This window comes from Gracilibacillus suaedae (assembly GCF_017599345.1).
Classification (GTDB): Bacteria; Bacillota; Bacilli; order Bacillales; family Amphibacillaceae; genus Gracilibacillus; species Gracilibacillus suaedae.
In genome coordinates, this window is the sequence record NZ_JAGFVL010000032.1 from 1 (window position 1) to 57,671 (window position 57,671).

General features: G+C 37.3%; 39 protein-coding genes, 14 tRNA genes, 2 rRNA genes and 4 pseudogenes (1 of these 59 running past the window's edge). 53 read left to right on the forward strand and 6 right to left on the reverse strand.

Annotation, left to right across the window (positions count from 1 at the left end; all coding sequences use genetic code 11):
• From J5J03_RS07995 to J5J03_RS08070, 16 genes are all read left to right on the forward strand, one after another.
• A 23S ribosomal RNA gene (locus tag J5J03_RS07995) occupies positions 1 to 2,759 on the forward strand; the annotation flags it as partial.
• A 119-nt stretch (positions 2,760 to 2,878) separates the two neighbouring features.
• Positions 2,879 to 2,995, forward strand: a 5S ribosomal RNA gene (rrf, locus tag J5J03_RS08000).
• Between the two features lie 12 nt (positions 2,996 to 3,007).
• A tRNA-Asn gene (locus J5J03_RS08005) sits at positions 3,008 to 3,082 on the forward strand.
• A 2-nt stretch (positions 3,083 to 3,084) separates the two neighbouring features.
• Positions 3,085 to 3,176: transfer RNA gene (locus tag J5J03_RS08010), tRNA-Ser, on the forward strand.
• An 11-nt stretch (positions 3,177 to 3,187) separates the two neighbouring features.
• Positions 3,188 to 3,262: transfer RNA gene (locus tag J5J03_RS08015), tRNA-Glu, on the forward strand.
• Positions 3,263 to 3,270: 8 nt separating this feature from the next.
• Positions 3,271 to 3,346: transfer RNA gene (locus J5J03_RS08020), tRNA-Val, on the forward strand.
• A 27-nt stretch (positions 3,347 to 3,373) separates the two neighbouring features.
• Positions 3,374 to 3,450, forward strand: a tRNA-Met gene (locus tag J5J03_RS08025).
• A gap of 3 nt (positions 3,451 to 3,453) precedes the next feature.
• A tRNA-Asp gene (locus J5J03_RS08030) sits at positions 3,454 to 3,530 on the forward strand.
• A 20-nt stretch (positions 3,531 to 3,550) separates the two neighbouring features.
• Positions 3,551 to 3,626, forward strand: a tRNA-Phe gene (locus J5J03_RS08035).
• Positions 3,627 to 3,669: 43 nt separating this feature from the next.
• A tRNA-Tyr gene (locus tag J5J03_RS08040) sits at positions 3,670 to 3,755 on the forward strand.
• A gap of 25 nt (positions 3,756 to 3,780) precedes the next feature.
• Positions 3,781 to 3,851, forward strand: a tRNA-Trp gene (locus tag J5J03_RS08045).
• Positions 3,852 to 3,865: 14 nt separating this feature from the next.
• A tRNA-His gene (locus J5J03_RS08050) sits at positions 3,866 to 3,941 on the forward strand.
• A gap of 12 nt (positions 3,942 to 3,953) precedes the next feature.
• Positions 3,954 to 4,028: transfer RNA gene (locus tag J5J03_RS08055), tRNA-Gln, on the forward strand.
• 5 nt (positions 4,029 to 4,033) lie between these two features.
• Positions 4,034 to 4,108: transfer RNA gene (locus tag J5J03_RS08060), tRNA-Gly, on the forward strand.
• A 47-nt stretch (positions 4,109 to 4,155) separates the two neighbouring features.
• Positions 4,156 to 4,229: transfer RNA gene (locus tag J5J03_RS08065), tRNA-Cys, on the forward strand.
• An 11-nt stretch (positions 4,230 to 4,240) separates the two neighbouring features.
• Positions 4,241 to 4,322: transfer RNA gene (locus J5J03_RS08070), tRNA-Leu, on the forward strand.
• A 137-nt stretch (positions 4,323 to 4,459) separates the two neighbouring features.
• Here J5J03_RS08070 and J5J03_RS08075 read toward each other — a convergent pair.
• Positions 4,460 to 4,807, reverse strand: a pseudogene (locus J5J03_RS08075) (tyrosine-type recombinase/integrase); the annotation flags it as partial.
• A gap of 191 nt (positions 4,808 to 4,998) precedes the next feature.
• Between J5J03_RS08075 and J5J03_RS08080 the strand changes: the two are divergent.
• From J5J03_RS08080 to J5J03_RS08095, 4 genes are all read left to right on the forward strand, one after another.
• Positions 4,999 to 5,679, forward strand: a complete 681-nt coding sequence (locus J5J03_RS08080) for a hypothetical protein (RefSeq protein ID WP_208588500.1) — start codon at positions 4,999 to 5,001, stop codon at positions 5,677 to 5,679.
• Positions 5,680 to 5,698: 19 nt separating this feature from the next.
• Entirely contained in the window at positions 5,699 to 6,085 is a 387-nt protein-coding gene (locus J5J03_RS08085; RefSeq protein WP_231710650.1) for an integrase core domain-containing protein, read from the forward strand.
• A gap of 619 nt (positions 6,086 to 6,704) precedes the next feature.
• A complete protein-coding gene (locus J5J03_RS08090; RefSeq protein WP_208588504.1) occupies positions 6,705 to 7,406 on the forward strand; it encodes a hypothetical protein in 702 nt (233 codons plus the stop codon).
• A gap of 515 nt (positions 7,407 to 7,921) precedes the next feature.
• On the forward strand, positions 7,922 to 8,443 hold the full coding sequence (locus tag J5J03_RS08095; RefSeq protein ID WP_208588922.1) for a DDE-type integrase/transposase/recombinase: 522 nt from the start codon (positions 7,922 to 7,924) through the stop codon (positions 8,441 to 8,443).
• A 906-nt stretch (positions 8,444 to 9,349) separates the two neighbouring features.
• On the opposite strand, the gene J5J03_RS08100 is transcribed toward J5J03_RS08095, so the two are convergent.
• Entirely contained in the window at positions 9,350 to 10,258 is a 909-nt protein-coding gene (locus J5J03_RS08100; RefSeq protein ID WP_208588513.1) for a LysR family transcriptional regulator, read from the reverse strand.
• 141 nt (positions 10,259 to 10,399) lie between these two features.
• Between J5J03_RS08100 and J5J03_RS08105 the strand changes: the two are divergent.
• The 4 genes and pseudogenes from J5J03_RS08105 to J5J03_RS08120 all read left to right on the forward strand — a co-directional run.
• Positions 10,400 to 11,407 (forward strand): annotated as a pseudogene (locus J5J03_RS08105) (alpha/beta fold hydrolase).
• Positions 11,408 to 11,690: 283 nt separating this feature from the next.
• The gene (locus J5J03_RS08110) at positions 11,691 to 15,425 is read left to right on the forward strand and encodes an AAA domain-containing protein (RefSeq protein WP_208588515.1); all 3,735 of its coding nucleotides are present in this window, start codon (positions 11,691 to 11,693) and stop codon (positions 15,423 to 15,425) included.
• 765 nt (positions 15,426 to 16,190) lie between these two features.
• Positions 16,191 to 17,354: an MFS transporter gene (locus J5J03_RS08115; RefSeq protein WP_208588517.1), complete on the forward strand. Its 1,164-nt coding sequence runs from the start codon at positions 16,191 to 16,193 to the stop codon at positions 17,352 to 17,354.
• A 110-nt stretch (positions 17,355 to 17,464) separates the two neighbouring features.
• A pseudogene (locus tag J5J03_RS08120) lies at positions 17,465 to 17,656 on the forward strand (hypothetical protein); the annotation flags it as partial.
• Positions 17,657 to 17,821: 165 nt separating this feature from the next.
• Here the strand turns inward: J5J03_RS08120 and J5J03_RS08125 are convergent.
• Positions 17,822 to 18,970: a DEAD/DEAH box helicase gene (locus J5J03_RS08125; RefSeq protein WP_208588518.1), complete on the reverse strand. Its 1,149-nt coding sequence runs from the start codon at positions 18,968 to 18,970 to the stop codon at positions 17,822 to 17,824.
• Between the two features lie 309 nt (positions 18,971 to 19,279).
• On the opposite strand from J5J03_RS08125, the gene rlmD reads away from it, so the two are divergent.
• Positions 19,280 to 20,764: a 23S rRNA (uracil(1939)-C(5))-methyltransferase RlmD gene (gene rlmD / locus J5J03_RS08130; protein WP_208588519.1), complete on the forward strand. Its 1,485-nt coding sequence runs from the start codon at positions 19,280 to 19,282 to the stop codon at positions 20,762 to 20,764.
• A 548-nt stretch (positions 20,765 to 21,312) separates the two neighbouring features.
• Here rlmD and J5J03_RS08135 read toward each other — a convergent pair.
• Entirely contained in the window at positions 21,313 to 22,365 is a 1,053-nt protein-coding gene (locus J5J03_RS08135; RefSeq protein ID WP_208588520.1) for an oxidoreductase, read from the reverse strand.
• 110 nt (positions 22,366 to 22,475) lie between these two features.
• On the opposite strand from J5J03_RS08135, the gene J5J03_RS08140 reads away from it, so the two are divergent.
• A complete protein-coding gene (locus J5J03_RS08140; RefSeq protein ID WP_208588521.1) occupies positions 22,476 to 22,892 on the forward strand; it encodes an Lrp/AsnC family transcriptional regulator in 417 nt (138 codons plus the stop codon).
• A gap of 236 nt (positions 22,893 to 23,128) precedes the next feature.
• Here the strand turns inward: J5J03_RS08140 and J5J03_RS08145 are convergent, their stop codons facing one another.
• On the reverse strand, positions 23,129 to 23,281 hold the full coding sequence (locus J5J03_RS08145) for a YfhE family protein (protein ID WP_208588522.1): 153 nt from the start codon (positions 23,279 to 23,281) through the stop codon (positions 23,129 to 23,131).
• Positions 23,282 to 23,540: 259 nt separating this feature from the next.
• On the opposite strand from J5J03_RS08145, the gene J5J03_RS08150 reads away from it, so the two are divergent.
• Positions 23,541 to 24,392: a MerR family transcriptional regulator gene (locus tag J5J03_RS08150; RefSeq protein WP_208588523.1), complete on the forward strand. Its 852-nt coding sequence runs from the start codon at positions 23,541 to 23,543 to the stop codon at positions 24,390 to 24,392.
• A gap of 133 nt (positions 24,393 to 24,525) precedes the next feature.
• The gene (locus J5J03_RS08155; protein ID WP_208588527.1) at positions 24,526 to 25,080 is read left to right on the forward strand and encodes a flavin reductase family protein; all 555 of its coding nucleotides are present in this window, start codon (positions 24,526 to 24,528) and stop codon (positions 25,078 to 25,080) included.
• A gap of 217 nt (positions 25,081 to 25,297) precedes the next feature.
• On the opposite strand, the gene J5J03_RS08160 is transcribed toward J5J03_RS08155, so the two are convergent.
• Entirely contained in the window at positions 25,298 to 26,185 is an 888-nt protein-coding gene (locus J5J03_RS08160) for a sulfurtransferase (protein WP_208588528.1), read from the reverse strand.
• A 404-nt stretch (positions 26,186 to 26,589) separates the two neighbouring features.
• Here J5J03_RS08160 and J5J03_RS08165 point away from each other — a divergent pair, with 404 nt between their 5' ends.
• From J5J03_RS08165 to J5J03_RS08285, 25 genes and pseudogenes are all read left to right on the forward strand, one after another.
• Positions 26,590 to 28,503: a BglG family transcription antiterminator gene (locus J5J03_RS08165; protein ID WP_208588529.1), complete on the forward strand. Its 1,914-nt coding sequence runs from the start codon at positions 26,590 to 26,592 to the stop codon at positions 28,501 to 28,503.
• Between the two features lie 285 nt (positions 28,504 to 28,788).
• The gene (locus tag J5J03_RS08170) at positions 28,789 to 29,094 is read left to right on the forward strand and encodes a PTS lactose/cellobiose transporter subunit IIA (protein ID WP_269435805.1); all 306 of its coding nucleotides are present in this window, start codon (positions 28,789 to 28,791) and stop codon (positions 29,092 to 29,094) included.
• A gap of 15 nt (positions 29,095 to 29,109) precedes the next feature.
• Positions 29,110 to 29,418, forward strand: a complete 309-nt coding sequence (locus J5J03_RS08175; RefSeq protein WP_208588530.1) for a PTS sugar transporter subunit IIB — start codon at positions 29,110 to 29,112, stop codon at positions 29,416 to 29,418.
• A gap of 24 nt (positions 29,419 to 29,442) precedes the next feature.
• On the forward strand, positions 29,443 to 30,714 hold the full coding sequence (locus J5J03_RS08180; RefSeq protein ID WP_208588531.1) for a PTS sugar transporter subunit IIC: 1,272 nt from the start codon (positions 29,443 to 29,445) through the stop codon (positions 30,712 to 30,714).
• A gap of 52 nt (positions 30,715 to 30,766) precedes the next feature.
• On the forward strand, positions 30,767 to 32,200 hold the full coding sequence (locus J5J03_RS08185) for a sulfatase-like hydrolase/transferase (RefSeq protein ID WP_208588532.1): 1,434 nt from the start codon (positions 30,767 to 30,769) through the stop codon (positions 32,198 to 32,200).
• A 46-nt stretch (positions 32,201 to 32,246) separates the two neighbouring features.
• Positions 32,247 to 33,668 (forward strand): 6-phospho-beta-glucosidase, encoded by a 1,422-nt coding sequence (locus tag J5J03_RS08190; RefSeq protein ID WP_208588534.1) that lies wholly within the window; start codon positions 32,247 to 32,249, stop codon positions 33,666 to 33,668.
• A gap of 172 nt (positions 33,669 to 33,840) precedes the next feature.
• Positions 33,841 to 34,042 (forward strand): annotated as a pseudogene (locus J5J03_RS08195) (transposase); the annotation flags it as partial.
• 97 nt (positions 34,043 to 34,139) lie between these two features.
• Complete coding sequence (locus tag J5J03_RS08200) at positions 34,140 to 34,859, forward strand: GntR family transcriptional regulator (protein ID WP_208588536.1); 720 nt, start codon at positions 34,140 to 34,142, stop codon at positions 34,857 to 34,859.
• Between the two features lie 253 nt (positions 34,860 to 35,112).
• Positions 35,113 to 36,702: a PTS transporter subunit EIIC gene (locus J5J03_RS08205; RefSeq protein ID WP_208588538.1), complete on the forward strand. Its 1,590-nt coding sequence runs from the start codon at positions 35,113 to 35,115 to the stop codon at positions 36,700 to 36,702.
• Between the two features lie 114 nt (positions 36,703 to 36,816).
• Entirely contained in the window at positions 36,817 to 38,196 is a 1,380-nt protein-coding gene (locus tag J5J03_RS08210) for a sulfatase family protein (RefSeq protein ID WP_208588541.1), read from the forward strand.
• Positions 38,197 to 38,200: 4 nt separating this feature from the next.
• Positions 38,201 to 38,668, forward strand: coding sequence for a PTS sugar transporter subunit IIA (locus J5J03_RS08215; RefSeq protein WP_208588543.1), 468 nt, complete (start codon positions 38,201 to 38,203; stop codon positions 38,666 to 38,668).
• Positions 38,669 to 39,058: 390 nt separating this feature from the next.
• Positions 39,059 to 39,643: a chromate transporter gene (locus J5J03_RS08220; RefSeq protein ID WP_208588545.1), complete on the forward strand. Its 585-nt coding sequence runs from the start codon at positions 39,059 to 39,061 to the stop codon at positions 39,641 to 39,643.
• A gap of 15 nt (positions 39,644 to 39,658) precedes the next feature.
• The gene (locus J5J03_RS08225; RefSeq protein WP_208588546.1) at positions 39,659 to 40,195 is read left to right on the forward strand and encodes a chromate transporter; all 537 of its coding nucleotides are present in this window, start codon (positions 39,659 to 39,661) and stop codon (positions 40,193 to 40,195) included.
• A gap of 31 nt (positions 40,196 to 40,226) precedes the next feature.
• The gene (locus tag J5J03_RS08230; RefSeq protein WP_208588547.1) at positions 40,227 to 41,171 is read left to right on the forward strand and encodes a formylglycine-generating enzyme family protein; all 945 of its coding nucleotides are present in this window, start codon (positions 40,227 to 40,229) and stop codon (positions 41,169 to 41,171) included.
• A gap of 227 nt (positions 41,172 to 41,398) precedes the next feature.
• The gene (locus tag J5J03_RS08235) at positions 41,399 to 43,255 is read left to right on the forward strand and encodes a cache domain-containing sensor histidine kinase (protein ID WP_208588548.1); all 1,857 of its coding nucleotides are present in this window, start codon (positions 41,399 to 41,401) and stop codon (positions 43,253 to 43,255) included.
• Positions 43,255 to 43,989 (forward strand): response regulator transcription factor, encoded by a 735-nt coding sequence (locus J5J03_RS08240; protein WP_208588549.1) that lies wholly within the window; start codon positions 43,255 to 43,257, stop codon positions 43,987 to 43,989. The genes J5J03_RS08235 and J5J03_RS08240 overlap by 1 nt, the downstream gene beginning before the upstream one ends.
• Before the next feature lie 133 nt (positions 43,990 to 44,122).
• Entirely contained in the window at positions 44,123 to 45,598 is a 1,476-nt protein-coding gene (locus J5J03_RS08245; protein ID WP_208588550.1) for an ABC transporter substrate-binding protein, read from the forward strand.
• 217 nt (positions 45,599 to 45,815) lie between these two features.
• Complete coding sequence (locus J5J03_RS08250; protein WP_208588551.1) at positions 45,816 to 46,769, forward strand: carbohydrate ABC transporter permease; 954 nt, start codon at positions 45,816 to 45,818, stop codon at positions 46,767 to 46,769.
• A 25-nt stretch (positions 46,770 to 46,794) separates the two neighbouring features.
• Positions 46,795 to 47,646: a carbohydrate ABC transporter permease gene (locus J5J03_RS08255; protein WP_208588552.1), complete on the forward strand. Its 852-nt coding sequence runs from the start codon at positions 46,795 to 46,797 to the stop codon at positions 47,644 to 47,646.
• Between the two features lie 16 nt (positions 47,647 to 47,662).
• A complete protein-coding gene (locus tag J5J03_RS08260) occupies positions 47,663 to 49,165 on the forward strand; it encodes a sulfatase (protein WP_208588554.1) in 1,503 nt (500 codons plus the stop codon).
• Positions 49,152 to 50,726, forward strand: coding sequence for a sulfatase family protein (locus J5J03_RS08265; RefSeq protein ID WP_208588556.1), 1,575 nt, complete (start codon positions 49,152 to 49,154; stop codon positions 50,724 to 50,726). The genes J5J03_RS08260 and J5J03_RS08265 overlap by 14 nt, the downstream gene beginning before the upstream one ends.
• Positions 50,727 to 50,754: 28 nt before the next feature.
• Positions 50,755 to 52,086 (forward strand): sulfatase family protein, encoded by a 1,332-nt coding sequence (locus J5J03_RS08270; protein WP_208588558.1) that lies wholly within the window; start codon positions 50,755 to 50,757, stop codon positions 52,084 to 52,086.
• A 34-nt stretch (positions 52,087 to 52,120) separates the two neighbouring features.
• Positions 52,121 to 53,770: a sulfatase-like hydrolase/transferase gene (locus J5J03_RS08275; RefSeq protein ID WP_208588561.1), complete on the forward strand. Its 1,650-nt coding sequence runs from the start codon at positions 52,121 to 52,123 to the stop codon at positions 53,768 to 53,770.
• Positions 53,771 to 53,824: 54 nt separating this feature from the next.
• The gene (locus J5J03_RS08280; RefSeq protein ID WP_208588562.1) at positions 53,825 to 55,372 is read left to right on the forward strand and encodes a sulfatase family protein; all 1,548 of its coding nucleotides are present in this window, start codon (positions 53,825 to 53,827) and stop codon (positions 55,370 to 55,372) included.
• Between the two features lie 133 nt (positions 55,373 to 55,505).
• Positions 55,506 to 57,671: the 5' portion of a glycoside hydrolase family 3 protein gene (locus J5J03_RS08285; RefSeq protein ID WP_208588925.1), read on the forward strand. 51 nt of this gene lie beyond the right edge of the window; the window shows 2,166 of its 2,217 coding nt (coding positions 1-2,166); the start codon lies at positions 55,506 to 55,508; the stop codon falls past the right edge of the window.

Below are 57,671 nucleotides of genomic sequence, written 5' to 3' on the forward strand. Positions count from 1 at the left end.
TACCTCAATTCATAGGGTATAGGAGGCAGACCCGGGGAACTGAAACATCTCAGTACCCGGAGGAAGAGAAAGCAAACGCGATTTCCCGAGTAGCGGCGAGCGAAACGGAATAAGCCCAAACCAAAAAGCTTGCTTTTTGGGGTTGTAGGACACTCCATTGGAGTTACCAAGAAACACGTTAGACGAAGCGGTCTGGAACGACCCGCGACAGAAGGTAAGAGCCCTGTAGTCGAAAGTGTGTTTCCTCCGGAGTGGATCCTGAGTACGGCGGAACACGTGAAATTCCGTCGGAATCCGGGAGGACCATCTCCCAAGGCTAAATACTCCCTAGTGACCGATAGTGAACCAGTACCGTGAGGGAAAGGTGAAAAGCACCCCGGGAGGGGAGTGAAAGAGAACCTGAAACCGTGTGCCTACAAGTAGTCGGAGCCCTTTTATGGGTGACGGCGTACCTTTTGTAGAATGGACCGGCGAGTTACGATCCCCTGCAAGGTTAAGTGGAAGACACGGAGCCGCAGCGAAAGCGAGTCTGAACAGGGCGAATGAGTAGGTGGTCGTAGACCCGAAACCGTGTGATCTACCCATGTCCAGGGTGAAGGTCAGGTAACACTGACTGGAGGCCCGAACCCACGTACGTTGAAAAGTGCGGGGATGAGGTGTGGGTAGGGGTGAAATGCCAATCGAACACGGAGATAGCTGGTTCTCTCCGAAATAGCTTTAGGGCTAGCCTCAAGGGATGTATGTTGGAGGTAGAGCACTGATTGGACTAGGGGCCCTCACCGGGTTACCGAATTCAGTCAAACTCCGAATGCCAATCATATTACCTTGGGAGTCAGACTATGGGTGATAAGGTTCATAGTCGAAAGGGAAACAGCCCAGACCGTCAGCTAAGGTCCCCAAGTATACGTTAAGTGGAAAAGGATGTGGCGTTGCTTAGACAACCAGGATGTTGGCTTAGAAGCAGCCATCATTTAAAGAGTGCGTAATAGCTCACTGGTCGAGTGACGCTGCGCCGAAAATGTACCGGGGCTAAACGTATCACCGAAGCTACGGATTGTTCTTCGAACAATGGTAGGAGAGCGTTCTAAGTGCTGCGAAGTCAGACCGTGAGGACTGGTGGAGCGCTTAGAAGTGAGAATGCCGGTATGAGTAGCGAAAAAGAAGTGAGAATCTTCTTCACCGAATGCCTAAGGTTTCCTGAGGAAGGCTCGTCCGCTCAGGGTTAGTCGGGGCCTAAGCCGAGGCCGAAAGGCGTAGGCGATGGACAACAGGTTGATATTCCTGTACCACCCAATTCCGTTTGAGTGATGGGGGGACGCAGAAGGATAAGGAATGCGCACGACTGGATGTGTGCGTCGAAGCAGCAAGAGCGTCAGATAGGCAAATCCGTCTGGCAAGCTTGAGCTGTGATCGGGAGGGAAATAGAGTACCGAAGTTCCGGATTTCACGCTGCCAAGAAAAGCCTCTAGCAAGGAAACGGGTGCCCGTACCGCAAACCGACACAGGTAGGCGAGGAGAGAATCCTAAGGTGATCGGGAGAACTCTCGTTAAGGAACTCGGCAAAATGACCCCGTAACTTCGGGAGAAGGGGTGCTTCTTTTGCGAGAAGCCGCAGTGAAAAGGCCCAAGCGACTGTTTAGCAAAAACACAGGTCTCTGCGAAGCCGAAAGGCGAAGTATAGGGGCTGACACCTGCCCGGTGCTGGAAGGTTAAGGGGATGCGTTAGCATTAGCGAAGCGTTGAACCGAAGCCCCAGTAAACGGCGGCCGTAACTATAACGGTCCTAAGGTAGCGAAATTCCTTGTCGGGTAAGTTCCGACCCGCACGAAAGGTGCAACGACTTGGGCACTGTCTCAACGAGAGACCCGGTGAAATTATACTATGTGTGAAGATGCACATTACCCGCGACAGGACGGAAAGACCCCGTGGAGCTTTACTGTAGCCTGATATGGAATGTTGGTACAGCTTGTACAGGATAGGTGGGAGCCTGAGAAACGTGAGCGCTAGCTTACGTGGAGGCGCCGGTGGGATACCACCCTGGCTGTATGGACCTTCTAACCCAGAACCGTGATCCGGTTCGGAGACAGTGTCAGGTGGGCAGTTTGACTGGGGCGGTCGCCTCCCAAAATGTAACGGAGGCGCCCAAAGGTTCCCTCAGAATGGTTGGAAATCATTCGCAGAGTGTAAAGGCAGAAGGGAGCTTGACTGCGAGACCTACAAGTCGAGCAGGGACGAAAGTCGGGCTTAGTGATCCGGCGGTACCGAATGGAAGGGCCGTCGCTCAACGGATAAAAGCTACCCCGGGGATAACAGGCTTATCTCCCCCAAGAGTCCACATCGACGGGGAGGTTTGGCACCTCGATGTCGGCTCATCGCATCCTGGGGCTGTAGTCGGTCCCAAGGGTTGGGCTGTTCGCCCATTAAAGCGGTACGCGAGCTGGGTTCAGAACGTCGTGAGACAGTTCGGTCCCTATCCGTCGTGGGCGTTGGAAGTTTGAGAGGAGCTGTCCTTAGTACGAGAGGACCGGGATGGACACACCGCTGGTGCACCAGTTGTTCCGCCAGGAGCATCGCTGGGTAGCTACGTGTGGCAGGGATAAGTGCTGAAAGCATCTAAGCATGAAGCCCCCCTCAAGATGAGACTTCCCATCTATTCGATAGAGTAAGATCCCTCAGAGACGATGAGGTAGATAGGTTCGAGGTGGAAGCATGGTGACATGTGCAGCTGACGAATACTAATCGATCGAGGACTTAACTATACGATTTGTTTGAGCTTGTTGATGACTCTTATCTAGTTTTGAAAGTATATTAAATTTTTACTTGATTTTTTCAAAATACATAGTATAATATTCTTTGTCACTAAAAATAACAGTACAAGCCTGGTGGCGATAGCGGAGAGGTCACACCTGTTCCCATGCCGAACACAGTAGTTAAGCTCTCCAGCGCCCATGGTAGTTGGGGCTCACGCCCCTGCAAGAGTAGGACGTTGCCAGGCATTTTCTTCCATTCCACAGTAGCTCAGTGGTAGAGCAATCGGCTGTTAACCGATCGGTCGTAGGTTCGAATCCTACCTGTGGAGCCAATGGAGAGCTGTCCGAGTGGTCGAAGGAGCACGATTGGAAATCGTGTGTGCGGTCAACGCCGTACCGAGGGTTCGAATCCCTCGCTCTCCGCCACTTTTAATATAGGCCCGTTGGTCAAGTGGTTAAGACACCGCCCTTTCACGGCGGTAACACGGGTTCGAATCCCGTACGGGTCACCACTTACTTAGGAGGATTAGCTCAGCTGGGAGAGCACTTGCCTTACAAGCAAGGGGTCGCAGGTTCGAGCCCTGCATCCTCCACCATTCAAAAATTAATACATTCCTTATTATCGCGGGGTGGAGCAGTCTGGTAGCTCGTCGGGCTCATAACCCGAAGGTCGCAAGTTCAAATCTTGCCCCCGCAACCAAAAGGTCCGGTAGTTCAGTTGGTTAGAATGCCTGCCTGTCACGCAGGAGGTCGCGGGTTCGAGTCCCGTCCGGACCGCCACTATAAACTTATCAATTTCTGGCTCGGTAGCTCAGTCGGTAGAGCAACGGACTGAAAATCCGTGTGTCGGCGGTTCGATTCCGTCCCGAGCCACCACTTTTAAAGTTTTCTCTTTCTTATTAATATGTTCAATATTTATGGAGGGATAGCGAAGTTGGCCAAACGCGGCGGACTGTAAATCCGCTCCCATCGGGTTCGTAGGTTCGAGTCCTACTCCCTCCACCATTTTTTTATATTTTATGATAATCGTAGGGGTATAGTTTAACGGTAGAACAGAGGTCTCCAAAACCTCCAGTGTGGGTTCGATTCCTACTACCCCTGTTTTTCTTATCATGGCGGTCATGGCGAAGTGGTTAACGCACCGGATTGTGGTTCCGGCACGCGTGGGTTCGATCCCCACTGGCCGCCCCATTTTTAAAATATTGGGCTATAGCCAAGCGGTAAGGCAACGGTTTTTGGTACCGTCATGCGCTGGTTCGAATCCAGCTAGCCCAGCCATTTATGCGGAAGTAGTTCAGTGGTAGAACACCACCTTGCCAAGGTGGGGGTCGCGGGTTCGAATCCCGTCTTCCGCTCCATTTGTATTTAACATTTTCATTTAAATATCATATACTATTTATATCGAGGCGGCATAGCCAAGTGGTAAGGCAGAGGTCTGCAAAACCTTTATCACCGGTTCAAATCCGGTTGCCGCCTCCATTTCTATTTATGCCGGTGTGGCGGAATTGGCAGACGCGCACGACTCAAAATCGTGTTCCTTCGGGAGTGTCGGTTCGACCCCGACCACCGGTATTTTGAGTATTTGTTTAGCTAATTTAAAAATTAGTATTTTGCGTTAGAATGTTGATATATCAATGTTCTAATGCTTTTTTTTGTTTTTTGAGTTTGCGGTAGAAAACGATAGATTTTAGCTCCATTTTATACATTTTTTACACAACCATATTCTCGAAAGTTGCTGTTGTAGCAGCTTCATCTTCCTCTCGTAATTCCCTGACAACGTGAGAATATTCACGCAAAGTAGTTTCAATATCTCCGTGACCTAATCGCTCACTGACATAATAAATAGAAACTTTTTTATACAATAATACACTTGCGTGAGTATGTCTTAAGCCATGCAGGGTTATAGGATTAATTTTTAGATTGATCAGTAATTTCTTTAACAACTTATTAGCATTTATATTGCTAATTACTTTATATTTAGAATTAGGGCTATAAAACACCAATTTATGAATGTTATCTGGTGTTGATTGGAATAACTTTTTAAAATGAGCCATCGTTATCACTAATATTCATTGAAAGTGACCTAGCGACAGAGTCATCTAAACGACTCGAAGAAAAAATTAAAAATTATGTTGAGTTAGCAAAAGAACAGGAAGCTATAAACCTATATGTGATTTTTGGATTGATAGATAATTCCTTTCCAACCAGACGGATTATAACTAATAATGGTTATAAAAGGTTAGCAAACATGAAAAAAATATTTTTAACTAGAAGTGATATTCATTTAGACAATCTTCATTTATTTGTAGCATATATGAATAGAAGTAAAGAAATTGCAGAAACAATAGCAACTCAGATGAAAAATGAAAAGTACGATGAAGTTTCAATTGCAGTTAATACTCTGAATAAGCTAGTAGATGCTTTTCATTATTCCTTTGAAGCAATTGACGACAGCGAAGTATATGTAACGAAAGACGATACTTATTTGCAATGCGGAAAGGTATATAAGTTAATAAATAAAACAACGAAAAGTGTACATCATGTTTTATTCGTAGAAATAGAAGAGGCAAATATGAAATCCCTGGATAAATTATATTATTTAGAATATGTCGCAAACAGTGTTTTATTAAAAATAAACATCGATAAAATCTTCGGAATATATAGCACATTCGATCATCTAAAAAATGATTATATACCAGATACGATGAAGAACATTGTTTTTATTGCTAACTCTGAATTAGTTAATAATTTGGATACAAAACCTGTTTGTTATAAAACATTCAATAAAAATAAATTAAAGAGGATAAATATTGAAGATGTACTAGAGGAAGGGGATAAATGGGAGCCCAATAAAAGCTGCCACTTTCCTTGGATTACTAGAGACATTAGGTATTCAACATTCCTTTTCAAGACCACGAGTGAGCAATGATAATCCCTATTCAGAAGCGATGTTTCGTACACTCAAATACCGACCGGATTTTCCGCACAAGGGTTTTGCATCACTAGAAGAAGCAAGGAAATGGGCACAAGCATTCGTTCATTGGTATAACCAGGTTCATCAGCATAGTGGACTGAATTTTGTTACACCTGAACAATGTCATACAGGAGAACACATTGCCATCTTAGAAAAACACAGGGAGGTCTATGACGAAGGAATGAAGAAACATCCTGAGCGTTGGGCAAGAAGCGTAAGAAATTGGAGTTCGTATGAACAAGTAGCACTTAATCTATCCGAGAGGAGGAGAAAACGAAATCATTGGGGCAATCATAATATCCCTTTTTTTCCTAGTGATGGGAGTCAAAAGCATGGTCTTTCTTTTGATTTCCATCACTAGGCCAGCAAGCGTAGCGCGGTAGCTTTGTTTGATGAGGGTTGTAACATATTAAAAAACTAAGGCAATTAAATCCGACAACTATATTGGCAAACACCGATAATACTACTGAAAACAAAATAATTGTTTGTTTTTCTTTTGAAGTATCCTCTTAAACTATTAAGATAACGGAGAGAAAATCTGTTGTTTAGAATAATATGTTAATTAAACTTTCAATGCCCATTGCAATAAATGTAAGAGCATAGAGAACTAAGAGAATTCCAGAAAGAATAACACCAATCTTTGCAAACATATGAGTTTTATATTTCCTTCCAATAATTACAGCAGCAATCATAAATAAAATAGTGAACATAATAACTGGTAAACTAATATTAAAATAATCTAGGATAATCTCTCCAAGTGGCCCCTTTCTTTCAATACTGGCATGGTAAAGTAAAAAGCCTATGACAAATAAGAGTAACGAAAGACTTCCCCATCCTAATGATTTTCGTTTTTTTTCTTTAATTTTAAACTACCTCCTTTCATTCTACTAAAATATAGCAGAAAACGATTGCAAATGCTAGTTTAGTATGTATAATATACTATATGAGGTTTTTTTTTACAAAAAAAGGAGGAATTAGTAATGAGTCATTTTGTAAAAGTTAGTATTATGGTGGTTACTTTTCTATTAATTACAGCACCTACAGCATTTGCACAGTCAAGCTCCTTTGATGAAAACGAATTAAAAGATTTGGAAAATGAGATTAACGAAATACTTGTTGAGGAATTAGAAAATTATTCCGCTGGTATTGTGGAATACGAAAATCCCTCAATTAAACTGACACAAGTCACACTGGAAAAGTACAACTATAATAAACAGGATATTCTCAATGCATTTAAAAAAGAAGCAGAACTTATTAAAGCAAATGCAAAGAATATAACCATGGAGTTTGAAGAGAAAGAAACTGATAACAATCCAGAATCTGAGATTGGAATACAAAAAATTATTAAAAATCCTTCACACTATCCCGGAGACTATACTGCTAGTGTATCAGCTGCTGTACCAGGTCTCACTACTGCATCTATACGACAGGATTTCGATGCATCTGTAAGATCGGGATATATTAAAAGTATCACGTTGAGGGGTTCCTCATATTCATCTTCAAAAATCGGATTGTCACAGTGGAGTCCTATTAAAAGTTGGGCAACCATTGAAACTGTTGGTGCGTATCAGGGATTGAGTGCATCCATCAGAATGAAAGGTACTCTTTCTTATATATTTAAGGGATCCCCTATAAGCTTAACGCCTACTTTCAAGAAGACATTTACTCCACATGATTTATAATTACTTAATTTAATCCAAAGATGGTCTCTCTTGGGAGGCCAATTTTAAGTTATATTCATATGATTGTTCTTGAGCTTCAATATAGGATAATTTGGTTGATGTGATTCGGCCTGTGAATAATCTAGTGTAACCAATATATATATACTTCATTCATAGAAATCACCATAAGTCTCTAATACAAAAAAGTAGCCCAATTAGGATTCCATCTTTTTTTGCATTTTCCCTAATAGGCTACTTTTTTATATGTTTATTGAGTAGAAATGGATAGTCAAAGCAAGGGAGTCATGCATTAAAAGGTAAAAAAAAGCGAGCGAACCAATTAGAAAAAGAAATTCAAAAGAAAGAGAAGGCATTACCTGAAGCAGTTTCCCTATTGTTATTGCGAAAAAAGGGCCAAGCGATTTGGGGGGACAACGAGGAAGAATGATTGACGCTTCAAATCGCATACTAGCTGTGGAACTGATACAAGAGGCAAACACCAATGCGCAAGACCAAATCAGGTATGGACATGGGACATCACATGGCTTGGTGGAACTGTGAAAGGCTATTATTATAAACTTTATTTGATTTTAGATCTATTTACTAGAAAAGTAGTTGGTTGGGAAGTGTGGGAAACAGAAGAAGCGAAGTATGCAGAAGAATTAGTAAAAAAAGCTGTCGTTCAAGAGAAAATTCAAGGCCGTCCACTCGTTTTACATTCAGACAACGGGAGTCCAATGAAGGCGGAAACTTTTCAAAGTTTACTAGAAAAACTAGGTATTCAGCAATCCTTTTCAAGACCACGAGTGAGTAATGATAATCCTTATTCGGAAGCGATGTTTCGGACACTTAAATACCGTACTAATTATCCACATAAAGGCTTTGCATCACTGGAAGAAGCAAGAGAATGGGCACAACAATTTGTCTATTGGTACAATCATATTCATTTACATAGTGGTTTGAATTTTGTCACACCTGAACAATGTCATACAGGTGCACATGTTGCGCTCAATCCAATGCATGAGGAGCAAAAAATACAAGCTCGGAAACAATCGTAGGTACTTCTTATTCCCTAGTGATTGGAGTCAAAAGTATGCTTCTCCTTTTGATTCCAATCACTACGCCAGCAAGCAAAGCGCGGTAGCTTCTGGCAACAAAGTGAGATGGATCAAAAAAAAATTAAAGTAAAAAAATGCGACAACTTTATTGACAATCACCGCTTAGGTGGTTACCCCCAAAAGTTAGAGTTTTATTATTCAGCCAATTTTTCTTTTGATCGTTCATGGTTGTACCAGTAGATAACAGACGGAATTTAGAAAAACCGTTGGACAAAACATTAATATTGGCTAAACGATTTCAACGACATCTTGCCATTTTGTATATGGATATAGATGACTTCAAAGACACAGGACTTAAAAGAAGTAAGGGGATTTCCGTGTTTAAAACTAACCCATCATTCGGACTAGGAATACCGTTCTTAATACTTGGACTGGGGCAAGCCATAGGATCCATTTTTTCAGGAGTAGTAGCAGACATATCAGGATGATATTATATACTTTTTATCGGTGCTTCTATAATTGGTTATGTAACCTTAGTATTTAAACCCAAAACAAATTAGAAATTTGCTTATACTACAAAAATGATCAATCTTTATTTTCAAGCTACACGTTGCTTTTATTTTCTTTTAGGGGTAAAACCTGCAACTGGGTCTACCCCTTGTTAAGGTTTATTTTATATAGCTTTATTTTAAGATAAGGGTTATTAAGCATTAGAACAGTGAGGTGGTATCCAACCTTTTATCATTGCACCACCTTCTGAATGGTTATCTACGACAAGGTCACTCCCGTGTTGTCTCATGCCCCTTCTTGAAATAGTCAACCTTAACCCGACCCCTCCGGTTGATAGTCCTTGTCCCCCAACATTTGCGGATCAAGGGTCCAAGAGCTTGCAGTTGAAGGTGTTTTCTAAACGGTTTTATTCTCATCCTCTATAGCGATAACCTCCCTTGCTGCTTCTATGAAAGACAATATGATTGGTGAAAGCCACTTTTCTTTATGCCAAGCCATATGAGTATATACGTGTAAGTCCGATAGTTGCCATGGAAGAGCAACAAGATCACCCCGTTTAACTTCTGCTTCCACTGTGATTTCAGGAAGAAAGGCAATACCGATCCCAGAAATTGCACATTGTTTAATGGCTTCGGCATTTTGAAACTCCAAATAAGTAATACTATCAATGCCCTTTTTCTCAAATGATCGGTCAAACATGGTTCGATAAGGACAGCCCTTTTCATTAACCAGTAATACTTCTCCGTGAAAATCTTCCTGTTGCAGTACAGGTTGTTTCGCAAGTGGATGATCAGGAGCAACGAACAAGCGGAAAGTTTCTTCCAGTAACGGTTCTACAGCAAGTCTCGTTGAGAGAATGGTTTCGTCCAGCATAAAGACGACATCCGCGGTTCCATCAAAGAGTGTTTGCTTGAGTTCCTGATTTGGAACAGAGCGGAAGATAAGTCGAACGCCTGGATGGCGGGAACGAAATAGCTTAAAGACAACTGGGAGGCGATAGGCGCAAAGAACCTCGTTGGCGCTAATTGTAAGGGTGCCTCTAATATCTTCGTTGTCATGAACGGTATTGCGAGCTTCGTCTAATTTGTCTAGAACGCTTTGGATATGAGTTAAAAAGCGTTTACCCGCATTGGTGAGAACGAGCTGCTTGCCCAAACGGTCAAAGAGAGGAACACCAAGCTCATCCTCCAATGCTTTTATTTGCATCGTAACGTTAGAGGGGACGTAGTTAAGCGCGTCCGCAGCCCGACTAAAATTTAAAATGGAAGCAACTGTGCGAAACGTTTTCAATTGGCGCAATTCCATTACACTTTCCCTCTTTTATTTTCAATATTATTGAATACTGATTTGAATTTTCTTCACTTTTATTGAGAGTTTCATGGGTTTATACTTTGTACAAGAAATACATTCTAGATGTGTTTCATTTTTGAAGGGAGCGACAATACAATGGATTATGAGATTTTTGATTTGGATGACGTAACCTTGCAATCAGGAGTAACGTTACCGAACGCATTTCTTGCATATAAGACTTTTGGAGAATTGAATGAAAAGAAAGATAATGTGATCGTCTATCCAACTGCTTTTGGCGACCATCATGTTCAGAATGAATGGTTGATTTGAAACGGCATGGCACTAGATCCGAGAAAATATTTTATTATCGTTTCAAATCTGTTGGGAAACGGGTTATCTTCGTCTCCTAGTAATACTCCTGCTCCATTCGACAAGGCTAATTTTCCTCAGGTAACCATCTATGATAACGTTAAATTACAGCATCGACTGGTGACCGAAAAATTCGGCATTCAAAAGATCGCTCTGGTAGTTGGATGGTCAATGGGAGGTGTTCAATCATTCCAATGGGCGGCAAGCTATCCCGACATGGTGGAACGAATTGCCCCCTTTTGTGGAGGTGCAAAGACTTGGTCGCAAACGTATATAGTTCTGGACGGAATGAAAGCTGCTCTCATGGCTGCAGTTGGCCATGATTCAAGTAAACTTAACCAATTGACTTCAGTAGACATGCGCGCTGTTGGTCGTGTCTATGCGGGATGGGGCTTATCTCAAACTTTTTACAAAGAGGAACTTTATCGTGAGATGGGATATGATTCATTGGAAAATTTTGTGGCTGGAGTCTGGGAAGATAGCTTTATGAGGATGGATCCACACAATGTCCTAGCAATGTTATGGACTGGACAAAATGGAGATATTAGTGCAAACCCCGCCTATAACGGAGATTTCGATGAGGCGCTCAACAGCATTAAAGCGCTTGCTATCGTCATGCCAAGTATCACGGATCTCTTCTGCACGGCGGATGATAACGAATACGAGGTTAAGCATATCCCTAATGCTGTTCTTAATCCTATCGAGTCGATCTGGGGTCATTTTGCCGGACGCGGAATCAACAGTGCTGATAATAAATTTATTGATGACAACCTAAAGCGCTTATTGGAAACTTAAATTTGCTTGAAAAGAAACCATTTTGATCAAAGAATCTTCAAAATGGTTTCTTTTTATTTATCGTAAAATATGGGTCTGCTAGGTATTTTGATTAAACATAAAGATATGACAGTGACTGAGTGGGATGCTTTAGAAAAGAACGGGCCGTTCCGCTTAAGATTATCGATTCTAGCACATTGCCTTTGAACTTAACTATTAGTCATATCTAATCAACACCTTTATTCTCCTCATCTAATATAGTATAATTGCACCATCTTACATGTTAAAAAATGGGTGGTAAATAATGAAGGATAAATTGCAGACATTAAGTGATCGGTTAAATGATATAAGCAGAAGTAACCGTTCGATACGTTTGCTGAAATTGTATAATAAATGGACGTTTGATTTAAGTGAACTAACCAAAGTAGAGAAAGACCCAATGGAAATATTGAAGGCACTTACGGATAACAAATCAAAGCTCTTTATTAAAGAGAAAGCGGATAATCCAGTAGAATTGTCGCTCTCACGAAAATTAACGACGCTTTATCGTAATATCCGTTCGATTGAAGAGGAAACAGGTCTTTATGATCTTTACCTAGGCTATCCGATGATGGAAGGCGCCATGTCAGATGGTACATATGTCAGAGCTCCATTGTTTTTATATCCTGTTCGATTAGAAAGAAAAAAGCGAAATGGTGTGGAATGGCATGTGGAGCCAATAAGTGATCAAGCTCCACAACTGAATCGTACGTTATTCTTAGCGTTACAAAAATTAAGTAATATTCACGTACCTGAGTCTTTGTTTGAGGAAGCAGAAACCAAAGCAACATCAATCAATATCGAAGAGTGGAGCAGATGGTTAGCTACGCATGACTTTGCAATAATAGCGAATCTATCTGAGCAACTAGAAGCAGTCGAAGAGTATACGAAAGATACGATACCAACATTTCATAAAGGATCATTCCGTCTTAATGAGCAAGCAGTCATTGGGCATTTTCCACAAGGAAACTCTGCTATTTTAAGTGATTATGAGAAGTTTGTCGAGATGCTCGCACAAGGACAAGAAGATTTAGGAGTGGTCTCCGAATTTCTAGATATCAAAGTCCATGACACAGGTGAAGAAGTAGATAATCTACCCTCTAATAAAGATCAATCCTTTCAAGAAAAACTAGCACAAGAGAAAAATAAGTATTATGTACTTGATACTGATGCCTCTCAAGAAAAAATACTGGATGCACTTGATCACGAAAAAGGTATGGTTGTCCATGGCCCACCAGGTACAGGGAAATCACAAGTGATCGTTAATATGATCTCCAATGCGATAGCAAAAGGGCAGCGAGTGATGCTTGTTACACAAAAGCGGGCGGCATTAGATGTCGTCTATCAACGGTTAGATGCACTTAATCTGTCATCCAATGTAGCATTACTCCATGATGAAAAGAATGATCGTAAAACTTTTTATCAAAAATTAAATGTACAACTAAATCGTGATCATTCATACCAAGATCTCCAGCAAGCATTTGATCAATTATCTCAGAAAATTATTAGTACGGAAGATAAACTGGATAAAATAGCGCAAGCATTATTTGAAGTGCAGCCACATGGCTTTAGAGCTTACGATTTATATGGGTTGAGTAAAACTGCGAAAGAACAAGATAAAATGATCCCGTTAGAAGGTATTTTGGAAGAGCTGAACAAACAAAATCTAGCAGACATTTTAAGAAAAGTGAGTACCTATGCCAGTTATTATGCGACGTTTGGAAAAGATAATCCTGTCCAGGACCGGACATCTTTTACTGATATGGAATTAAAGGATCGTATTCAACTTATCGAAATATTGGATGGTGCTATTAATGAGGCAGAACAGAGTATCAACCATTTAGAACATTTTGATGATGAAGATATTACCCCGGCTTATAGTCGCCAAATTGATAAAAAGCTGGAAAAAATCTATGATGCCTTACATACAGAGGACAAAAAGACACTGCAGAAACTACGATTATGGTTATGGACAAGTTTTACCGGTAAAACGATTATTGAAGAATTGCTAGACGGTGAAAAGTTCAGTGGCTTATCATCAAAAGAATGGCCGAAATTAAAAGAAAGTTTAACCATCCTATATGACTTATCCCAAGCAACAGAAGGGTTATTCCAACAATTAGAGAAATTAGATCCGTATTTTTCAGCAGACTCTATTAAAAGTCTAAAGACACGGGTATCAAAAGGCGATATTCCGTTAGAAGTATTAAAAAAGAAACAAACATATATAAAAGAATTCTTTGATGAATTACGTGAAATGGATCGTTTGTATGACCATAGTGCTAAGGAAGTGCAACAGTTAATTGATCGATTAATAGAACGCAATTTAGCGGACAGTGGAAACATGGCAGAAGAATGGGCAGAAGTAGCTAAACAATCAGCATACATTCACTGGATCGATCAAATAGAAAGAAAGTATCCGGAGATTGCCATGATCGGGACAGGTAACTTTCAGCATTTAACAGATGAGCTAAAAGAGTTATTACAGAAAAAACAGAGTCTGACAATTGATTTGCTGCAAAATCAAATGCATCAAATGATTGCAGAAGTAAAAGCAGAAAATCCGAAAGCTGTAAAAGACATGATTTATCAAACAGGGAAAAAGCGTCAACTCTGGCCGGTTCGTCGTTTAGTAAACGAATTTGCCTTAAAAGGATTACTAGATGTCATTCCCGTCTGGTTAGTATCACCAGAGATCGCTTCTGCCATTTTTCCATTAGAAGAAAAAATATTTGATCTTGTCATTTTTGACGAAGCATCCCAGTGTACAGTGGAAAATGGCATGCCATCCATTTACAGAGGTAATAAAGTGGTCGTAGCGGGAGATGAACAACAGCTTCCGCCTTCCTCCCTTTTTAAAGGATCAGTTGATTCAGATGAAGATGAGGAACAAGAAGAATTTGAAGAATCACAGAGCCTGCTGAATTTAGCAAAACGAATCTTGCCAAGCAGTTTATTGGAATGGCATTACCGCTCGAAATCAGAAGAGTTGATCAATTTTTCTAATCACGCTTTTTATCATGGCCATATGCAGATTGCACCAAACGTCAATCACCTGCAAGACCCAGCAGCGATTCAATGGCATGAATCCAATGGACGATGGATCAACCAGCAAAATACCGTAGAAGCAGAGGATGTTGTAAAACTGCTGAAGCAGAAATTAATCGAAGATGCATCAAGAACGATTGGTATCATAACCTTTAATGCGAAACAACAAGCGGCTATTGAAGATGCGATTGATCGCTTTAGCGAAGAAGATGCAGAATTTGGTGTGATTTATGACCAGGTAATGAGTCGTGACTTAGATGAAAGAATCTTTGTAAAGAATATTGAAAATGTCCAAGGTGATGAACGAGATATCATTATTTTCTCGATCGCCTATGCCAAAAATAAAGAAGGAAAAGTCTATAACCGCTTTGGTACACTTGGACAAGAAGGTGGCGAAAACCGTTTAAATGTTGCAGTAACACGCGCCAAACAAGAAATTCATTTAGTATCCAGTATTGACCCGCATGAGTTGAATGTCACCAACGCGAAAAATATTGGTCCGAAACTGTTAAAAGCATATTTGGAATACGCACAAGCTGTTTCTGATTTGAAGAAGGACTCCATTGAAGCCACGTTGACGAATCTAAGCGGGGAAGTTAATACGGTAAAACAAGAGGGAAGCCTGCAATTTGATTCGCCATTTGAAGAAGAAGTGTATGAAAAACTAACAGAAATTGGCTACACCGTTGATACACAAGTAGGCATGTCCGGTTATCGGATTGATTTAGCGGTAGTCGATCCAAATGATCCGAGCAAGTATGTGTTAGGAATTGAATGTGATGGGGCGATGTATCATAGTTCGCCGGCAGCAAGAGAACGGGATATTTACAGGCAACGGTTTTTAGAGTCGAAAGGGTGGAAGATTGAGAGGGTTTGGAGTCGGAATTGGTGGAAGGATCCGTTTGGGGAGGTAGAGCGGGTTGATCGGGTGGTTAAGGAATTAAAAAGTTAAGCTTTTTGCGCTACAGGTTCAAACTGGAGTATTTTGTCATTAAATTCACCATTTAAGGAGATGATATCTTCGTTACATTGCATGAAGCTATATTACAGTGTTTTCAATATTCTGGAAAATCCATGACAATTCTAGAAGTGGAAAGATGTTAGTACTACATTAGAAGATATGACACATTCTGATCACGGTGGAAACGCCAGCTCCACCGTGCCACATGAATTTAGACGATGTGATGTATATGAAACTTCTGTTATTATTTTATTAAATAAGTAGTGAGTGGTAAAAATACTGACAAAGTGATACATAATCACCGTCTCTATCTTTAATAAATACAAATTGTCCACCATACGTGAACAACAATCTTTTTAAGGGGAATTATACAAAAAAACGAAGAAAATAATGGAAATTTTTTATATACTGTGAACAAATAAAGAATATGCCGTGAATCATTGTTCGCATTTAAGATGTTACCGTGTGATAATAGATCCTACTTAGCCGACCCACAAACGCCCACTCCTTAGATGATAAACATGTTGATACGAATAATCAATCGATTCTTTGTACTTTTCATAAGAGGACATTGAAATAACCTCCATATTTATTAGAAATAACAGTAATTTAACTATATCATATATTCTCAAATGATGGAAAACGTGTTTAACTTACAAAAAAAGATTTTCATGGTAGGATAATCTATGTTAAGAGTAATTATTCTGATAGCTACATTTAAATATGCATAAGAATGGATAACCAGCAGGAGGATATATGAAACGTTTAATTTGGATTGGGTCTTTTACATACTTACTTATCGGTTTTACGCACATTATTCTTGGATCAATTTTGACTGAGATTTTGGATTATTATGATCGAAGTTATACGGAAGGTGGCATTCTAATTGCGAGCCAATCTGTGGGCTTTTTGGCAGGGGTGATTTCAGCGTCTTATTTATCTAGATTAATAGGTAGAAGAAGGACTCTTATATTCTCATTCATATCCATAGCACTGGCTCAAATCATGTTTATGTCACTTGTGCCATGGGAATTTTGGTTTTTTATTGCTATTTTTGCTGGATTTGGCTTTGGTATCATTGAACCATTGGTAGGTGCCTTAATTATTGACGCGATCAATGATAAACCAGCGATCGCTTTTAGTAGATTAGAAGTGTTTTTTGGCCTTGGTTCTTTAATCATGCCGATTATTTCCGGTTGGCTCGCATCCACGGATTTATGGCGCTATTCGTTTCTAGTGTTAGGCGTATACGCAGTAGTGATATGCATCTTCTGGATGAAAACTTCATTTGGTTCTTTAGAAACGTATATGGGAAAAGTTAGCCAACCTAAAACAGAAGGGCAAGTGCGGTTTTCAACAAAGCATCGTATAATTTTAACTATGATTATGATCTTTTTCATCGTTTATGTTGGGTTAGAAATAAGTGTGATGAATTTCTTGCCTGCTATTCTAGTGAACCAGGTGGAAGCAGCTACCTTTTTAGCAACATTGTCTGTAACGATTTTTTGGGGAGCTATGGTCGCTGGTCGTTTGGCTGCGGGACATTTAGCTGAATGGATGCAATATGCTCGCTATCTGATCATTTGTTGTACAGGGACGGTTGTTTTTATTGCTATATTAGGAATGGCAACTAGTCTGTGGTTGAGCTATGTGTTAATAGTACTGATTGGATTAATGATGGCTGGTGTATTTGGTATTGTGATTGTCTATGCGACAACTTTGTTACCGGGAAGTACTGATAAAATTACGAGTATTTTAATTGCCTCAGGTGGAGCTGGTGGCATATTCTTTCCATTGATAACAGGGAGTTTGATGGATCATGCAACGACAACAACGGTTGCGTTTGTGCTGGCTGGGTTAGCGATTTTAATGATTGTTATTATCCTTTTTGCGCGTAATTATCAAAAACAACTAGTTTGATTCTTTCATTTCATTATTAATGTGTATTAAATGAACACACCCCAATTGAAGCTCGTGTTGAATTTGTAAAGGCAAACGATCATTAATGGAGGATGAGGAAGATATTTTTATCTGCCATTCAATATGTGATTAGAATGGATCCTATTCCAAATATCAGTGACATCCTTAACAGTAGGGCTTTTGATCAGTATAAAGTTGCAAACCCTGATGCTAAACCGTTGAAATATGGACCAGAGATGAAGCGTCAATGGAGAATGGTATTGGATCAAGTGATTATACCATTGGATGATGAGTTGAGATAGAAGAGTTTATTGGTTCTCTTTATCACGGAGCTAACCGTCTGTAATACCCCCGCTGCAAGTTTCGAGTAACACGAAGAAAGTAACTGGGGGATAACAGACGCTAAGCATCCTGATAAGTTTCGCCTAATGATCAGTGGAGATAAAAAAACTGATTATAATCTTACTTTATTCTGAATTAACTAATTTCCCTTTTGATAATATTTTCTTTAAAACGGTTAGATTTAACTGGGGACTAAACTTCCGCAGTTGTCGCTCCTCACTCTCCGTGACAATGGCTACAACGGTACCTGAGTCAGACCCTAACCGCCCAGTTCTTCCGGAGCGATGAACGAATTGTGTCGTCTCTTTAGGCAAGTCCATATGAATAACATGGGATAAATCAGGGATATCTAAGCCTCTTGCAGCAACATCTGAAGCTAATAGTAATTCAGCTTTTCCTTCGCGGAATTCTTTAATTGCCTTAGCGCGTTCTTGCTTTTTGGAGTCACTATGTAAAACTCCTGCATGGATGCCCATATAATCTAGTTTTTCTGCCAGTACCGAAAGCGTTGAAATGTCTTTGACGAATACCAGTGCTTTCATTTCATGATTTCGTACGAGCTTTCGAAGTAGTTCAATTTTATCTCTCGCCTCACAAACAAGATACATATACTCCACATTTGGTCGATCATCCTCTTCTTTACCTACTCGAATTACTTCAGGACTGTTCATTAGTTCTTCTGCCTTTGATTGTACTGTCTCAGGTAGAGTTGCCGAAAAGACAAGCATTTGTCGATCACTTAAGGTACTTTTTACAATTTTTTCGATAGTAGCTATATGTTCGGGTATTAACAGTTGATCTGCTTCATCCAATACAATCGTTTTTACTTGATGCATCTTTAATTTTTTCTGATTAATTAGTTCGTTCATTCTTCCTGGTGTTCCAATTACGATTTGCGGTTTCTTTTTCAACTTTTCAATTTGTCGTTTTACGTTTGCTCCACCAATCAGTGTCGCACTACCAATTCCACTATCCCTTGACCACTCCTGAACTTCTTGATTTATTTGCATCACTAGTTCATGGGATGATGCTAAGATTACAACTTGCGTATTTTTTTGAGTTGGGTCAATTTGTTGCAAAAGCGGTAAAAGGTAAGCTAGCGTTTTACCGCTGCCTGTTGGTGACTCAGCAATGATATCTTTTCCTTCGATTATAAAGCGGGCCGTATGCAGTTGAATGGCTGTTAGCTTTTCGAACCCGGATTTATCCCAAGCTGTTTGAAGAAATGGTTTTAGGTCAGGTAATACTTCATTTAATGATTGCGTTTTATTCATTATTTATGCTCCTTTTATTGCTTCAATTCGTACGTCTTTATTCAGAGTAATCTTGATTACTATATACGTCAACTTGTACCATTATTTTGTGATAAATTAAATCGATTATGTGCCCTCCATAAGCTGGGGAGCGATCACACATAAAAATTTCGCCTTCGTTACAAACTACATGTATGTTTAGGAGGTAGAGGGTCTGGCACCTTTATCCCATCCAATAATTGGTGGCAGTTTTTTTGCATTCGTTAGTTTTACTACGGTCTTTGGATAGTATATAATGGGAAACCAAAGAAAAATAGATAGGAAGTGCCTATGAATAAAAGCAAAAAGAATGGATATAAACTAGGAAAAACACGCAATCAAGCGAAAAAAACAAATGGGAAAAAGCGCTCCGCACTGACTAATCAAAAGGGCGGCAAATTCCAAGGTAAGCCCTCGGCAACAAATAAGCATCGAGGTAATAAGAAATTTGTAACAGCAGAGGTGACCTGCACAGGCCTGACCAATGAGGGGAAAGGTATCGTTCAATGGAAAGGAAAGCAGCTAGAGGTAGAGCATCTATTGCCAGGTGAAACGGCTGAGATTACTTTGTCCACTAGTGGGCGATATGTTAATACGGAATTGAAGCGGGTAATCACCTCGTCTAAAGACCGAATCGAGCCAATGTGCTCCTATTTTTATGAGTGTGGCGGATGTCAGCTTCAGCATATGAACAAGGAAGCGCAAAAGCGTTTCAAACAGGAAACAATAGATCAATTGATGAAACCATTCGGTAAACCGGAACCCATTTTAACGATGGATCATCCGTACGATTACCGGAACAAGAGTCATACAACATTTGGTCTGAATCAGGAACGGCAGATTATTGGTGGGCTATACGCTCAGAATAGTCATCAGCTTATCTCGATGGATCGGTGTCTCATTCACGATCCGAAAGCGGATGAGATATGGCAAACGATTAAGGACATGATGAAGTCCTTTAAAATGCAGCCATATAATGAAGACACTGGACGAGGCTTCCTGCGTCACGTACTGGTGAAGGTCGGTAAAGTCAGTGGTGAAATCATGGTGGTGCTGGTTGTAGCTTCACCTATTTTTAAAGGTAAGAATAATTTTGTGAAAGCTCTAAGGAAGGCTCACCCAGAGATTACGACCATCCTCATGAATGTGAATAACCGGGATACGAGCATGGTTCTAGGTGATCAGGAGAAAGTGTTGTTCGGTAAAGGGACTATAACTGACACTCTTTGTGGAATGAAGTTTGATATTTCCGCGAAATCCTTCTATCAGATTAATCCGGTCCAGACGGAAAAGTTATATGCAAAAGCCATTGAAATGGCCCAGTTAACTGGAAGTGAAACCGTGATTGATGCGTACTGTGGGATCGGTACAATTGGTCTGATTGCTAGTCAAAAGGCTGGCAAAGTCATTGGAGTAGAGTTGAATAAGGATGCTGTTCGAGACGCAATCCGCAATTCAAAGCGCAACGGCGTGAAAAATGCCCGTTTCTATCAAGGCGATTCCGGGGAATTCATGATGGAGATGGCAGCACGTGGTGAGAAAGCGGATGTAGTAATTATGGATCCACCACGAAGCGGGAGTGATGAAGCGTTCTTGTCTAGTGTCGTTAAGCTTAAGCCGGAACGTATAGTTTATGTGTCCTGCAATCCGGTGACGCAGGTGCAAGATATGAAATATTTAGTACAGAACGGATATAAGGTAAAAGGGATTCAGCCAGTGGATATGTTTCCACAGACGACGCATGTAGAAAATGTAGCGGAGATAGTGTTGAAGTGAGAAGCAGGAACTTGACAGGTTCCTGCTTTTTTAAGTATAAGCAAAATTTTGATCGAAATTCTCTAATTCGGTTAAATATTTGACGTCGATCCCCGATCAACTATATATCGATGCAGATCATAAGCAGCTGAAATATTGGTCCAGACATTTATACGATTTTTACCTTTTAGATGTATATTTTTTTGCTAAGATTTGAACGGATTTTCATTCTCTATTTACTACCTTTTGTTCAAGTTTGTATTTAGAGTTAAATAAAAGTTGAATAATGAATATTCGGTAAATCATATCTTAACTGGTAGGATGTAGTCATTCACTACACCTTAAATCCCTCAAAAAGATAGTATAATAGAATCATCTTATAAATTAGCAAATAGTCGGTAAATGAAGAAGTAATAAATGACAAGAGAAATCTTATATTGCATAGTAGACGAAGCAAACGTATACTGCGCAGCAACAATTATCATTTGTTTTCTTCATCAGGGTTGGGCAGGCCCTATTAAAATGAATTTGGCAGAGCCTGCTTCAGTATTTTCAAATCGGCGTATAAATTAATTTAAACATTTTAGCTGCTCTTTTGTGTGATATGGGAAAATCTCTTGATTCGCTTTCAGACGAATAACCAAATCAGGATTGGATATATATAATTGTCCAAATGCAATTAGGTCTGCTTGATTTTCCTCAATGATGTCTGCCCCTTCATTAGGAGCTATATTACCAACAGCTATAAGGGTTTCCCCCCAGTATTTCCTAAATAACTCATGAAGCGATCTTTGATCATTTTTAAGGGCAACACCGTAGTTTTCTACAGAGGGATGGATAATTTTTATTCGGTGTTTGGAAAGAATCTCTGTGATAGCGTGTACCATTTCTTCAGGTTGCTCCCATACATAATCCCTATCGTCATCTTTCTTTTCTGAAACCCTGATGCTAATTCTATTTTTAGGTACAACTTTCTTTACTTCTTTAATAATTAAATCTAAAAATCGCAGTCTATTTTGTAAGGACCCTCCAAACATGTCTTGACGAAGATTTGATTTCTCACTGATAAATTGATCAATGAGATAACCATGTGCGGCATGTATTTCAACACCGTCAAATCCAGCCTCCATTGCATTTCTTGCTGCTTGTCTATAGTCATCGATAATTTGATATATTTCCGCCTGACTTAAAGGTTTAGGTGCTTGGAACGGTTTCCTTAATCTATGCACGTGGCCGCTAGCACTTATGGCAGATGGAGCGACAGGAGTATGCCCTTTTAAAATTTCCTGATGACTTACTCTGCCTACATGCCAAAGCTGGGCAAAAATTTTCGTTTTATGTCGATGAACTTCTCTTGTGACTTTTTTCCAACTTAGAGTTTGACGATGTGTGAATATTCCCGGAATCCCATAGGTTCCTTTGGCTGATTCATTGATGACAATTCCTTCTGTGATGATTAAGCCGGCACCGTATCTCGCTCTTTTTCCATAATAGTCGGCAATCAACTGATTTACTTCACCGGTTTCATTATCAGCAAATCCTCTTGTCATAGGAGCCATCACAATTCTATTATCTAATGTTAAGTTCCCGATTTTGTAATCAGAGAAGATGGAACATGTCATATTTATCACCTCATGTAGAATTTTAAATCTATCCCGATTTGTTTACAATGGAATTATTAAGCTATATACTATGAAAAACTTTAAATTTTAAAGTAATGAGGGTGAAAGCAATGTTAGATGATATCGATCATCAAATTTTAGATTTATTAAAAAGAAATTCAAGGCTTACTTATACGGAAATCGGTAAACAAATAAGCATGTCATCTCCTGCTGTGAAAACGAGGATAGAAAGATTAGAAGATTATGTGATAAATCGTTATACGGTAGAGGTAAATCATAAAGAACTCAATAAAGGAATTCATGGTTTTGTTTTATTTAAAACAAAGAGCTGTGAAAAGTTAATGAATTATTGTAAAGAGAACAGTAATATTATTGATTTATGGAGAATTAGCGGAGAGTATAATTATATGGCTGAAGTTGTATGTACAAAGGTGGAGGAGCTAGAGCAAATCTCTAAAGATACAACGCATTATGCCTTTTCCAATATACTATCTGTTCTAGGGAATTATAAGGTTAGTGATGGTTAAAAATGATAATTCATATCAAACAAACCTGATGCTTGAATCACTAATAATAACTTGTATTATCTCTAGTAATAGCAAATATTCATCCTCCATTTCTTAACTCGACACTTAGTGTTTAACACGAAATAGAGGGTATATTGCGCTTTAACTCATTAACTCTTTTCTACAAAAATTAAAGAAAAAGCAGCTAAAAAAGCTGCTTTAAGATGACCTGTCCTTATAAGTTAGGATTTTCCTTCTTAGCTTTCCTTCTTCGCTTCATTTACTCTAGGTTTTCGATATCCACCAGCAATATCTGCTTGTTTAAAGTCTTTTGCATAAATAACTTCCTGTGCGTCTGATGGTTCTTCCCCATTTCCTCCTATAGGTTGATACTGTGTTTTTTTGGACATAGTGCTCATCCTTTCTATTGGAATTGGGTTATATATATGATTTACCCATCATCATAAATTGCTAAACATAGGCTTTTCGGCAGTGTCAGGATTTCCCCGTTCATTTTTTAGTACTTTCCCGAAGACCATAAGATTTGAATTATTTAATGTAACGATTAGTTTTATTGAAAAGTGAGAGTAGTTGTGAGATAAAGGAGATAGTGGTTGATTTTAGCCCTATACTTGTATCATATCGTTACACTCTTTAGGAGGGAAAATAATGAAAGACTTGTATACAATCGGTGAAACAGCTAAATTAAATAACATATCCGTGCAGACTCTTCGCTATTACGATAGATTAGGCCTATTCCAGCCAGCACATGTCGATGGGCATAATGGTTATCGGTTTTATGATAGCAGACAATTTTTTTATCTGGATATTATAAAATCACTTAAATACTTACAAACGCCACTGGAAGATATAAAAAAGGTTATCCAAGATTCCCCTGAAAATATGCTACTCTTTTTACACAACCAACAAAAAGCTATTGAAAGAGAAAAGGAGAGACTTCTCCAAGCGGAGCAGTTACTCTCCAAAAGAAAACGTCAATTGGCTGAGCAATTTGAAATTAGTAAAAGAAGGGAAGATAATGCCATTTACTCGCGATATATTGAAGAGCAAAAAGTATTGAAAATGGCTATTCCCGGTGGAAATCCAAATACTGAACCAAATATACTCACACGTAAGTTAGCGGAGATTTTAGAAGATAAGAGTTCTATGATTGATAACCAGTGTGGTTATACTTATGACTTGAGAGCTTATCAAACTACTAGTCAGATAGATTACGACTCTGTGTATTCAACGCTTTCACATCCAAATATCGAATTAAGCGGAGAAGACGCGGAAATTGAATTTGGTCTGATCGCTTCTGGAGAATATCTCTGCATTGCTTTTGATTGGTCTCTTCAACACTACCTCCGTCATTATCATAAATTATATGATTATATTAAGGTAAACAATATAGAGACAGAAGGAAAAGTATATGAAGTTTCTGTACCTCTGAATTATAGTGCCTCTAAAGAAGATTGCTTTGTGACAGAATTAAGAGTAAAAAAGTCTTTGATAAACTAAAAACTCAGTTCGATAAAAAAAACGAGCGCTTGATCCTATTGACCCTATAGTTACTATAGGGTTTACAATGCGTTATTAGAAAGAAAGTAAGTTTATTGAAGAGAAAAAATAATAAAAAGGAGAGATTTTGAGTATGAGAACACCTGTAGAAGAAGAGATCTGGTATTCCTATCCAGGGATGGTTGCCGTCATAACAGCTCGCTATAAAGGGGCACAGAATATCATGGCCTCCGGTTGGCATACTTATTTAGGATCTAATCCGGGTATGTATGGTATATCCGTCCAAAGAAAAGCATACACCTACGATTTGATTGAGAAAAGTGGTGTGTTTGGTGTGCATTTTTTACCGGCAAAATATACTGAACTTATTCAAGCTGTTGGTACTTTCAGTGGCTCGAATGTTGATAAGTTCCAAGAATATAATATTCATTATGAGAATGGATTGAAAGCAGATATACCTATTTTGACTAGTGCTTATTTTGCTTATGAATGTGAAGTGAAAAGTATCACTCCAGTAGCAGATCAGGAGTGGATAGTTGGAGAAGTGTTACAACGTTATCAGGATAAAGATGTGTTCTTAGATAAAGGTTTTCCTAACTTAGCTAAACTTGACATTCCTCTTCATATTGGTGATTCCAGCTATCGTATTCTAAATGACCAAGCACTTGAGAAAGATCATCCATTTTGATCATAGAAATATACATGCAGTGAAAACGATAGAGAATATTAAAGAAAAGGGGCTGTCCCATTTTGTTGGATGTTGTCCTGGAGCTTTTTTTATATCGCCACGGAGCTTTTTATTTTTTTTCGTGGTTTTTTATCTTGAAAGGGGCTTTTGGGACAGCCCCCTTACTTAACCAAACAAATTCAAAAGCTCCAAAAATAGAACAAAAACACAATAAAACTTATTCACCTACTTCTATTGGCAGGCTTTCATCGGATGACCACTCAACCATAGATCCATCATATACAGCAACATCCTCACGACCAAGTGCGAACAATGCTAATGCATTCCATGTTGCAGCAATGCCGCCACCGCAATAGGTAATCACTTTTTTTGATTTATCTAATGCTCCGACTGGGGCAAAAAGCTCTTGTAATTTTTCCCTGTCTGGTAGGCCTTTGGTTTTCGGATCTGTAACATCGCCAAAGAAAACATTTTTACTGTTTGGAATATGCCCATTACGTGGATAAGCATTTGTTTCACCTTTAAATTCAGCAGGGGATAAACAATTAACGATTACGGTTGAACTACTATTCATTGCTTCTATCATATCTTCTTTTGATGCTAGTAGTTCAGGTCTTCGTTTCCCAGTAAAAGTAGCTTTCGGATAAGAGCCTAGTTCACTTGTCAATCGACGCTCTTCTTCTTTCCATTTTGGTAAACCACCAGCTAATATGTATACCTCATCGAAACCTTCGAGTCGGAGCTGCCACCATAGTCGCGATGCCCAATCGGAAGCTGAGAATGATGCTCCAACAACAGGCCCACGGTCATAGACAACTACATAGGTACCATCCCCTACACCTAATTCAGAAATTTTTTGAACAAACTCATCATGTTGAGCTGCAGTTAATGGAAGAGCTGCCTCAGGATCACTTAACTCATGTATTAGGTCTGCGAAAACTGCACCAGGAATGTGTTCCTTCACATATTCTTCTTTTCCAGAGGAGATATCCACTCCATTTTCGTCTTGTTTCATAATCACTGTAGCATCTAGCAATCGTAGTTTCGGGTCATTTAAATGAGACTCAAGCCAATCAGTATCAACCATTAAATGATTAATCCTCATGTATATACCTCCAGTTAGTATTTGTTCGGGTGTCTAGAATTATCTTTTCATTTTACCATATTTCTTCACTTATAATGCAATCGAGCACACTATTTGAATGAAATTCAATCCTTCAATCTAACTTATAGGATAAGGTCATTGCATCTACCGAAGGCAAGGAGGATAATACCTCATAGCCGTAATACATTCATGTATTTACTTTCAAATAGAAAGGATTTTGGAATGGTCAAACTACAATTGAAGCGAAAAGTAAAAAAATATAAAATAGAAAACAATATATTGCGATTTTTGTCGATTGTTGAAATACTAAATTTCCTATACAAACGGAAAAATAATATCTGTAGATAAAGTGGAAGCGTTCTTATAATAGATAATAATAAGAAGAATAAGACAGGAGGGTAGAGATGAATAAAAGGATCCAACAATTATTAAAACAATTTATCGGTAGGGAAGATCCGGTTACAAGTGACCAACTTGCAACTATACTTCAAGTATCCTCTCGTACAGTGAGAAACGATATAAAGATATTAGAGAATGTGTTACAAAAAAATGGTGCACATATATTAGCAGAACGCGGCCAAGGCTATCAATTGCAAATAAAAGATAATTCCCTATTCAAATCATATATTGAATCATTATTATTTGAGAAGGGGAGAGTCCCTGTTGAACCAGAAGATCGCATAAAATTTTTAGTAGAAAAATTCTTACTACAATCTGATTATATAAAAATTGAAGATTTAGTAGAAGAACTATTTGTCAGTCGATCTACTTTGCAGAAAGATTTAAAGGATGTAAAAGTTATACTAGATAAATACAAGTTGACGCTAGAGAAAAGGCCAAATTATGGACTTAAAGTGTCAGGTGACGAGAAAAAAATACGTTATGCAATTTCGGAAGAGCTCTTTAAAAGAGATCAAATGATGCCAACAGATCAGAGTTCCAAAATGTTGCTGCCGAAGGAACAAATGGATCGTATTCAGCAAATAGTCCTCAAACACCTACGAAAGAACCAATTGAATTTATCGGATATTGCTCTTTCCAATTTAGTGGTTCATATAGCGATTGCTTGCAGGCGAATTGAACAAAACCAGTATATTACTTCGCAATCTATTAATTATCAAGATATATTAAATACAAAGGAACATAAAATTGCAGCGGAATTATTAAATGAAGCAGAACAAGCATTACAAATTACTTTTCCTGACGCAGAAATTCATTATGTAACCTTACATTTATTAGGAACGAAGATTTTTTTAACGGATCAAAAAAATTCATCCTTACATGACTTTGAAGATCCTATGTTAGAAACAGCTAGATCATTAATTAATAAAGTGGACGAGCAATTGGGGTTAGGAATAAAAGAAGATAAAGAATTATTAGCAGGAATAGTTGTCCATCTTAAACCAGCTATTCATCGCTATCGAAATGGCATGAATATTAGAAATCCTGTACTTGAAGCAATTAAAGAAAATTATCCAGTAGCATTTGAAGCAGGAGTCATTGCTGGTAAAGTGATTGAACAAAAACAAAATATAAAGATAGATGAAAACGAAATCGGATATATTGCTTTACATTTTGGTGCAGCAATTGAAAGAACGAAGCTAGAAAAAAAACCAAAAAGATGTTTAATTGTTTGTACGACAGGGGTCGGAAGCTCGCAACTATTATTGTATAAATTACGCACAAAATTTGCAAATAAAATATCTATTTTAGGTACGACAGAACTACACAATTTAGAACAATACGAGTCCAATGTAGATTTAATTATAAGTACTGTACCACTTCCAGATGATCTCGACATACCGTATGTAATAGTAAGTACGATTTTAGGTGAACAGGATATAAATTTAATAGAAAAACAATTGGATAATCGTTGCGAGGATATTGTAGATAAATATTTAAATCCAGCACATATATTCTTAAACCAGAATTTTCACTCATCTGAGGAAGTCATTCGGTTCGTAGGGAGAAAGCTGACGGAAGAAGGTTTAGTCAATGATACTTTTTCAGAATCAGTTTTAGAAAGAGAGAAAGCCGCTTCAACGAGTTATGGAAATTTAGTTGCAATTCCACATCCTTTAGTTCCACAATCTAACCGAACATTTTGGGTATTCTGTGTATTACAGAATCCTATTCAATGGGGAGAGAACTTAGTTCAATTAGTCTGCTTTCTACATGTAAGCGAAGAAAATAAAGAAGAATTAAAGCCGATGTACCAGCACCTCATTAGTTTAGTTGATAATAAGGATATCGTACAAAAAATTATTTATTCGAAATCTCCAGAAGAGCTTTATCAAATATTGAAGGCAATTAGTTGATAACTCAGTTTAGAACTGGGTTATTTTTTTGGAGTAAATTAAACTTCCTTTATCTAGAGAGTTAATGTCAAACTAAAAACACAAAATATTAAGTGACCTCCCCATTGCCATTTTTAGTCGCCATGTTTATTTGCAGTACTTTAGCCTTTCTTTGGAGTATACACTAGATGTTTGCGTTAATTTCTGCCGTTGTGTACGGAAAAATGTGCTCTGTAGTTGAGAACAATTTAATAATAGAATGAAATTACAATTTATAAATAGAAAGACGGAAAGGAGGATTCTTCGTTGGACTATCAAGAAACCATTATGGGGATAATCGTCAATGGGGGAAACGCAAGGAGTAATGCGATTCGCTCGATAAAAGAAGCGAAAAAAGGCAATTTCGAAGAAGCTGAGAAATTACTAGAACAAACAAATGAGGATTTAGCACAAGCTCATCGTGTGCAAACAGACCTTATTCAAGGTGAAGCAAGGGGGGAAAAAACAGAAATCACTCTACTGATGATCCACGCACAGGACCATTTAATGAATGCAATGACTGTTAGAGATTTGGCTCGAGAGATTATTGACTTACATCAAAAAATTAACTAAATGGAGGAACGAAAAATGAAAAATATTTTATTAGTATGTGCTGCAGGTATGTCAACAAGTATGTTAGTGAACAAGATGGAAGAGGCAGCAAAAGATAAGTCAGAAGAGATTGTGATAAATGCAACTTCTGGTGGGGATCTAAAAAAATACGTTGGAAATGCAGATGTTCTATTATTGGGACCTCAGGTTTCTTATTTACACGAGGATTACCAAAAAGAATATGGTGATAGAATCCCTGTCGAGGTGATTAATACTGTAGATTATGGAACGATGAATGGACAAAAGGTATTAGGATGGGCATTAGAACTTATTGAAAAGAAATAGTTAGATCATTAGAGGAGGTTTATTATGGGGATCGAAAGGCAACAAATCTTAACAAAAATACAGTCAGTGTCCGGAAAAACAAGTAACAATAGGTATTTAAAAGCAATTTCCAATGGGTTAATCTCTATCTTACCAGTTATCATCATAGGTGCTTTTGCAACTCTTTTAGCAAACATGAACATTGGAGGCTATCAAGATTTTATAGAATCAATAGGTTTAAAAACGATGTTCATGATACCCGCTAATGTCACGACTGGAATGTTAGCATTATACACTGTATTTTTCATTGCATATAGACTGGCATCATATTTTGAGAAAGATGGTGTTGGTGCAGGTTTAATCGCGTTAATTTGTTTTTTAGTCTTAACACCATTGTCCCAGCTTGATGATGCGAACGTTATACCTGTTGAATATTTAGGAGCTAAAGGACTCTTTGTAGCGATAATTGTCGGACTAACAGTATCAAGATTGTATGTACTAATAATAGATAGTAAATTTTTGATTCGATTACCAGATAGCGTCCCACCAACGATTGGGAAATCTTTCAACAACCTTGTTCCAGGAATTGTAATAACAATAATTTTTACCATTGTAAATGTATTATTTCAATTAACTACTTATGAAAATGTTCATGAATTTATCTATTCGATTCTTCAAGCTCCATTGTTAAATTTAGGTGGGGGATACTGGTCTTTAGTAGTAATGATTTTAGTTATTCACTTACTATGGTTTATTGGGGTTCACGGGATGTTAGTGGTATTACCTATATATTATAGTATATGGATGCCACTAGGTCTAGAAAATTTAGATGCCATCGCAGCAGGCGAAACACCTACCAACATTGTTCATACAGGCTTTTACACTACGTTTATTTCACTTGGAGGTGCAGGTGCAACATTAGGACTATGTATACTAATGGCGTTTTTTGCCAAGAGTAAACGCTACAAGTCGTTAGGAAAAATATCATTACCTGCCTCAATTTTTAGTATCAATGAACCAATTACTTTTGGTACACCCATTATATTAAATCCATATATGTTTATACCTTTTATCTTTGCACCATTAATAATTGGTACAATATCTTACTTTACAATGCTTTCCGGTATTATTCCAATAGCTAACGGTACTCACTTGCCAATAGGTACACCTATTATACTTGGACCAATAGTTCAGGGAGGTTTAATATTAATTATATGGCAATTCATTTGTATCGGAATGTCCGTTCTAATCTATTATCCATTCTTTCGAGCGTTAGATAGAAAAGCTTTAACAGAAGAAATCTCTTCCGAGAGTTAATAATAATTTCACAAGCGAAAGGAGGGGAAAGAGGGGATTCCCTCTTTATGAGATGAGTAAAAAAACTAATATTGTCATGATAGTTGCAGATCAATGGCGTGCTGATTCTGTCGGATTTCTAGGGAACTCTTCAGTAAGTACACCTAATCTGGATAAATTAGCTAAAGAAGGTGTAGGTTTCTCTAATACCTATTGTCAAAATCCAGTATGTGTTCCAAGCCGATGTTCATTTATGACTGGTTGGTATCCACACACAAAAGGTTATCGAACAATGAGGCATCTAATGGATGATAATGAACCTAACCTATTAAAAACATTAAAAGAATCGGGATATTTTGTTCACTGGGGAGGCAGATCTGACTTTTTGCAAGTTGATGCAGATATTAGCGCTGTATGTTCCGATAGAAGTGATTTTTTTTCTGAAAAGATGAGGAAGGCAAAAGAACAGAAAAAGAATGAAATAACATCTGAACCAGATTATTCACATTATAAAGGTGTGGTTGAAGAAGCTAATCATCCAGATGTAGATCAGATAAATAATGCAATTGAATTAATAGAGGATAAAGAATTTGGTGATGATCCATTCTGTATTTATTTAGCTCTCTCCTTACCACATCCAGCATATAAGATTGAGGAAGAATGGTACAACCAAATTAGTTCTGCAGACATTGCTAGTCCGATCAGATTAAAAGAGGGAGAATGGAATAAAAAGCCTAGTATTTTGCGTGGTATTCATGAAAACCAAAAACTTACCCATTATTCAGATGAGCAATTAAAGGAAATAAAACGTGTCTATTATGCGATGGGGACTAAATTAGATGCTCAAATTGGAAATTTAGTTAATACACTAAAAGAAAAAAATCTGTATGATGATACAATGATTATTTTCTTTAGTGATCATGGCGACTATACTGGTGACTATGAATTAACGGAAAAGAATCAAAATACATTTGAAGATGTAATAACAAGAGTGCCACTTTTAATAAAGCCTTCTGGACAAACAAAAATAAAACCGCGTATCACAGACGCTTTAGTAGAACTAATTGACGTTCAAGCAACTATTATGGATTTAGTAGATATTGCGCCGAGTCATACACATTTTGGGAAATCACTTAGAGACGTTCTTGAAGGAAAAGAGCAACATAGAGATGTGGTTTTCTGTGAAGGTGGTAGATTAGAAGGTGAAGATCATTGTATGGATGCAGGCCATTCTCCGGATAACCCATATTGGGCAAGAACGACCGAACAAGAAAAAATGCCTCAACATACAAAGGCAATGATGATAAGGGATCATGATTTTAAATATGTTTATCGGTTATATGAAGAAGATGAATTTTATAACCTGAAAGAAGATCCATGGGAGAAAAACAATATAATAGAAGATGAACGTTATAAAGAGAAAATATTAGATTTTAAAAATAGAATGTTACTACATTTTTTTGAAACAGGTGATGTTGTCCCACATCGACGAGATAGACGCTTTTGATTAGAAGGAAAAAGCAGCCAAAGTAAATTTTAATATGGAGGTTCACATGAAACTAGATAAAAATTTTTTATGGGGCGGAGCTGTCGCTGCTAATCAAGCTGAAGGTGCTTATTTAGAAGATGGTAAAGGATTGGCATTAGTAGATATTTTACCATCTGGTGTAAAAAGAAGAGAAGCATTGTTGAATCCAAAAGTTGCTTTAACGACGAACTATAGCCATTACCCAAGCCATGAATCAATCGATTTTTACCATCACTATAAAGAAGATATCAAATTATTTGCGGAGATGGGATTCAAAGTGTTTAGAACTTCAATTTCCTGGCCGAGAATTTTCCCTAATGGGGATGAAGCAGAGCCTAATGAAAAAGGTCTTCAATTCTATGATGCCTTATTTGATGAATGTAAGAAGTATGGGATTGAGCCCTTAGTTACGTTAAATCACTTTGATACACCATTACATTTGGTTAAAGAATATGGAGGGTGGAGAAATCGCAAGTTAGTTGATTTCTATACAAAGTATGCACAGGTTGTATTTGATAGGTATAAAGATAAGGTCAAGTATTGGCTCACCTTTAATGAAATAAATATGATTCTGCACATCCCATTTTTTGGTGGGGGGCTACTTATTGAAGAGGATGAAAATGAAGAGCAAGTAAAATATCAAGCAGCACACCATCAGTTGGTGGCAAGTAGTTTAGCAACCAAAATTGCAAAAGAAACGAATCCACAAATTATGATCGGATGTATGTTAGCAGCTGGAGAAATCTACCCGTATAGTTGTCATCCCAATGATATATGGAAATCAGTTCAAGAAAATCGAAAACAATATTTCTTTATTGATGTACAAGCAAGAGGAGAGTATCCATCATACACGAGTAAATTTTTGGAAGAACGGAATGTCCAATTAGAAATGGAGCAAGGAGATGAGGAAATTTTAAAACAATATCCAGTTGATTTTATCTCATTTTCTTATTATTCCTCTCGCTTGACTAGTACAGATCCAGAGATAAATCAAAATAGAACCACGGGTAATGCCATTAAAACATTACGAAATCCTCATCTTAAAGCATCAGAATGGGGATGGCAAATTGATCCTTTAGGTTTAAGGATAACGATGAATCAATTATATGACCGCTATCAAAAGCCACTATTTATTGTAGAGAATGGTCTAGGGGCAGTGGATGAATTAACAGAAGATGGAACAGTAGATGATGATTATCGCATAGAATATATGCGAGAACATATAAAGGCTATGATAGAAGCTGTTTCAGATGGAGTAGATCTTATGGGATATACTTCATGGGGGTGTATTGATATAGTTAGTGCAGGTACTGGTGAAATGCGTAAGCGTTACGGATTCATATATGTGGATCGAGATAACGAAGGAAATGGAACCAATAAACGTTATAAGAAAAAATCTTTTTATTGGTACAAGAAAGTAATTGAAACAAATGGTGAAGAATTGTAATGCCAAAAACCGATAAGCATAATGCTTATCGGTTTTTTATGGTTTTGAAAACCCCTGGATGTGCCAGGGGTTCTGGAGAGCTTTTAGCATGGACCAAAAAAAGCCTCCCTTCATGGTAAGATAGAGGTGATTTACCGACCACTTAAACTCACCAAAGAAGGAGGCATGTCCAATGAAGGACAAAAATAGTTTAGCACACAACGTGGAATTGTAAGTACCATATTGTATTTGCTCCAAAATACAGAAGGCAAATAATTAATGGAAAGTATAAAAAAAGTATAGGACAAATTATTCGAGATTGGTTTGAACGGAAAGGTGTGACGATATATGAGGCTAACGTATGTTCCGAAAATAAAGAAAACGTTTTGCGAATAATTAGTTAATACCTTTTCATATAAATTCTCAAACATATATTATATTTGTTATAATCTATTTACTCATACAAATAAATCTTTAAGAGGTGGGTGTTAAGTGGGAAAACCAAAAAGAATACCAAAATACAAAATGATTGAAGATTATATCCTACAAAAAATCAAAGGTGGCCAATTTGCAAAAGGTTCACCAATTGAGACAGAACAGGAATTAATAAAGAAATTTAATGTTAGCAGGGTTACTGTACGTCAAGCAACCAATAATCTGGTGGCAAAAGGATTTCTTTCTCGAAGTCAAGGAAGTGGAACATATGTTACCAATCAAAAGGTAATTGAACGGTCTACTCATGTAAAAAGTTTCACTGAAGAGATGCTGGAAACAGGAAAACAGCCATCAACGGATATAATCGAATTTAAAGTAATCCCTTCAAATGAGGAGATAGCAAATAAATTGGCCATTACAAAAGGGGAACCAATTTATTATATAAAAAGGTTACGAAAAGCAGATAATATGCCAATGATGCTTGAGACTAATTTCATGGAAGTTCAAAAATATCCTGATTTATCTTATGATCGTATTCGGAAGTCTAAATATGAATTTATTGAGGGATACACCAAGGAAACGATAGACCAATCTCACCATATCGTTGTCCCAATAATGCCATCAGATGAAATTGTAAACTATTTTAATTGTGATCCTTCAACCCCTTTATTGAAAGTACTAAACACTACTTATCTGTCTAACGGGCAAATATTAGATTATACGGAATTAATATTAAATGGAGAAGAATATCAATATCAATCGATACGTGGAAGGTAGAGGAGAAGTAAGTCATTGATAATGGCTGCTTCTTTTTTTTGTTTTTTCAAAAAGATATTAACCTTTAAAATTAATAGTATTCATTTAATCCCTTGATAAACCTAGATAATCATGGTTAAGAAATCTTTTAATGTTGTAATATTTTAAAAAAAGGTATTTACATATTATATAATTGGTGTTAATCTATTTGTCAAGGAAGCGATATCAATTCCTATAATACTCAGGGGCTATTACCAATAGAAGGGATGGAGTAATGTTGAAAGATAAACTAATAGAGTTTGGACAAAGACTTGGAAAAGCTATTTTATTACCTGTTGCGATTCTTCCTGTTGCAGGATTATTGCTAGGTATTTCTGCAGCTTTATCCGGAGAAGCAGTTATAGAAAGTTATCCATTTTTGGATAACACTATTTTACAAGCGATTTTGAGCTTAATGAATGCTGCTGGTTCTGGTGTATTTGATGCCTTACCATTAATTTTCGCAATTGGGATTGCAGTTGGTTTAGCTAGAAGAGAAAAAGGTTCTGCTGGATTGGCCAGTGTTGTTGGTTATTTTGTACTCATTATTACGATTAATTCCCTACTTGATATTACTGGTCAACTTGCAACAGGAGATATGGACCCACGTTTAGTTGGACAAGGTGCACAATTTGGTATTATGACATTACAAATGGGAGTGTTCGGTGGTATTTTAGCAGGTATTATCACAGGATTAGTTCATAACCGCTTTTATAATATAAAATTACCAGAATTTCTTGCCTTTTTTGGTGGGTCACGCTTTGTTCCAATTGTTAATACCTTTGTATTCTTAATTGTTGGTTCGATTATGTTTATTGTATGGCCATTCATTGGAAACGCTATAGCTAGTTTTGGAGAATTTGCGACTGGTCTGGGAACTTTCGGAGCATTCTTATATGGGCTCTTGTTAAGAACACTATATCTTTTTGGTTTACACCATGTGTTCTATCTACCATTTTGGACAACTGCTGCTGGGGGAACAATGGAAGTTGGTGGTCAAGTATATGAAGGATTTCAAACTATCTTCTTGGCACAGTTATCTGATCCAAACACGACACAGTTCTTTAGTAATTTAGCTTTATTTAATAGTGGTCGTTATTTGCACATGATGTTCGGAATGGTCGGGATCGTTTTGGCTATGTATAAAACGATTCCAGCAGGGCCAAAAAGAAAGGCAACATCTGGATTTTTAATATCTGTTGGATTGACAGCATTTATCACAGGGGTAACAGAACCAATTTCTTTTGCCTTACTTTTTGCATCACCATTATTATTTGTTGCTGAAGCCATCTTATTCGCTTGTAGTTTTGTCGTAGCTAGCTTGTTTAATATTACGATTGGCTCAACCTTTTCAGCAGGTCTGGTGGAATTTCTCTTATTTGGTGTATTCCAAGGAAATGATAAGACAAATTATTTATGGGCAATCTTATTAGCTATTCCAATCATATTTGTCTACTACTTCGTCTTTAAAACATTAATTGTAAAACTAAACGCTAAAACACCTGGTAGAGACGATGAAGAAATTACAGAAGAAGAGAAAAATGCAAATAGTTCTTATGAAGGTGGGCAAGCGCAACGCATTATTGAGGGGTTAGGTGGTTTCAACAATATTACTGATATCGATAATTGTGCAACACGCTTAAGAGTATCTGTAAAAAAACCTGACCAAATTAATGCCAATGTGTTAAAACAAACTGGTGCAATGAATACTGTTGTACGAGGTAAAGCGATACAAGTTATTTATGGACCAAAGGTTAATACGATTCGGGGAGAGATAGACGAATTTATTGATGAGAAAAATATTGAGCATTTAAAGCAAAAATAGTACACCGGAAGGCAGACATCATATTCGCTTGTTTCTGAATTTTTTGCAACTAGAGAGAAGTTAAACTAAACTTCTCTCTCCTTCCTTGAAATATACGATAAGGAGTGTACAAACATGAAAAAAAATATTATTTATATACACACACATGACAGTGGAAAAGTTCTGAGTCCTTATGGTTATAATGTACCGACTCCTGCCTTAGCAGACTTTGCAAAGGATGCCACTATCTTTCGTGAGGCATATTGTGTTGGTCCAACCTGTTCACCTAGTAGAGCAGGTCTATTAACCGGTATGTATCCGCATAGTAACGGTATGTATGGTCTGTCGCAACGTGGTTTTAAGCTTCATGACTACAATCAACATCTTGTTCATTTCCTGAACCAACATGACTACAATACAGTACTTTGTGGTATCCAGCATGAGGCAGGTAGTTATATCGATCATGAGCAAGGGGCGAAAACAATTGGCTACAAGCAAGATATTAGTACAGATAACTCAGGTCTATCTGAACCTGAACTAGCGGAATGGGATTATAAAAATGCTTGCAAGGTGAAGGAATGGCTAGAATCCTATCGTGATGATAAACCATTCTTCTTATCATATGGTTTATTTTCTACCCATCGGAAGTTTCCAGAAAAAAGTCATGGTAATAAGGAGGAAATTGATCCTAAATATGTGATGCCACCATCACCACTAGCAGACGATCGGCCAATTCGCGAAGATTATGCGGGCTATTTAAGATCAGCAACATGGATGGATGAATCTTTTAAAGTGGTGATTAATGCCATTAAGGATGCTGGTTTTTATGATAATTCAATCATTATCTTTACAACAGATCATGGGATTGCTTTTCCATTTAATAAGTGTAATTTGTTTGATTCCGGTATTGGTGTATCGTTAATCATGCGTATAAATGGAAGCAAAATGAATGGTGAAGAGGTAAATGATTTAGTTTCACAGGTTGATATTTTTCCGACGTTGTGTGATTTGTTAGATCTGGAAAAACCGGATTACCTACAAGGAGAATCATTTGCAAGACTCTTTGAAGAAGAAGCGTTTCGTGGAAGAGAAGCAGTTTTTTCAGAAATTAATTATCATACGGCTTACGAGCCAGCTCGAAGTGTGCGAACGGATCGTTATAAGTATATCAAATATTATGATACCTCTTATTTAAAGATCAACCGAACAAATATTGATAACTCTATAAGTAAAGCTTATTATCAGGAAAATGGTTTAGAGAAAGTAGGGAAACCGGAAGAGGCGCTTTATGATCTGTTGTTTGATCCGGGCGAAAAGAACAATGTTATTAATGATCCTGCATATCAAGGAATTGCGGATGAATTACGCGAAAAACTTGCCAGCCATCAGAAAGAAACTAATGATCCTATCTTAGAGGGACATTTTCGGTTGCAAGAAGGGTGGAAAATTAATAAAAAAGAAAACTATAATCCAAGTTCAAAAGATCCAGATGATTTTCTGAAAGTAGGGGAGTAATCGAATGTTTAAAAGTTTATTTAAGAAATCAACTTTTGTTAGTCCTGTTACAGGAACAATAAAAAATATTAAGGACGTTGCAGATGAATCCTTTGCTCAAAAAATGCTCGGCGACGGATTTGCCATTAAACCAGAGAGCAATCAGATTAAGTCTCCTGTCAATGGCGAGGTTGCCTTTGTGTTTGATACAAAGCACGCTATTGGTTTGAAGTCATCTGATGGCTTAGAAATATTGATTCATGTAGGTGTAGATACTGTTAATCTAAAAGGTGAAGGATTTAGCGCTCATGTAAAAAACAATCAAAAAATCAAGCAAGGAGATTTATTACTAACTGTAGATTTTGACGAAATTCAGTCAAAAGTACCGTCAATCGATGTAATTGTTGTATTTAGTAATGGGGAAACATGCACGGTGCATAAACCCGGCCAACCAGTAACTGAACTGGAAAAAGATATAATAACGGTAAAATAGGGAGATATAATTACTATGTCTCCCTATTTCTATTAATAGTTGGTTTTCCTAAGAGTTTTATTAACTAGTTTTGTCTGATGTTTCAGCTATTTCTTCATCAAGAGCGGAGCATAAAAATGTATTCTGTTTGGCTATTAGTTATAAAGTTTAACTCTATAAATTGTTATATATACTCGTAAAGTTCCCTTCTACCTTTCCTAATGGACGCTAATGACTTTTTATTTTAGATTTGAAAAAATAAATATTTAAGGCTTCCAGTCAACCATAACGGAAATGTCATATTAATTAAAATCTATCAAGAGCATCCGCTAACTTTTATCCGTTATGGAACAAAGTGTGTTATAATCAAAATGGATAAAAGTTATTAGTGTTAATAAGGGAGGGCTGTAATTGAAAACCAATTGGAAGTATTTATTACAAATCTTTCTTTCCTTTTTAAAAATAGGTCCAGTCACTTTTGGTGGTGGATATGCAATGATTCCAATGATCGAAAGGGAAGTAGTAGACAAAAGAAAATGGGTCAAGACGAAAGATGTATCTGAAATATTTGCGATTGCAGAATCTGTACCAGGAGCAATTGCTATTAATTCAGCTACGTTTATTGGATACCGCTTAGCAGGAGTTAGAGGTGCTGTTGTTGCAATGGCTGGTGTCCTTTTACCAACATTTCTTATTGTGGTTGGCCTGAGTATTTTATTCCTTTTTATTAAAGATAATCCGTATGTAGAATCTGCATTTGTTGGAATTCGAGCAGCAATTGTCGCTTTAATTGCATTTGCAGCTTACAAAATTGGTTTGACGGCTATCTATGACAAAACAACTCTAGTTATTACCATTGTTACTGCAGCAATATTATACTTTTTACATCTTCATCCAGTGATCATTATTGTAGGAGGTATTGGCTTAGGGATTGTTGTTGTAAAGGTGAAAAGCTTATTAGGCTATGCAACACGATTAGAAAGAGATGATAAATAGGGAGGGGGATTAGCAGTGGAACTTTTGGACTTATTTTGGACCTTCTTAATGATTGGGTTTGTGTCTTTTGGCGGAGGGTATGCGATGATTCCGGTAATAGAGATGGAAGTATCACAACATGGTTGGATGACAACACAAGAATTTACTGATGTAATTGCAGTTGCTGGAATGTCACCAGGACCGATCGCGACAAACAGTGCTATTTTCGTAGGTTATCAAACAGCAGGATTATCAGGTGCGATTGTGTCAGCGTTTGGTATGGTTATTCCCTCCTTAATGATTATATTAATTATCGCTACCTTCTTTTTTAAATTTAACGAATTGCCAATTGTAAAATCGGCTTTTTATGGATTGCGACCAATAATTACTGGTTTAATTATTTACGCGGCGATACGGTTTGCAATTACCAACAATGTAATAGGTGATTTTTCTTTTCAAACATTTAGTTTATTAATGATATGTGTCTTGTCGTTTTTTGCGTTAATGAAATTACGAATGCATCCAATTTATGTAATAGCTTTGGCGGGTTTTTTTGGCGTCGTGTTATACTAAAATTATTGATTTAGGAAAGTGAGGGGTATCGATGGATGAGAAGAAGCGAAGTTGCTGTCAAGTAAGTAGGTCAGACTTTATGTCCTTTAATAAACAAGAGAACGATCAAAATATCCAGGAAAATATTGCTAGTGAGGATGGCATGATATTATTAGATGGTGGAGAGTATCTAATGGGTACGGATGATGATGAAGGTTTTAAAACAGATGGAGAAGGACCTGTCCAAAAAGTAAAGGTAGCTCCTTTCTATATTGATATACATACGGTAACAAATCAGCAATTTAAAAAATTTGTGGATGATACAGGATACAAAACAGAAGCAGAGCAGTACGGTTGGTCATTTGTCTTTTATCAATTTGTTCCAAAAGATTTCCCAGGAAAACTCCAACAAGTACCGCAAACACCTTGGTGGCTTGCAACAGAACAAGCGTATTGGTATCAACCAGAAGGAATAGGCTCAACAATTGAAGATCGGATGGATCATCCCGTTATACATGTCTCATGGAACGATGCAGTAGCCTATTGTAAGTGGGCAGGGAAAAGACTACCAACAGAAAAAGAATGGGAATATGCTGCAAGGGGTAGCTTGGAGCAAAAGAAGTTTCCTTGGGGCAATGAATTGACGCCGAATGGTGAACATTACTGTAATATTTGGCAAGGAGAATTTCCGCAAAACAATACTGAAGATGACGGATTTATCGGTACAGCACCTGCTCAATCTTTTCCTCCTAATGGTTATGGACTATATAATGTATCAGGAAATGTGTGGGAATGGTGTGCTGATACATTTCAAATAGATCGAAATGGGAAGATAGATCAGAAACCAGTCAATGGAGATATTTTAAAGGTAATGCGTGGTGGCTCTTATTTATGTCATCATTCCTATTGTAATCGATACCGAGTAGCAGCTAGAAGTTCCAATACAGTAGATAGTTCTTCAGGGAATATTGGTTTTCGGTGTGTGAAGAGTGTTTAGTAGAAAATATTTCCTTAAGCTTTCTAATCATGTAAATAGTTAGCCATTTTTAATAAAAGTCACTCGTATTGTGGGTGGCTTTTATTTCTCTAATTAAAATTAAGTAAATTAGAAAAACTATTATTTCTATTATGAAATATTAAATCCCAAGAGAGGTGATAGACGATTTGAAAATAGAGGTGATTTATTTAGTAGTAATAGTAAGTGATTGAAAGAGAGGGATCACCATGAATAAATTATTACAGAAACTGGATCAATGGACAAGTCATATTATGATTCGCCCTAAATTGTTAATTACCTTTTACTTAGTTAGCTTCACACCAATTCTTTTGGTTTCATACTTCTTTTATATTTCTTCATCACAAACTTTGAAAGATGAATTAGGTAAATATATGGTGGAAACATCTAGACAAGTTGATTTAAGATTAGACGCATTTATAGAAGAAATGGAATATCTGGCGTTAAGTATTCAAAACGATCAAGATGTTCAACGTTTTCTGAATTTACAGGACCAAACGGATCCTATGTATCTTGATATGCAATTAGATTTACGAGATTTATTAGCGACTACGGTTGATTATCGTGATCATCTATGGTCTGTTTTTGTTGTAAATGACTATGGGAGTATCTTGTATTATAGCAAACCATCAACTAATCCGTTATTTTCTAGCTGGTGGAGTGCAGTTGAAATTGATGATGCTTTTCTAACTGAAAATCAAATGTACCAAAAAATAAAAGAAGAGAAAGAGTTTGCTCTCTATCCACCTCACTCGGCAAGCTTTACTAATGATGAGCAAGTTGTGACATTTGGCGGTAGAATGTATCAATTGACAAAAGAAAAAGGTACTTTACTATTTAATTTTGATCCATCCTTTATATCGCAAATGAGTGATATGGTACAAATAGGTGATACTGGTTTTGTAAGCGTTTTAACAAGTGGTGATAAACTCTTGTTTGAAAATGAAAATATACCTAGTAGTTTTTTAAAACGACTAAAGGACTTAAATTTAGAAAATCAATATAGTGGTTATGGAATTATAAATTTAGAGAATAAGGAAACATTAATTTCGTTCACGACATCTGATAAGACAGGGTGGAAGATATTATCAGTAGTTCCTTTTGAAGAAGTGTCAGGTAATATAAGTGCAGTAAGGAATAGTATTTATTTTATTGCAACTAATGCAATTCTCTTTGTCATCCTTTTTTCTAAATATTTAAGTCAATTAATAACCAATCCATTAGTGGAATTACAGAATTATATGTTGAAAGCTGAGACAGGAGATCTCTCAGTGCGAGTGCCTGTCTTAAGGAGTGACGAATATGGAAAGCTAACAAAAACATTTAATCGAATGTTGCAAAATTTAGAGAGTTTGAAAAATAGAGTGTATGATTCTAAGATTCAAGAAATTAAATTAAGATTACTGCATCGAGAATCTGAGTTTAGAGCGTTACAGATGCAGATTAATCCACATTTTTTGTATAACACATTAAATACGATGAAGTGTATCGGAGAAATAAAAGAAATAGAAGAAGTGACGGAAATGAGTGATGCATTATCATCCATGTTTCAATATAGTATTGATAATCAAAATTATAAAACAATTGAAGAAGAATTAAATCATGTTAATGCTTATCTTCGCATTATTCAAATTCGTTTTCCTGGGAAAATTCAATATGGCATTAATTGTTCCGGCCATTTACAGAATATTTATATCCTTAAGTTAATATTACAGCCATTAGTTGAAAATGCAGTGGAGCATGGAATTATACCAAGTGGCAAACAAGGTACTCTAAACATAACGGTTAGAGAAGACGATGATAAGTACTTAACAATTAAAGTAATAGATAACGGTGTTGGGATGTCCCAAGAAAAAATGGAATTACTAAATCGGAAACTGACGTGCCATGAGACAAACGCCTCGAATGAGGAGTTACCTTCGAATAGTATAGGTCTCTATAATGTTCAACAGAGATTGTTATTTAATTATGAAGGAAAAAGTTTTTTAACGATTGATAGCAAAGAAGGTCAGGGTACTATCATTACTATAAAAATTCCAATCGAGAATGAAAGGAATGAGCCATAATGTTTAACGTATTGGTTGTAGAAGATGAATTTTGGATGGGGGAAGGTATGCGAAAGGTAATTAATAAATTGGAATGCCCTTTTGAAGTTAGTGATATTGCTCAGAATGGACATGAGGCATTGTCTAAAATGAATAACGTTAAATTTGATCTTATAATTACTGATATAAAAATGCCTATTATGGATGGATTAGAATTTATTGAGAGGAAGAATGAGTTGGCTTATCAGCAGCCGGTTGTTATTATTACTGGCCATAGTGAGTTTGAGTATGCTCGAAAGGCAATTCGACTTGGAGCCTTTGATTATTTGTTAAAACCAGTCAAGAAGGAAGAGCTAAGCGAAGTCTTTGAAAATATAGAATCTCAAATCAATGATGACCAACAGCTTAGTATACAAATCAATGAAAATCAGCAAGTTGGGGTAGATGTAATTCAGTATACTATAGATTTAATTGATCGAGAATATATGAAAGATCTATCGTTATCCGAAATAGCAGACCAAGTAGGATTTAATGCTTCATACCTTAGTAGATTGTTTAAATTAGAGACAGGAATCGGATTTGTACAATACCTACGTGAAGTACGAATGAAACAAGCAAAAGAAATGTTAATTAGGGGAGAAATCACCATTGAAACTATATCAAGAAAAGTTGGTTTTCAAAGTGAGAAGCATTTCCGTAGAACGTTTAAAAAGGAAGAAGGAGTCACACCTAGTGAATATAGAGATAGGAAGTAAAAAAAAGTACCTATGAAAGTAAAAAAACGTGTCTAACATCCAATTTAGGAAGCGGTTACAATTAAAATGTATCCGGATACAATCGATTCATTTTAAAGATAACGTTGGTTTTATTAAAAAGGAGGCTATTCCGATGAAGATTAAATGGCTAAGCTTTTCTGTTATTATGTTTGCGTTAATATTATTTCTTTTTGCTTGTAGTAGTGATGAAACCACAACTGGTGATAATACCAATAATGATAGTGATTTAAATGAGGAACAAAATAGTGAAGATGGAATTACTTTACGAGTAATGGATTGGGCAGATTCTACCAAATATCTAAGGGAAGAATTTCATGAGAAATTTATGGAGAAATATCCTGAAGTTACAAATATTGAATATACGACATTAACACAACAACAATTTACGGATACAATTCTTAATGCCATAAGAACTGGAGATGCACCCGATGTCTTTATGGCACCATTAAGTTTTAGTTTACCAGTATTAGTAGAAGAAGGTTGGTTTCAACCTTTAGATCCATTAGTAGAAGAAGGGTTCTTTGAAATTTTCAGAGAAGGTCTATTTAAAGAAGGTTTAAATATAGTAGATGGTGAGATTTATACCATACCACAACAAATTGCCCAGCCTACTACAATGGTTTTTTACAATAAAGATCTATTCAAAGAAGCAGGACTAGACCCAGAGCAACCTCCTCAAACATATGAGGAATTTCGTGACTATGCTCGTCAGATTACAGAAGCGGGTAATGGTGATTTTTATGGACTAATAGAAGGTGGAAAGCAAAGTAATCGCTTTATTTATACAGTTCAACAATGGGGCTCTTTAAATGGTGCTGGTTTAGCAGATAATTCCCCCGTTAGTAAATTAACCGGAGAAGCTCCATATCATACAGAGGCGATTACAGATATTTATGACCTATTCGCTGGATTAGCAGATGATGGTAGTATTCATCCACGTACATCAAGTCTTACTGCACCGGAAGCAAGACAAATTTTTGCTAATGGCGAAGCAGGTTTTATTATTCAAGGGGCATGGAATATAGGTGTTTGGAATGCCAATAGTCCAGACTTGAATTACGGAGTGATGGCACCTCCAACTCCAACCGGAGAAAGAAAAGGTTCTATTGATACTGTAGCACAGGTGGGATTTGGTATCTATTCAGAAACAGAACATCCTGAATTAGCTGCTAAATATTTGGAAGAACTTTACGGAGGAGATTTTTACCAAAGAAAAGTAGTAGAAAACCAACATAACTATTCTCCGGTAGATGGAGCAATTGAGGAATATGCTTCTGGAGAGTTTTTAGAATTTTATGAGCTATATAATGATATTTTAGTTGGTGGTCCTATTCCAGAGGCTGTGAATCTTGATGTCACAACAGTTCTGGGGGAGTATGTTGATGTGACACCATCTGCAGCAGAAATTATGCAAGGTGTTGCTATATCAGGCTTACGTGATTATGAACCTATGCTTGAAGACTTGTCAAAACAGACAGATCAAGCTTTAGAGGATGCTATAAGTGCTGCTCAAGAAGATGGGGCAAATGTGAGTATAGATGATTTTGTTTTTCCTGACTGGGATCCAATGGAAAATTACAATCAATAACTGTATATAAAGTGAAACTTCGTTCAGTGGGGGTTTTTTCCATCCCCCACTGAGCGTTAGTTGAACCAATCGGGCCGTTACTGGCTGTTGGATCTCCCACTTAGACATGACGTGTTCCCTTATTTCTTGAAGTGGGAGTACTACAGCCAGTTACACTGCGATAAATATTCATGTGGTGGGTAATACATGCCTGCCACATGAAAAGGAGGTTGGCAATATGTCAAATACAGAAACGACATTAAATAAACAGAGTGCATTAAATTCAAAGAAAAAAAACAAGAAGAATATTGCATTTTGGTGTTGGATGTTTGTCTTGCCTAATATGATTTTATTTATCTTATTCCAATTATGGCCGATTGTATCTAGTTGGTTTTATGCGATGTCTAATTGGAATGGTTTAAGTTCTAGTATTGAATTTATAGGATTAGCAAATTTTAAAGAACTAGTGCAAGATAAATACTTCTGGAATGCTTTTAAAAATGTCTTCATCTATTCATTTGGAAGTGTTCCATTTCAATTAATACTTGGACTACTTTTTGCAGTAATTCTCAATAATCCGAAATTAAAGTTTGCTAGTGTGTATCGAACGTTTATTTTTCTACCAGTAATTACAAGTGCTGCGATTATCGGTATAATTATGAGTTTTATTTGGAGTTCTGATGGAGCAGTAAACTATTTATTGATGCAAATAGGTTTATTAGATACTCCAATCGATTTTTTAGGCAGTATGACATGGGCAATGCCGACCGTAATTATGGTATCAATATGGATGAGTACGGGTATTAACATGATATTTTGGTTAGCTGGTTTACAGGGAATTCCTAAAGAGCTTTATGAAGCGGCATATATGGATGGAGCAGGTCACATTCGAACTTTTTTTTCCATAACATTACCTTTATTAGTACCCATTGGCGCAGTAATTTTACTATTTAATGTCGCATTTTCGTTAAGAGCTTTTGATTTGATCAAAACATTAACAGATGGTGGACCGTTTTTTGCTACAGATGTAGTTTCCACCTATATCTATAGCGCTGCATTTGCAGGTGAGATAGGACAACCCCGGATGGGGTATGGATCGGCAGCAGGTGTATTCTTTGGTTTTACTATTGTTTTTCTCATGCTTTTTATACAATATCTACGAAATAAAGTGAAAGCAAATAGTCACGTATAACCTCTCAATCAAAAGGAGTGAAAATATGAATAACAGTTTATCGGTGAGTCGATTTAGCTCGATCTCGAGACTTGTGACACACATTTTTTTAATTGGTATTTGTTTTATTTGGATGTATCCATTTTTATGGATGGTGGCATCTTCATTTAAAAGTGATGCAGAGTTTTTTGAAAATGGACTCAGTATTATTCCAAGTTCTTTTAACTTTTCAAATATCACGAGAGCTTGGGAAACGGCTAATTTTAGTCAATATTTTTTAAACACACTCATCATAACGGCAAGTGTCGTTCTTATCGTATTAATTTCCACATCTGCTTGTGGTTATGCGCTTGGAAGATTCTCATTTCCTGGCAAAAAAGTCATCTATGTGTTGTTAGTTAGTAGTATGTTTATACCACTTGAGTTTTCGATTATTCCTATTGTTGCATTAATTAACGCATTAGGTTTATCCAATACAATGATAGGTGTAATTTTAGCAGAATCTGGTGGAGGACATGTGATGCTTGTGTTGATGTTTGCTGGATTCTTTTCTCAGATACCAAAAGAAATGGAAGAATCGGCAACTATGGATGGTTGTGGATTTATCAGAACATTCATCCATGTCATGTTGCCTTTATCTAAGCCGATTATCGGGAGTACGATCATTATGCAAGTTATATTTACATGGAATTCTTTTTTAATACCTCTAATTCTAACATTAAGTAATCCCAGTATACGTCCTTTATCGGTTGGTTTATATGCATTTCAAGGAGAGAACATAGTTGATTGGACAGGGATTGCAGCTGGTGCAACGATTTCTGTATTACCAGTTATTATTATCTTTTTCTTCTTGCAAAAATATTTCGTGGAAGGTATTTCTGGAGCAGTAAAAGGATAACAAAGGAGCTATGATAATGAAGGCGATTGTCATTTTATTAGATACACTGAATCGTCATATGTTGGATATCTATAATAAACAAACATGGGTGAACACACCGAATATTAATCGATTAGCAGAAAAATCGTTCATTTTTGATAATCATTGGGCAGGATCTCTTCCTTGTATGCCAGCAAGAAGAGATATGCTTACGGGTAGGTTAGATTTTTTAGAACGAGGATGGGGTGGATTAGAGCCCTTTGATATAACCCTGACAAACTGTTTAAAAGAAAATAATATATTTTCTCATATTGTAACTGATCACTACCATTATTTTTCTACAGGTGGTGAGAATTATTGTCAATCTTTTAATACATGGGATTTCCACCGAGGACAAGAAGGAGATCCATGGGTTTCAAATGTCCACCAAGCAGATCCACCAAAAGAATATATAGGTCGTTTTCTTGAACAGAACGAAAAAAACCGATCCAAATTGGAAGAAGAAACAACTTATCCAGGCCCAAAGACGATGCAAGCAGCTTGTCAGTGGTTACAAGACAATGAAAAAGCAGATAATTATTTTTTAATGGTAGAAGCCTTTGATCCCCACGAACCATTCGTAACACCTGACCACTATCTTGACCAGTATGATGATAGTTATCAAGGTCCTAGGTTTGATTGGCCTAAATATGCAAAAGTGAATGAATCAGAGGAAGCAATCGATCATATTCAAAAACGATATGCCGCAACGCTTACGATGATTGATCATTGGTTAGGAAAACTACTTGATGAAATGGATAGGCAAGATATATGGGATGATACATTAGTTATCTTTACTACGGATCATGGTTTATTACTTGGCGAGCATAATTGGACAGGAAAAAATATTATGCATGCATACAATGAAGTGGCCCACTTGCCTTTAATGATCCATGTACCGGAAGTGGAAGCACACGGAACACACATTGATTCGATTACCCAAAATATTGATATCATGCCTACTATTTTAGAGTACTTCCAGTTATCAATACCGGAAAGTGTACAAGGTAATAGTTTACTAGGTTTATGCAAGAATAATCAAGAGAAGGTAAGAGATTATGCTATTTACGGTATGTTTGGTATGACAGTTAACCTAACCGATGGAGATTATACCTATTTAAGAGCGCCTAATCATGAAGATAATCATCCATGTTATGTATATACGGCAATGCCAACAACTTTTCGAGGATATCATGATAGTGAAAATAGAGAAAATATAGAGATGGGACGATTTTTAACACATACCAGTTACCCAGTATACAAATTTCCTTATAGTAAAAAAGGAAAACCATTTGTGATGGCTAAGAACATATTAGAGTCTTATTTGTTTGATATTCGTGCTGACTATCAACAAAAACATACTATTGATGATAGTCAGCTAAAAAACAAGTATCAACAGATTCTGATTGAAGTGATGAATCAATATGATGCACCTATCGAGCAATATCTTCGGTTAGGATTAAGAAACCCAGAAGGAAGTGGTGAATATGACACAACCTAATATCTTATTGATTACGACAGATTCTCAAAGATGTGACACATTGAGATGTATGGGAAGTGAGTTTGCTATCTCCCCGAATTTGGATAAACTTGCCGAAGAGGGTGTTTTATTTGAACAAGCACACACTTCTTCGCCAGTGTGTGCCGTTGCAAGAAGTAGTTTAATAACGGGATTACACTCACCGATACATGGCTGCATTGAAAATGGTTTAAAGCGTTATAATCACTTTCCTACACTACCAGATCATTTAAAGGAACATGGTTACCACAATATTATGATAGGGAAAACCCACTTTGGACCAATACCTGATTCGTTTGATGCTAAATATATTGTGACAGAGAAAATGATGGATACAGATGACTGTTATGCAGCTCATATTCGAAAGCACGGCTATAGTCGAGTGAGTGATCATCCTAATCCGGTTCCAGAAGAGTTGTTTATGGAAGCTTTCCTAGTAGATAAAACGATTGAGGAAATTAAAAATTGGACAGAAAATAAAAATGCGCCATTCTTTGCCTTTTGCTCGATGGTTAGCCCACATGAACCGATTGATCCACCAGGTAAATGGGCACATTTATATGATGATATAACATTACCGGAAATCAATTATCAAGAGGGTGAAATCGAAGAACTTCCTGAACAGTTGAAAACAATATTGGGATTTTCCGGTTATGACGCAAGTACACCATCGAATACGGAAGTAGAAATCCAAGATTTGTTTGAAGCCCGTGGAGCAATCTATTCTGAAGAAATTAAGGATAAAATCGATCAACTGAGAAAATTATATTATGGTTTGGCAGCCTATTGCGATAATCAAATTGGCAGACTAATAAAGTTTATTAATGATGCTGGTCTAAGAGAGAATACGTTGATTATTTTTTCTTCCGATCATGGGTTGCAATTGTTTGATCATGGATTTAATGATAAACACAATTATTATGATGCGTCTTGGAGAGTTCCATTTATTATGAGTATGCCAGGTACGTTGCCCGAAGGAGAGAAACGAAAATTTGCGATATGGAATGATATATCAACTACCATACTAGCAGCTGCAGGAATAGAAAATAAGACGATGCAAGGGTTTGATTTATATACACCTTTATCTCAAAATAAACCCTCTCCCCGAAAGTGCGCGATTGGAACTTTATTTAAATCTGCGGCGATTGCTACAGAAAAATGGAAGTTAGAGTATTATTTTGATAATGGAGAAGCAAGACTCTATGATCGCAGAAACGATCGATTAGAACAACATAATTTAGCTAGTCATCCAGCATTAATAAAAATAAGAGAGCAGTTAGTTGCTTCTTTACTTAATTGGCGAGCGGATTTGATAGATCTATATTTCTATCATCAAGCTACAGAACAATTTAAAAAAATAATACAAAAACGAAAAGAAAATGATATGAAAAAGAACATAAATAGAAACAGAGAATTAGCACCTGTGGCTTCACGAGTTACTTCTGCTGTGTCTTCTATAAAAGGATGGGAATCAGAAGAAAAATTAAATAAGCGGGTATTAAAAATTGATGCTGTATATGGAGATTGTAAAGTGAATTCTTAAGAGATTTCATAGATGGGTAGGTGAGAAAATGGCCAACAAAAATATTATTTTTATTACAACAGATCAACAGCGTGTAGATACATTAACAAATGATCATTATTATACGCCAAATTTAAATCAACTTATGGATAAGGGAGTAACTTTTACTAATCATATTTGTACCTCTGCTCAATGTGCTCCATCTCGGGCGACTTGGATGACTGGTAAATATCCTCATGAGGTAGGGGTTAATGTTATTGGGCACAAGTTAGATTCTGAAATAGATAATGTTGCAAAAGAGTTCAATAATGGTGAGTATGAGACGGTATATTTTGGGAAATGGCATTTAGGGGGGGAACCTAAAGAGTATGGCTTTCAAGTGACAGATTATCGAACAGATGGACTTGATCTTTGGGGAGCAAATGAAGACCCTGTTTATTTAAGTCACCGAGATGCGGTTTCTACTGTCCAAGCATTAAATTATTTAGATGATTATCAAAAGGATCATTCATTTTTTATGCAAGTTTCTTGGTATCTGCCACATCCTAATAATCCCAATTATGTAGAACACGGTCCATTTGAAAATATAATGGCATTTGAAGATATGTTTAACGAGAGTGATATGCCAATTCCTGATAGTTATTATAAAGATGATTTATCGACCAAACCAGAACATCAAAAAAAGAGAGCAACTTCTGGAGAATCTCAATTAACAGAAGAGATCATCCAAAAAGATGCGAAAAAATACCATAAGCTAGTGTCATTAATGGATCGTAACCTCGGTAAAATTTTAGAAAAATTAGCAAAAAAAAATTTACTAAAGGATACAATGATTGTCTTTTCTTCTGATCATGGTGATATGCAAGGCGCCCACCAATTAAGGCTAAAAGGTGTTCTCCCATATAAGGAGCTTTATCAAATACCATTAGTAATCTATGTTCCATGGATCAATGCAAAAAGGACGACGATTAGTGATTTGAATTCAAATGCTTCGATGGTAGCAACTTTATTGGATGCGGCAGGCTTAAAAGTACCTGAAGATATGCATCCTTCATTGCTTCCATTATTACAAAGGGACAAGGAAGATGAAAATGCTTCTGTTTTTATCGAACACTACAAAGCATACTGGGGTGAGCATCCATTTAGAGGGATTCAAACGAAACAATTTAAATATATCTATTACTACAAAGATAACCAAGAGGAAATGTATGACTTAAGTCAAGACCCAGACGAGTTAACGAATATAGCAAGCAAGCCAAAATATCGAGAGATAAAGGAAAGACTTAAAAAAGAAGTGGATAAATGGTGGGAAGAAACAGGAGCATTAAACAAACAACCGATTATAGATTATGAATCTAACTGGGGAAAAGCAACTAGGTAGTTCTTGAATAGATAGTGCACCGGAGGTGTTCACAATGGTAAATCAGAAAAAAAGACCAAATATTCTTTGGATATCAATTGAAGATACTAGTCCAAGGTTTGGCTGTTATGGAGATAATTTAGCTCATACGCCAAATATCGATAAATTAGCGAGTCAGGGAAGAACTTATACAAATGCATTTTCTACTTCTGGTGTTTGTGCTCCTAGCAGGTCATCAATTATTACAGGCATGTATCAAACGGCTATTGGAACACATCATATGCGAACAGCACATCAAAATAAATATACACCAGAACTTCCAACACCTTATGAAGCGGTTCCGCCTGCATATGTCAAAACATTTACCGAATATTTGAGAACTGAAGGGTATTTTTGTACCAATAATTTTAAAACGGATTATCAATTTGAACCTCCTCTAAGTGCATGGGATGAAAATGGACACCATGCACATTGGCGACATCGAGAAACAAATCAGCCTTTTTTTTCTGTGTTTAATCCGATGTTGACACATGAAAGTAGTATGTGGGCAGATTGGATCAGAAATTCCCATTACTCGGAATCAGATAAATTAAAGTTTGAAATAACCGATCCCGAAAAAGTAGAGGTACCACCATATTTGCCAGATACACCAAAAACTCGTGAAGCGATAGCAACGCAATATAATCGAATAGCGGAAGTAGATGCACAAGTCGGTCTAATTTTGAATGAATTAGAGGAAGATGGCTTAGTTGAAAATACCATTGTCTTTTTATGGAGTGATCATGGAGAAGGACTTCCACGAGCGAAACGTTGGCCATATGATGCCGGAATTCGAGTGCCGCTTATTGTTCGTTGGCCTGGCGTCATTGAGGAAGACCAAACAAGTGAACAAATGGTCAGTATGATTGATTTAGGTCCTACCGTGTTATCGATCACGGAATCGATGAAGCCTTATCATTTACAAGGACGTCCATTTTTAGGTGAGGAAATGGAAGAAAGAGAGTATATTTTCGCAACACGGGATCGGCATGATCAAGCATACGATAAAGTTCGTGCTGTCCGTGATAAGAGATTTAAATATATTCGAAATTATTATCCGGAAAAGCCATATTTACTTTGGACTTCTTTTAGTCATCATCATCCAGCATTTCAAGAGTTATGGCGGCTAGCTTTGAAAAATGAATTAAATCAGCAACAAATGTTATTCATGCAAACCAAACGCCCGCCGGAAGAATTATATGATTGTGAAAATGACCCTTTTGAATTAAAAAATTTAGCAAAGGATCAAGCATATCAGCGTGAATTAAATCGGTTACGTTATGTACTTGATGAATGGTGTAATAAATATGATACTTGGGGGAATGTAACAGAAGAGCAGATGGTATTACAAATGTGGCCGAACGGTGTACAGCCAACAACGGCATCACCGATATTTATTGCGATCAATAGTCAGGAATTTGGGTTTGAACCAACAGATAGTAAGAAATTTAAGGAACCGACAGCCATCTCGTTGCATTCAGCAACAGAAGGTGCATCTATTATTTATACGTTGGAAGAGACGGAGCATCCTAAATGGAAACTTTACACTGGCCCCATTCAACTTAGTCATTCTAGTACAATTATTCGTGCCAAAGCCGTTCGAATAGGTTATAAAGATAGTGAAGAAGTGAAAGGTATCTTTGAAATAGACAGTGAAAAAGCTTAGTTCAGATAATTTCTATATTGGATAGATAAAAAATAATAAAGGGAGAGATAACCGATGAAACTATTATTTTTAGATCTAGATGCATTAAGTCCGCACCACATGAGTTGTTATGGGTATAACCGGCAAACGACACCTAACATTGATGAAATAGCCAAACAAGGCGTTCGTTTCTCAAATTATTACACTTCTGATGCACCTTGTGCACCATCACGTACTGCATTAATGTCAGGGCAATTAGGTATCCGTAATGGATTAGTTGGACATGGTGGCACTGCAGGTGATATGAAATTAGAAGGGGTGGATAGACAATTATTTGGAAGACTTTCATTAGGTGATTCATTACCATCATTTCTACAATTAACACAAGGGTTGCATACAACATTAATAAGTCCATTCGCTCAACGTCATTCTACTTTTAATTTTTACGCTGGTTTTAATGAGATCATCAATACTGGTAAGCATGGAATGGAATCTGCAGAGGAAGTAACACCTACGGTAAAAGATTGGGTCGAGCGTAATGCAGATAAAGACGATTGGTTTTTATATATTAATTATTGGGATGCACATACACCTTATCGTGCTCCTGCCCAATATGGTAATCCTTTTAAGGATGATGCACTGCCGGAATGGGCAACGGAAGAACGCTTGGAAAAACATAAAGAGGCGGTTGGCTCACATACTGTTCATGAATTAGAGATTGATTTCCATAACCAAACGTATACGAATGAATCAGGATTTGAACGTTATCCAGGAGAAATTCAAGATATGGATGATTTGCGTAAAATGATTGATGGATATGATGTAGGGATTCATTATATTGATCATCATATCGGACTATTGTTTGATGCTTTAGAGAAGCAAGGCGTAATGGACGATGTTGTTATTATGATTTCAGCAGATCATGGAGAGAATATGGGACAACTTGGTATTTACGGTGAACATGCAACAGCGGATGATGGTACATGTCGAATTCCCATGATTGTTCGTTGGCCAGGCATGCAAGAAGGACACGTTGACAACGACCTTCATTATCATTTAGATCTACTACCAACACTTGCCGAGTTATTTGATGAAGCACCTTCGCCAAATTGGGATGGGCAAAGTTATGCATCTGTTTTACAAAATGGTGAATCAAATGGAAGGGATTATCTAGTTATATCCCAGTGTGCACATGTGGCGCAACGAAGTGTTCGATTTGGTGATTGGTTATATATGCGCACTTACCATGATGGTTATCATTTATTTAATAAAGAAATGTTATTTAACTTAAAAGAAGATCCACGCGAGGATCACAATGTAGCAGAAGAACATCCAGAATTGTGTAGAAAAGGTGCCCATTATTTATTAGAATGGCATGATGAAGCGATGATGGAGTCAAAAGATGGTATTGATCCATTATGGACGGTTATGCAAGAAGGTGGTCCTTTCCATGCGCGAGGATATTTACAAAACTATCTAAAGCGTTTAGAGGAAACAGGGAGGGGACATCACGTACCTGAATTGAAACGCCGTCATCCTAATGAAATTCAGTCCGATGAGCCTACAAAAGAAGAAACGTTTAGAGCGAACATGAGAGGAAAATTGTTTAAATCAACACTTTAATTAAAAGTAACTATCTGTTTCGGTATGAGGCAGATAGTTTACTTGTTCATTTGCGTCTGTAAAAAAACGGTATATTCTAAGAATGATAGAATGAATGGAATAAATAAAAGAGGTGATTTGTGTGATTGAATATATGCATAATAAAAACGGCCCTACTCTTGGTTACTCTTTTCAATCAGGTATCAAGATAATAGAAGAAAAGGGCCTTTATTTCAAAGATCTCAATAAAAGCGGCCACTTAGAACCTTACAAAGATTGGCGCCTACCAGCTGAAGAACGAGCAAAAGACTTGGCTTCCAAACTATCTATCGAAGAAATTGCTGGATTAATGCTATATAGTCGTCACCAATCGATTCCTGCGAAGCCAAGAGGTCCATTCGCTAGTACTTATGATGGTAAGCCATTTGATGAGAGAATGGCCAATTCATGGGACTTATCGGATCAGCAAAAAGAATTTCTAATTAAAGACCATTTACGTCATGTATTAGTGACATCTGTTGAAAGCCCTGAGGTAGCTGTAAAATGGAACAATAATGTACAAGCAATAGTAGAGAGTGTTGGATTTGGTATTCCTGCTAATAATAGTTCAGACCCTCGTCATGCAAGTGATGCGAGTAAAGAGTTTAATGAAGGCGCAGGCGGACAGATCTCCATGTGGCCAGAAAGCCTTGGTTTAGCAGCTACATTTAGTCCAGAAATTGTTCGGCAATTCGGTGAAATTGCTGCGAAGGAATATCGTGCCCTTGGCTTAACCACTGCTTTATCCCCACAAGTGGATATTGCTACTGACCCACGCTGGTATCGGTTTGAAGGTACATTTGGAGAAGATCCGAAGCTTTCAACTGATTTAGGGAGAGCCTACATCGATGGGTTCCAAACCTCAACAGGAAGTGCAGAAATAGAAGCGGGTTGGGGATTTGATAGTGTTAATACGATGGTGAAGCATTGGCCAGGTGGTGGCTCTGGAGAAGCAGGACGTGATGCGCATTGGGGCTTTGGTAAATATGCGGTCTATCCTGGTGACAATTTTGATGAACATTTACAACCATTTACAGAAGGGGCTTTCCAATTAGAAGGTAAAACGAAAAAAGCTGCTGCCGTCATGCCTTATTATACGATATCTTATGAACAAGATAAGGTTAATAAAGAGAATGTAGGAAACTCTTACAGTCAATACTTGATTAAGGACTTACTTCAAGGAACCTATCAATACGATGGTGTGGTTTGTACTGATTGGTTAATTACTGCTGATGAACCAGAAAGCGTTGATCAATTTGCGGGAAAACCATGGGGAGTAGAAGAATTAACAGTCGCAGAGCGCCATTACAAACTACTAATGGCTGGTGTGGACCAATTCGGTGGTAATAATGAGATGGGACCGATTTTGGAAGCGTATCAAATGGGTGTTGCTGAACACGGAGAAACCTTTATGCGTCAGCGGATGGAGCAGTCAGCTGTGAAGTTATTAAAAAATATTTTCCGTACAGGTCTGTTTGAAAATCCATATTTAGATGTGCGAGAAAGTGCAGAAAAAGTCGGGCATCCTCATTTTATGCGCGAAGGTTACCAAGCACAATTGAAATCGCTTGTTATGCTTAAGAATAGGAAAGCAATGCTACCAATCATGAAAAAGCAAACGGTATATATTCCAAAAAGGTACTACCCAGAACAAGTGGATTGGTTTGGAAATAAAATTTCGGATAAAATGGAGTATCCGATTCATGTAGACATGGTGAAGCAGTATTATGATGTTACAGATGATCCAAAACAAGCCGATTTTGCCCTTGTTTGTATGAAAGGACCAGACTCTGGTGACGGATATTGTAAGGAAGATCGAGAAGCTGGTGGTTCAGGGTATGTTCCCATCAGCTTACAATATCGCCCATATGACGCAACAGAAGCGCGTTCACCAAGTATTGCAGGAGATACGCGTGAAGTAATAGACAGGTCTTATCAAGGGAAAAAAGTAGTGGCTAGTAATGAATCAGACTTAGATTTGATTTTAGAAACAAAAGAAAAGATGCAAGATAAACCAGTGATTGTGTCATTGCATTTATCCAATCCAGCGATTGTTTCAGAATTTGAACCTTATGCCGATAGTATTCTCGTTCACTTTGGTGTGCAAGATCAAGCTATATTAGATATTATTTCTGGTAATGTGGAACCTTCTGGATTATTACCAATGCAAATGCCAGATGATATGGAAACCGTAGAGAAGCAATGTGAGGATGTACCACATGATATGGAGTGTTATGTTGATGAAGAGGGAAATAAATATGATTTTGCATTTGGCTTGAAC

What these genes read in the sequence shown, in the direction of transcription:
- J5J03_RS08080 (WP_208588500.1), top strand. Translation starts at nt 4,999, where the DNA reads ATGAAAAAAATATTTTTAACTAGAAGTGATATTCATTTAGACAATCTT.
- J5J03_RS08085 (WP_231710650.1), top strand. Translation starts at nt 5,699, where the DNA reads ATGTTTCGTACACTCAAATACCGACCGGATTTTCCGCACAAGGGTTTT.
- J5J03_RS08090 (WP_208588504.1), top strand. Translation starts at nt 6,705, where the DNA reads ATGAGTCATTTTGTAAAAGTTAGTATTATGGTGGTTACTTTTCTATTA.
- J5J03_RS08100 (WP_208588513.1), bottom strand. Translation starts at nt 10,258, where the DNA reads ATGGAATTGCGCCAATTGAAAACGTTTCGCACAGTTGCTTCCATTTTA.
- J5J03_RS08110 (WP_208588515.1), top strand. Translation starts at nt 11,691, where the DNA reads ATGAAGGATAAATTGCAGACATTAAGTGATCGGTTAAATGATATAAGC.
- J5J03_RS08115 (WP_208588517.1), top strand. Translation starts at nt 16,191, where the DNA reads ATGAAACGTTTAATTTGGATTGGGTCTTTTACATACTTACTTATCGGT.
- J5J03_RS08125 (WP_208588518.1), bottom strand. Translation starts at nt 18,970, where the DNA reads ATGAATAAAACGCAATCATTAAATGAAGTATTACCTGACCTAAAACCA.
- rlmD (WP_208588519.1), top strand. Translation starts at nt 19,280, where the DNA reads ATGAATAAAAGCAAAAAGAATGGATATAAACTAGGAAAAACACGCAAT.
- J5J03_RS08135 (WP_208588520.1), bottom strand. Translation starts at nt 22,365, where the DNA reads ATGACATGTTCCATCTTCTCTGATTACAAAATCGGGAACTTAACATTA.
- J5J03_RS08140 (WP_208588521.1), top strand. Translation starts at nt 22,476, where the DNA reads ATGTTAGATGATATCGATCATCAAATTTTAGATTTATTAAAAAGAAAT.
- J5J03_RS08145 (WP_208588522.1), bottom strand. Translation starts at nt 23,281, where the DNA reads ATGTCCAAAAAAACACAGTATCAACCTATAGGAGGAAATGGGGAAGAA.
- J5J03_RS08150 (WP_208588523.1), top strand. Translation starts at nt 23,541, where the DNA reads ATGAAAGACTTGTATACAATCGGTGAAACAGCTAAATTAAATAACATA.
- J5J03_RS08155 (WP_208588527.1), top strand. Translation starts at nt 24,526, where the DNA reads ATGAGAACACCTGTAGAAGAAGAGATCTGGTATTCCTATCCAGGGATG.
- J5J03_RS08160 (WP_208588528.1), bottom strand. Translation starts at nt 26,185, where the DNA reads ATGAGGATTAATCATTTAATGGTTGATACTGATTGGCTTGAGTCTCAT.
- J5J03_RS08165 (WP_208588529.1), top strand. Translation starts at nt 26,590, where the DNA reads ATGAATAAAAGGATCCAACAATTATTAAAACAATTTATCGGTAGGGAA.
- J5J03_RS08175 (WP_208588530.1), top strand. Translation starts at nt 29,110, where the DNA reads ATGAAAAATATTTTATTAGTATGTGCTGCAGGTATGTCAACAAGTATG.
- J5J03_RS08180 (WP_208588531.1), top strand. Translation starts at nt 29,443, where the DNA reads ATGGGGATCGAAAGGCAACAAATCTTAACAAAAATACAGTCAGTGTCC.
- J5J03_RS08185 (WP_208588532.1), top strand. Translation starts at nt 30,767, where the DNA reads ATGAGTAAAAAAACTAATATTGTCATGATAGTTGCAGATCAATGGCGT.
- J5J03_RS08190 (WP_208588534.1), top strand. Translation starts at nt 32,247, where the DNA reads ATGAAACTAGATAAAAATTTTTTATGGGGCGGAGCTGTCGCTGCTAAT.
- J5J03_RS08205 (WP_208588538.1), top strand. Translation starts at nt 35,113, where the DNA reads ATGTTGAAAGATAAACTAATAGAGTTTGGACAAAGACTTGGAAAAGCT.
- J5J03_RS08210 (WP_208588541.1), top strand. Translation starts at nt 36,817, where the DNA reads ATGAAAAAAAATATTATTTATATACACACACATGACAGTGGAAAAGTT.
- J5J03_RS08215 (WP_208588543.1), top strand. Translation starts at nt 38,201, where the DNA reads ATGTTTAAAAGTTTATTTAAGAAATCAACTTTTGTTAGTCCTGTTACA.
- J5J03_RS08230 (WP_208588547.1), top strand. Translation starts at nt 40,227, where the DNA reads ATGGATGAGAAGAAGCGAAGTTGCTGTCAAGTAAGTAGGTCAGACTTT.
- J5J03_RS08235 (WP_208588548.1), top strand. Translation starts at nt 41,399, where the DNA reads ATGAATAAATTATTACAGAAACTGGATCAATGGACAAGTCATATTATG.
- J5J03_RS08240 (WP_208588549.1), top strand. Translation starts at nt 43,255, where the DNA reads ATGTTTAACGTATTGGTTGTAGAAGATGAATTTTGGATGGGGGAAGGT.
- J5J03_RS08245 (WP_208588550.1), top strand. Translation starts at nt 44,123, where the DNA reads ATGAAGATTAAATGGCTAAGCTTTTCTGTTATTATGTTTGCGTTAATA.
- J5J03_RS08250 (WP_208588551.1), top strand. Translation starts at nt 45,816, where the DNA reads ATGTCAAATACAGAAACGACATTAAATAAACAGAGTGCATTAAATTCA.
- J5J03_RS08255 (WP_208588552.1), top strand. Translation starts at nt 46,795, where the DNA reads ATGAATAACAGTTTATCGGTGAGTCGATTTAGCTCGATCTCGAGACTT.
- J5J03_RS08260 (WP_208588554.1), top strand. Translation starts at nt 47,663, where the DNA reads ATGAAGGCGATTGTCATTTTATTAGATACACTGAATCGTCATATGTTG.
- J5J03_RS08265 (WP_208588556.1), top strand. Translation starts at nt 49,152, where the DNA reads ATGACACAACCTAATATCTTATTGATTACGACAGATTCTCAAAGATGT.
- J5J03_RS08270 (WP_208588558.1), top strand. Translation starts at nt 50,755, where the DNA reads ATGGCCAACAAAAATATTATTTTTATTACAACAGATCAACAGCGTGTA.
- J5J03_RS08275 (WP_208588561.1), top strand. Translation starts at nt 52,121, where the DNA reads ATGGTAAATCAGAAAAAAAGACCAAATATTCTTTGGATATCAATTGAA.
- J5J03_RS08280 (WP_208588562.1), top strand. Translation starts at nt 53,825, where the DNA reads ATGAAACTATTATTTTTAGATCTAGATGCATTAAGTCCGCACCACATG.